This window comes from Idiomarina aminovorans (assembly GCF_023155095.1).
Lineage (GTDB): Bacteria > Pseudomonadota > Gammaproteobacteria > Enterobacterales > Alteromonadaceae > Idiomarina > Idiomarina aminovorans.
Genome location: NZ_JAKNDA010000003.1, coordinates 343,154 through 400,824, shown reverse-complemented (window position 1 = coordinate 400,824; position 57,671 = coordinate 343,154). Strand labels below are relative to the sequence as shown.

Here is a 57,671-nt window from a genome sequence, read left to right as displayed (position 1 = left end):
CGGTAAAGCGCCGACGCCTGTTGCTTTTGTTCAGCTGACAAATAACCATTGCGGGAACTCATTGCCAGCCCACTGGTTTCACGCTGAGTGGGCGTGCCTAATACTTCCACCGGTAAACTCAGGTCTTGCGTCATTAAGCGAATGACTTGCAGCTGCTGATAGTCTTTTTCACCAAATACAGCCAATTGTGGCTGCACCATATTAAATAGCTTGCAGACAATGGTCGCGACACCGGTAAAATGCCCGGGACGACTGGCGCCACAAAGAATATCGCTAATGCCGGGAACTTCTATACGGGTCTGCTTATCGAGACCGCGTGGGTAAACGTCACTGATCTGTGGCGTAAATACAGCAGCAACCCCAAGGGCATCCAATGCCCGGCAGTCGGCTTCTAAGGTACGGGGATAGCTGTCGAGGTCTTCGTTCGCGCCAAATTGCATAGGGTTCACAAAAATACTGACGACCACATTATCGCAGCGCTCCAGCGCAGTTTTCACTAATTGCAGGTGACCATCGTGCAGGTTGCCCATGGTGGGTACCAAAGCAACTTCAGACTGTTGCTGGCGCCAGTTTCTTAATTCAGCAAGTGATTTCAGAATTCTCATTGGTAACTGTGCTCGGACGTTGGAAATTCACCTGAACGAACTTGCTCAGCATACAACCGGAAAGCATCGGCAAGGGAGCCACCCTGGCCTAAAAAGTTTTTAGCAAACTTTGGTAAGTAGTCACTGTTCATTCCGAGCATATCGTGCATGACCAGAATTTGTCCGTCGGTATCCTGCCCTGCACCAATACCTATGGTTGGAATGGATAGCTGTTCGGTAATACGTTTGCCAAGCGGCGCCGGCACGCATTCCAAAACAAGCAATTGAGCTCCTGCTTTTTCCAGTGCCAGCGCCTGGTTCAGAGTGTCGTCGGCTTGCTGTTGTTCTTTACCCTGCACCTTATAACCGCCCAGAACATTGACGGACTGAGGCAGTAAGCCAAGGTGAGCACAAACCGGAATACCCCGAGTTTTTAAACCTTCTATGGTTTCGACTAACCATTGGCCACCCTCCAGTTTAACCATGTTCGCTCCGGCCTGCATTAACCGAGCGGCAACCTCGTAGGCTTGTTCCGGGGCGCTGTAAGTCATAAAGGGCATATCGGCAATGACAAAAGCGTTGCTGGCGCCACGGCGAACACACTGCGTATGATAAACCATATCCTCGGTGGTGACCGGTACGGTTGAGTCCCTGCCCTGTATAACATTACCCAGAGAGTCACCGACTAACATAAAGTCGACGCCCTGTTCAGTCATGAGTTTGGCAAAGCTTGAATCGTAGGCCGTCAGGGAGCTTATTTTTATCCCTTCCTTTTTCATTTTTTGTAATGTTGCAATGCTGGTTTTGGTTGTTGCCATGACGCACCTTCAGCCGTCTTAGATTAGTATATCGGATTGACAGATTATCACGTCTAAACCGTCTTCGGTAAGTGTCTGTGCTTGTTGTCTGACCGTAATTCCGTTTGGTAGAAGCTGGTCAGCCTCTAGTTCAGCTAAAGGGTACAGTACAAAGTTGCGCTCATATAAGCCGGGATGTGGAACCTTCAACTGCTCGGACTGATGTTGTTGATCACCGAAAAGCAGCAGATCAAGGTCAATACTGCGCTCACCCCAGTGTCTCAGGCGTTTGCGACCAAAGCTGTCTTCAATATCGTGCAAGGCTTGTAACAGAGCCGCTGCGGTTAACCCGGTGCTGACCGAGCAAACCGCATTAACATAGTCGGGTTGATCCTGAGGCCCCATGGGCTTACTGCCGTAAAGCGATGAGTAGGCCAACAATTGCCAGCGGGGGTCTTCATTCAGAGCCGTTAACGCCGACAGAATGTTGTCTGTCGGCTTACCCAGATTACTGCCCATTGCAATAAAGGCTTTATGTTGCGTCATTACCTTTATTTCCCTGAGGTTTACGACGCGGGCCACGACGCCTGCGCGGTTTACGGCGGCCCGTTCCGGGACCGGGTTTTGCGGTCTTTAACTGAGCCGGGTTATCTTGTGCTTTACTCCAGTGTTCGGCAAGTTGAGCTAACTGAGTATCACCACTTTCAACATGAGAGCGTAACAACAAAAAGTCATAAGCTGCGCGGAAACGTTTATGTTCCAGAACTTTTATGGCACGAGCACCTTTAGTCACTTTAAGTCTGCGCTGTAACTGCCAGATGTCTCTGGCTGGAAGAGTAAATCGCTTAGGCAGTGAAACCCGTTGAGATTGTCTATGGATAACGTCGGCAGAAGCCACATTTAAAGCATCCATTGGCGGTAAGCCGCCTTCGTTTTCAAGCTGCTCGCGGCGTGCCTGTAATGGCCACCACAGCAGTACCGCAATTAAATAGGCTGGCGTTACACGCTGTTCTTCAGCAATACGCTTGTCGGTATCCTTAAAGGACTTCAGCATCATCTGATACGGTGGAGCCTGTTCATCAGCCAGATAATCTTTCAGCATTGGGAATAACTGCTGAAATAAACCAAATTCGGTCATCATCAGGAAATTAGCTTCGGCTTTGCCCGACATAAACATTTTCAGGAATTCGTCAAATAAACGCGCCGGGGGAATGTTGGTTAATAACGGTGCCAGCTCTTTTAACGGACCGCTGACCGACTTATCCATCTGCATATTCAGTTTGGTGGCAAAGCGTACCGCGCGCAGCATTCTTACCGGATCTTCGCGGTAACGGACTTCAGGGTCGCCGATCATGCGTAAAATGCCGGCGTTAATGTCATCGACACCCTTGGCAAAGTCGTAAATGGCGAAGTCAGCGATATTGTAATAGAGCGCGTTAGTGGTAAAGTCACGACGCTCAGCGTCTTCCTCGATACTGCCATAAACATTGTCGCGAACCAGTTGACCATGTTCGTCCTGATCCGCCGTCCGGTTCTTCTTATTCTCTTCCTGAGGACTGTCACCATGGTGTCCACGGAAGGTGGCAACTTCGATAACTTCGCGTCCAAACACAATGTGAGCCAGACGAAAGCGGCGACCAATTAAGCGACAATTTCGAAACAGCGATTTTATCTGCTCGGGGGTGGCGTTGGTTGTAACGTCAAAGTCTTTTGGCTCAAGCCCCAGTAAAATATCGCGGATACAGCCGCCGACCAGGTAAGCTTCAAAGCCACTGTTATGCAGTCGGTAAAGAACCTTGATGGCGTTTTTACTGATATCGTTACGGGATATCGGGTGCTTGTCCCTGGGGATAACTTGCAATTTGGGTAACCGGCTGGATTCAGGCTCTGCCGTTTTACTGGAAAAGGCTCGCTTTGCCAGTGCTTTAATTCGCTTAATAATGGTGGTTCTCCCTTACCATTGTTGTTGGTTAGAATCAGTTGTTGTTTGTATATTGTACCGTTAACGACCCGTTATATGCCACTTTTTGCGCCAATTTTGCACCGCCAGCTGCAATATTTCGGTGGTTGTGCTTTGCTGCTGCTCTGGTTTAAGGCCAATATCCAGATAATCAAGAGCGATCAGTAAGTTTTGGCTGGCCTGTCGGGAATCTATTGGCGGTGCGTGATTTTGCTTACTCAGCTTACGGCCATCGTCATTCATTATTAGCGGCAAGTGCATCATTTGCGGCTGTTTACCAATGAGCTCCTGCCATAATGAGAGTTGCCAGAAGCTTGGAGTAATTAAGTCGCTGCCACGAACAATACTGGTAATTCCCTGCTCAATATCGTCAACGACAACCGCCAGTTGATAGGCATACAGGCCATCCCGGCGTTTAAGCACAAAATCTTCACTAACTGTGGCTGAATGGTCGGTAATGATGCCATGAGCGCGGTCATTAAATTCATGAACCGGGTTCTGATTAACAAAGCGCAGAGCGTATGGACTTGTGCGTGGCTGGCGGTTTCGGCAATAGCCGTCGTAATGTGCGCTGCGGGCGCGGATAGCCTTGCGACTGCAGTCACACTGATAAAGGCGTTGCGCTTTTTGTAGCTGCGTTAATTGATGTTGGTAAACAAGGTCGCGTTGGCTCTGATATAAAACGGAGCTATCCCATTCTAAACCATGGGTTTCTAGCTGCTTTAAAATGGTATCAGCCGCTCCGGCAATTGCTCGTGGCTTATCAACATCTTCAATACGGACCAGCCATTTGCCATGGTGCGCTTTGGCATCTAAGTAGCTACCGACGGCAGCTACTAGTGACCCCAGATGTAATGGCCCGGAAGGTGTCGGAGCGAAACGACCGCGATACATGAGCCTTTAGGCTCCGGTCATTTGCTTCTCTTTGATTTCGGCCAGCGTCTTGCAGTCGACACAAAGGTCTGCTGTAGGACGAGCTTCCAGGCGGCGAATACCAATTTCAATGCCGCAAGAGTCACAAAAACCAAAGTCGTCTTCTTCTATCTTTTGTAACGTTTTTTCAATTTTCTTAATTAATTTGCGTTCGCGGTCGCGGGTACGTAATTCAATGCTGAACTCTTCTTCCTGAGTAGCTCGGTCGACCGGATCCGGGAAATTTGCGGCTTCATCTTTCATATGATGCACGGTACGGTCAACTTCATGACGTAATTGACGACGCCACTCTTCCAGAATACGACGAAAATGCGTGCGTTGCGCATCGTTCATGTATTCTTCGCCCTGTTTCTCCTGATACGGCTCCAGGCCGGCTATTGCCAGGATGCCATGGGTTTTCTTTTCCTTGCCTTGAGGCATCATGGATCTCCTACGTTCTCTGTAACAGAGTGCTTTAAAAGCGTGCTTTAAAAAAAAGGACGCTACGTATACCAGAAAGGATTGGTATTGGCAATCTTATTAGCACCAAGTTTATGAGTTAAAATTATTACTAGACTGAGTTTTAAAGGTTTACAGGCACGGGTCTCTCCAGTTTTATTTCCTCTGGTGAGGCTAAACACTTCACGGCATAAAACTCGACTCCTGCGTACTTAGCTTGTTTACACAGTTCAGCGTACTTAGGATCAATATACGACGCTGGTGAGACATTTTCGATGCCTTGGTGCATCACCATATACAGTTGTATGGCGCGGTGGCCCTCACTGACCATTTGCATTAATTCATGCAAGTGTTTGTGGGCACGTTGGCTAACCGCATCGGGGAAATAACCTTGCTCTCCATCGGCCAGGGTGACGCTTTTCACTTCGATAAAGCACTGGCGGCTATCGGAATCAACTCCCCACCAGTCAATACGGCTTTTTTCTTTGCCGTAGCGCTGTTCGGGCTTAAGCTCCTGCCACTGACTCAGTTCGGGCAGCAGGTCTGTTTGTAGCAATTCACCTGCCATACGGTTGGCATGCTGGGTATTCACTACAATCATCTCACCTTTACTATTCCGGGCAAGCTCCCAGGTCAGTGAGTATTTACGTTTGTGGTTATCAGAAACATTGCACCAGGCTGTAAATCCGGGCTCGGCGCAGCCTGTCATTGCGCCGGTATTGGGACAATGTACAGTGGTGATAGGCTCCTGACCAAAATCGATGTCGGCTAAAAAGCGTTTGTACCTTTTTTGCAAAACTCCCTGCCGCAGGGGCTTGTTAAATTGCATCACAGACCTCATAACCCTAGTATAAACAAACAGCAAATTATCGGCAGAGGTACAGAATGTCCAGCGCACTCGCAATCTATTTAACTCAGCAAGCTCCCGCACAGTATTGGAATCCCAAATCAAACTTAGTGTTTGGTGAGAACAAAGCACAAATTATTCTGACAGAAGACGAAGCAGAGAACTTACGCCGAATCCAGAAAGCCGGGCGGACTCTGGACAACACCGGAGCCGTGACTATAGAAGCGGCCGGCAGCGACTGGAGCCTGGAGCGTCAATGGGCGTTGTCGCAAGGTTTTACCTCAACCTTATCGACTAACCAGGTTATCTGGAATAAGGCTGACGAACCAGCGGTTAAAGAGCTGGACGCCATGCGTGAAGCAACGCGCTTTAGTCGTGAACTGACTAACTTGTCGGCAGAAGAAATTTACCCGGAAAGTTTGGCTACGCGGGTAACTGAACATTTTAAAGCTTTGGCACCTGATGCTGTCAGTGCCGAGTTTATTAAAGGCGAAGCTCTGAAAGACGCCGGTTGGATGGGCATTTATACCGTCGGCCGTGCAAGTCAGCACGCACCGGGTTTACTGGTATTGGACTATAACCCGACCGGTGATGACAACGCACCGGTAGAGACTGCACTGATTGGTAAAGGTGTGACTTACGACAGCGGTGGTTACAGCATTAAGGCCAGTGAAGGCATGTTGTCGATGAAATGCGACATGGGTGGCGCGGCAACCGTATCTGGTGCGTTATCGCTGGCTATACGCCGTGGTCTGAACAAACGAGTGAAGCTGCTGCTTTGTTGTGCAGAAAACATGATTGACGGTCGCGCATTCAAATTGGGCGATATTATTCGTTATAAGAATGGGCTGACGGTTGAAGTGGTGAACACTGACGCTGAAGGCCGCCTGGTATTGGCTGATGGCCTGCAGGCCGCGGGCGAATTCGGTGCTAAACAAATTATCGATGCGGCAACTCTGACCGGCGCAGCGCAAATGGCAGTTGGTAATGAATACAATGCCTTATTCAGTGTGGACGAGGTTGCTGCCACTAAAGCCTTAGCCAATGCCGATAAAGAAAACGAATTGTTGTGGCGTTTACCGCTGGCGCCATGGCACAGTGAAAGCTGCCCGTCGGCTTTTGCCGACACCGCAAACAGCCGCCCGCAGAAAGGCGGTGGCGCCGGTGGCGCCAGTAACGCCGCAGGCTTTTTACTGCGCTTTGCGCCGAACAAAGGTCAGGGCTGGTTACACTTTGATTTAGCCGGCGCTTACCAAAAGTCGGCGACTTCCATGTGGGCCACCGGTGCAACGGCCGCCGGTGTCAGAACCATAGCCGCCACCGTACAAGGTGATTAATTTGGCATGACCTTGCCAATAGAAAGCGTACTGCCGGAGTTGGCGAAAGCCTTTCCGGCAGCACGTGTCGTTATTGAGGCGCCACCTGGTGCCGGTAAATCAACCCAACTTCCGCTATTTTTATTGCAGCAGCGTGTTGCTGACGATGGCCTTATTGTCATGTTGCAGCCCCGCCGGGTTGCCGCACTTAATATCGCTCATTACCTCGCGAAGCAACTGGGTGAACCTGTCGGTAAGCAAGTTGGTTACACGGTACGCGGTGACAGCAAACGCAGTCAGTCTACCAAGTTACTGATCATTACCGAAGGCGTACTGGTGCGATGGCTACAGGACGATCCTGAGCTTAGTGGCATAAGTACGCTTATTTTTGATGAATTCCACGAGCGCAATTTACACAGTGATTTGAGTCTGGCGCTGGTGATTGATGCGTTGCCATTGCGTGCGGATTTAAACTTGCTGATTATGTCAGCAACCCTGCCCGCCGAGCGGTTAAAGCTCTGGTTAGAAGACTACGGCGAAGATGTTCAGGTGTTACGCAGTGAAGGGCCCAGTTACCCGGTTGATTATCATTACCGACCTCCGGGGCATGTTACTGAATGGCTGTCTGAATTGCCGAAAGTGGTGGTCGAAGCTTTTGCCGCTGCCGAAAAGGGGGTTCTGGTTTTTCTGCCCGGGGTTTATGAAATCCAAAAGGTGGCAACTGAGCTGAGTCAGCGGCTTAACTCCGGCATCCCCATTTTGGCATTGCACGGACGTATCCCTTTGCAACAACAACGGCAGGTAGTAAACGCGACCGATGAAAAGCGCATTATTCTGGCAACTAATATTGCAGAAACCAGTTTAACCCTGGACGGTATTGATGTGGTTGTCGACAGTGGGCGCGAGCGTCGGGCTCAGTATCTGCCGCAATACGGGCTAAGCCAGTTAGTTACCCAACGTATTGCAAAAGCATCGGCGATACAGCGCGCTGGCCGTGCGGGTCGCCAACAGGCAGGACAATGCTTCCGCTTGTGGGCGCGTTCCGATGAGCATGGCTTTGCAGACTACGCGGCGCCGGATGTTGCGACGCAGGATCTCTCTGCGTTGGTGCTGGATGTTTTGCGCTGGGGCAGTCGGATTACTGAACTGGCTTGGTTTTCTCAACCCGATCCGGGGCATTGCGCTGCGGCGACAGACTTTTTAGTCAGTACTGGTTTAATAAAGCAGGGGCAGTTAACCGCAAAAGCCCGACAGCTTGAATCTGGCGGCTCTGATCCCAGAATTTTATTGGTCGCAAACGCCACTAAAGCGCTGGACGAAGAACAGCAAGCTGGTATGGCTCGCGTTCTGGCGACACTGGAAGAACCGCAAAGTAGCATAAAAACGGTTTCTTTATCTGACCGCGCTCAGCAGCATTATAATCAGCGTAATCAGTCACCTTTATGGTCGCAGCGCTGGCGCTATTGGTTAAATCATTTTGGGCTGAAAGAATCGGTAAAGACTCGTGAAAACGGTCTTGCTGTTGCCTTGCTGCAAGGTTACCCCGACAGAGTCGCAAAATACGATGCCAGCCGGGATGACTTTCAACTGGCCTGTGGCGGTCGGGTCAGTGGCGATAGCAATAGGCTGAAGCAGCCGCCGTGGGCCATTATTTTTGATGTTACCTTCCAAGAGCAGAACACCACAGGACGCAGCCGCTGTCTGTTACCTTTGGATGACGCGCTGTCGTTGCTAAAAGAAGCCGGTATTCCTTTGCAAACCCGGGAAACGGCTGAATGGGTGGGTGAGCAGCAACAACTGCGACAAATAACTCGTACTCAACTCGGTTCAATAGTACTCAGCCAGATAACTAACAGTGGATCGGTTTCTAATGAACAAAAAACCCAGGCTTTTTGCCGGTGGCTGCGCGAAAATGGCCTTGAAAAGCTCAACTGGAGCCGACGCGCGCAACAGCTGAGGCGCCGGGTTCATTGCTTGCAACACGTTGGAGAACTGTGCTCGTACGACATGAGCGATGCTGGGTTACTTAATACGCTGCAGCGTTGGGCTGCACCGTACTGGGCGAATATTCGATCACTGAAACAACTACAGCAGTGGGACCCTTACGAAGCATTGTGTTATTTTCTTGATTACTCCGAGTTACAACGACTTAATGCAGCCTGTCCTGAATGGTGGATAACGCCGACAAAACGTAAAGTGTTTATAAATTATCTGGACGACAACCCCAGAGTTGAGGTCAAATTACAGGAAATGTTTGGTGTGTCTGAATCGCCCACAATTATTGATAATCGACAAGTTGTAACCGTTGATCTTCTGTCTCCGGCCGGCCGGCTTCTGCAGCGCACTAATGATCTTGCCAGCTTTTGGCTAAATGCTTATGCCGAGGTGCGAAAAGAAATGCGCGGGCGCTATCCCAAGCATCCGTGGCCCGAAGAGCCTCTCAGTGCAACAGCAACCTTTAAGACCAAAAGGCATTAGTCGTGATGAAAAGTCGGTGGTTTCAATACCTATTCTGGACAAGCTTTAAGATAGGACTGGTACTTATTGCCGTCATTGGGCTTTACGCCATTTATCTGGATGCCAGTTTATCCCGTCATTTTAGTAATGATCGCTATCAGGCGCCTGCTCTGGTTTATGCCGGGGAAGTATCGCTTGAAAAAAATCACCCTATGCGTTTGCAGCGCTTCGTAGATATTCTGGAACGGGTGGGTTACGAGCGCAGCTCGAATACGCAACAATCGGGTTATTATTCAGTGGGCGAGCGCAATGTGATGGTGCACCGGCGGCCTTTTGATTTTTCAGACGGCCCGCAAATGTCTCAACGCGTTCAGATCAATTTCCGGGGTGACCGCATCGAGTCGATCAAAAGTTGGCCCAGCGGCAGTGAGTTGAAGCGTTTCCGGTTAGAGCCGGAGTTGATAGGGCGCATTAGCACCCTGAGTAAAGAAGATCGATTATTAGTTGGTCTGGAGGTCGTTCCTAACTTACTCATTGAAACCTTGTTAAAAGTTGAAGATCAGGAGTTTTATCATCATCAGGGAGTGTCTCCCTGGTCTATTTTACGCGCTCTGGTTGCTAACGTTAAAGCGGAAAGGACGGTACAGGGAGGCTCTACGCTTACTCAGCAGCTTGTTAAAAATATTTATCTGACCAGAGAGCAGACACTGTGGCGTAAATTTCATGAAGCCATGATGTCGCTGGTCATCGATTACCGCTTTGATAAAAACACCATTCTGGAAACCTATTTGAACGAGGTTTACTTTGGTCAGGACGGCAGCAATGCCATTCACGGTATAGGGCTTGCCAGTCAGTTTTATTTTGGTAAGCAGGTGCAGGAGCTCAGCCCGAGCGAAATTGCGTTAATGGTGGGGATGATAAAAGGGCCCTCTTATTACGACCCCAGACGCTTTCCTGAGCGGGCAAGGCAGCGCCGGGATACCGTTCTTAAGGTCATGTTTGAAAATGATTTAGTCGGTAAAAAGAACTATGTTTCGGCGGTTAAGCAGACGCTGGATGTGAAGGAAAGTCGGCGCCTGGTAGAACACCCATACCCCCATTATATGGATTTAGTACGACGTGAAATGAAACGTATTATGTTGCCGGAAGACTGGCAGGATACCGGGTTGAAAATCTTCACACATTTACAAGTGGATGTGCAAAATGCGGTGCAGCGATCGTTAGCACAGCAGCTTCTGACTGATGGGGAAGACCAAACGTTAGAAGGTGCAATGGTGGTTGCAGACTACCGCACAGGCACTGTCAGCGCACTGGCCGGAGGGCGTTTGAGTCAGGCGATAGGTTATAACCGTGCGTTGCTAGCTTTGCGGCCGATAGGCTCATTAATGAAACCCATTATTTATGCTGCTGCTATGCAGGATTCCGGCATTGGTTTAAATACGCCGGTTGCGGATGAACCGATTACGCTATCAGATAAAGGTGGCGAACAGTGGAAGCCACAAAATTATGATAAGAAATTTGACGGCAGCTTGTTGCTCTACCATGCGTTAGTTCAGTCGCGTAACTTACCCGCCGTTCGGGTCGGTATGGAAGTGGGCATAGACCAACTGGTGAGTTATTTACGCGAACTGGGTGTGACAACTCCGTTGCAGGCTTACCCTTCATTGACCTTAGGTTCTGCATCGTTGTCTCCTATGGCAGTGACACGAATATACACGGCGTTAATGAACAATGGCCATTACCAGCCATTAGCGGCGGTTTCTTCGATTACGACTCACCAGGGCGACGTTTTGTATCGACGTGAGCCACCAAAAGCGAAGAAAGTTTTTGATCAAAGTGTGTCTTATTTAACTCGCTATGGTTTGCATGGGGTGGTGGCTGAAGGAACTGCCAGTAGCTTACAAAGTGCGCTTGCGGGGCAAGTCGTGGGTGGTAAAACAGGCACCACCAATGACTACCGAGACAGCTGGTTTGTTGCCGCTGATGGTGAGCAGGTAGTAACAGTGTGGTTAGGGCGTGATGATAATCAACCCGTTGGTTTGACCGGAAGTAGCGGAGCGTTAAAAGTTGCGGCTGACTTTTACGAGTATTTGCCGCCTTTGAGTATGGCTTTAGATGTGCCTGAGCCTCTGCAAATACAGAACTTTCACCCGACCACGGGGCAAAGAATTCCGGGTGACTGCGACAATGGTCGTGAGCTACCGGCAGAAGCAATCCGGCTTCCCGGGGATATGACCTGTGAAGGCAATATCCGCGAGAAAAGCTGGTGGGAACGTTTATTTGGTGGCTAAAAGCGCCATTGGCTAACGCCCGGCGCTATAATGCAGAGCTACACTAACTGAGCGAAAGCTTTTTCCGCTGCATCGAGTGTTGCCTGAATGTCTTCTTCACTGTGTGCTGCTGACATAAAGCCGCCCTCGAAAGCTGACGGCGCCAGATACACACCCTGCTTTAACATGGCGTGATAGAAGGTTTTAAAGTGCTCCATATTGCATTTAGTGGCCTGAGCGAAGGTAGTAACTTGAGGTTCTTCGGTAAAGAAGAAACCAAACATAGAACCCGCGCGGTTGGTTGTCATTGGAACATCAGCGCGGTCGGCACGTTCCTGCAAGCCGTTGAGCAGGGTATCCACACGTTGATAAAGCTGATCATAGAGGCCGGGAGTGGACAATTGCTGCAAGGCCGCTAAACCGGCGGACATGGCAACCGGGTTACCGGATAGCGTACCGGCCTGATACACAGGGCCGACCGGGGCAATGTAATCCATCACTTCTTTTTTACCGCCAAAAGCACCCACCGGCATACCACCGCCAATCACTTTACCCAAAGTGGTCAGGTCAGGTTTTACGTTGTAACGCTCCTGAGCACCGCCCGGAGCAACCCGGAAGCCGGTCATAACTTCGTCAAAAATTAAGACGGAACCATGGTCGTCGCAAATGCTGCGTAAGCCTTCCAGAAAGCCGTCAACCGGCGGAATGCAGTTCATATTGCCTGCTACCGGCTCGACAATAATGCAGGCTATTTCATCGCCCATTTCAGCGAAAATTTGTTTAACCGACTCAATATCGTTATAGGTGGCGGTTAAAGTGTGCTTGGCAAAGTCTTCAGGAATTCCCGGTGAGTTGGGAACGCCCAGTGTCAATGCGCCGGAGCCTGCTTTAACCAGCAAAGAGTCGGCGTGACCATGATAGTTACCTTCAAACTTCAGGATTTTATCGCGACCGGTATAACCCCGGGCGAGGCGAATGGCGGTCATAGTGGCTTCTGTGCCGGAGTTCACCATGCGCACTTTTTCAATGGACGGTACAATTTTGCGAATAATTTCCGCCATGGTGATTTCGACTTCCGTAGGCGTACCAAAGCTTAAACCACGCCTGGCCGCTTGCAGGGTCGCCTCTAAAACTGCCGGGTAGTTGTGACCCAGAATCATAGGGCCCCAGGAGCCTACGTAGTCGATGTAACGCTGACCGTCTGCGTCGTACATATAAGCGCCGTCTGCACGCTCGAAGAAGATGGGGCTGCCACCAACGCCGTTAAAAGCCCGAACCGGCGAGTTAACGCCGCCGGGAATACTAATTTGTGCTTGAGTGTATAACTCTTCTGAGCGACTCATGTCGTAGCTCCTTTTTATGATTGGCTCTTTACAGTTGGCTTTTTTCGCTGTGCCAGTTGACTGCACATTGGTGCTTATCGACCTGATCAACAACTCCGAGTGTTAATGCAAACAAAGCCATACGAATCAGCACTCCATTGTCGGCCTGACGGAAAATAGCCAAATTGGGGTTTTGGTTTAAGTCGTTATCCAGCTCATTAGCCTCGGCACGGGAATCGCGTGGCAAAGGGTGCATGATCACGGTATTGGGTTTGTAGTGCTTAGTGTAAATATCCTGGTTTAAACGAAACTTGCCACGATATTGATCAGCGTCTTCCGGGCTGGCAAAGCGTTCTTGCTGAATTCGGGTCTGATAAACAATGTCAGCATCGACAATACCATTAACTTTTTCGGTCACAATTACGCGGTGACCGGCATTTTCTAACGTGTCTAATACCGAATCGGGCATAGAAAGTTCACGCGGTGAAATGAGTGTGAATTGAATGTTTTTGTACATTGAGAGCAAGTTGGACAGCGAGTGAACGGTACGTCCGTATTTTAAGTCACCAATCATACAAATGTGCATGTTATCAATGCTTTGCTGGTGATAGGCCAGTTCTTTCTCAATGGTGTACAGGTCCAACAATGCTTGAGTGGGGTGCTCGTTTGCACCGTCACCGCCATTAATGACGGGTACCCGGCTGCCTTCAGCAAACTCTCGAACAGAGCCGGATTTCGGGTGGCGCATAGCGATGACATCGCTGTAGCTACTTAATACGCGTGCCGTATCGTAAAGCGATTCGCCTTTTGCAATGGCCGAACTTTCCATACCCGTAGTTTCACGGACTTCGCCACCTAACAGGTTAAAGGCCGTGCCAAAACTTACCCGGGTGCGGGTAGAAGGTTCGAAAAACAAATTACCAAGGATAGCGCCATCAAGAACACGAGTGCGCGTTTTACGACGAGCATAAGGTTGCATCTTATCTGCAACGGAGAATATATAGTCAATGCTGTCGCGATCGAACTGATTAACAGAAAGAATGTTGGAGCCGGTGAAATTCATCTTTAGGTGCGCCTCCGCCGCAGAATGTCACTGGGCGCACACTATATCAAATCATGCGGCACAAGAGAATCTAATAAGGCTTAACCACAGCTAAAATGATAATTGCGAACAGTGCCAGTACCGGCAGTTCGTTGAATACGCGGTAAAAGCGATGACTGCGACGGTTCTTGCCGGTTTTGAAATCCTTTAGCAGTTTAAAGCAGTAACCGTGGTAAATATAAAGCAAAAACACTAATAGCAGTTTTGTGTGCATCCAGCCGCTGGCAGCAAACCACGCTGAACCGTAGGCAAAAATCAGAGCGACACCGAAAATCAGTGTGAGAATTGCAAAAGGTGTGACAAAGTAAAGCAACCGTCTTTCCATGATGCAGAGCTGTTCATCAACCGCTGGTTTTGCATTCATAGCGTGATAAACAAATAAACGAGGTAAATAGAAAATGCCAGCGAACCAGGCTACCATAAAAGCGATGTGAAGGGCTTTAACCCATAGTATCCATGTCATGCGAGTTCTCTCTGTAAGGCTTTACGAACAACTTCCCAGGTAACAATACCGCAAGGTTGATCGCCATCGGATTCATAAATAAAAACGGCACCACGTCGTTGTTGGCCAATTTCATCATGTACTTCAGCTAATGTCGATGTTACCCGAATTCCTTTAATAGGTGTATAGCTCAGACTGGGGCTGTCGCCGGCATTAATATCGTAAGAGACGAGACGATAAAGCGCCTGATTCTCTTCATTGACCGACATAACAATAACCGTTTTGGCCTGTGCTGACTCAAGCGAGTCGACCAGCTCGTTCTGAGTTGGCTCAAGCAGCAGTTTAAAGTCGGTTTCCATAACATTCTCAACACCGGTTTTCTGTAACGCGACATGCACCGGTGCCAGTTGATAAGGCAGTCCCTGAAGTTCTAATTGAGCGATAAAAACAGATTTAGACTTTAACAGCTGGCTGGATATCAGATAAGCCGGAACAATAACCAGCATTGCGGGAATGATAATCTCAACGCTACGGGACAGTTCCACAATGGCCAGCAGTGCTGCCATTGGTGCATGAATACAGGCTGCCAGAATACCTGCCATTCCCAGTAGGATGAAGCTGTCAAAGGATAAGTCTTGTTGAATTCCCAAGCCGTTTACAGCGCCTACAAATACGGCGGCGATGATAGCGCCAATACCAAATACTGCACCAATTAAACCACCGGGAATACCCATGCCTAATGCAATAGCAGAGGCAAAAAGTTTGGCAAGTAGCAAGGTGGTTAGTAAAGACATTTGACCCTGATGGTTGAGTACTTGTTCAATGGCGGTAAGCCCGGTTCCCAGACTGGTGGGTATAATAACTGCCAGCATTGCGGTAATGAGCCCGGCAAATAGCAGGCGGGTAAACAGCGACATGTCTTTGACCGTTTCCATCACATCCAGCATCAGCTTTTTAAACAACACGCCCACCAGCCCCAGCACAACGCCTAGTAAAACCACCCAGGGCAACTGTGTGGTTGGGATATCCTGTGCCGATAATGCGGCTAACTCTGACGCCACCCCAAAAATTTCCTCGGTGATTAGGGAGCCGACAACGGCTGAAAGCATAACCGGAATGAACACGTGAACTTTGTATTCGCGCAGCACGACTTCCATAACCAGAATCATAGCCGCTAACGGTGTATTAAAAGATGCGGCAATAGCCGCGGCTATACCACAGGCTGCAAGGGTGCGAATGGCATTTTTCGGAGCGTCGAAGTGAAACCCGAGCCAGGTCGCTGCGGCCGCTCCTAAATGAACGGAAGGACCTTCGCGACCAACACTGAAACCTGCAACCAACGCAATAATTCCGCCAAAAAACTGGTTAACACTACTGCGCCAGGGAAGTATGCCGTAATGTTGTTTCATTCGGTGAATGACATAGGGAATTCCCATTCGCAATTGCTTAGAGCCCGATAATTTGAACAGTCCGTAGATGAACACCGCAGCGACAATGGGTAATAAGAATCGGTAAGTGGTTGGTAAAGGCTGTTGCCAATCACTGTCATTACCAACAAGATAAGCGCCTTGTTCAATGGCAAAACGAAAGCCAGCAATCATTAAAGCTGCCAGAATACCGCCGGCCAGACCCATTATACAAATGGCGATGGTGGTCGAAGGCGTTGCCAGCTGTTTTCGCAGTTGTTGACGCAGTGCTGAGCTAGAGGCCATGTAAAAAATGATCCTTACCTAAAACCGTGAGATGACGCTTGCATATTTATCAATAACATATCAGCATAAACGCCTGATGGAAATGAGCTGGAAGTTATGAAGCCCTATTTTAACCTGAAATATTGGCAACAGCGCTGGGGAGCCTTCCCGGTGTTTATCGTAATGATCATAGCTGTCGTTCTGGTTGTGTACTTAGCGTATTTAGCTGGTGTATGGCATGCAAAAGCGTTAAAACAAGAAGTTTCTGAGCAGGAACAGCAGCTTGACCAGCTTTATCAACGGCTGGAGCAAATGGAGTATCAACGGCATGTGCTGCAAGTTGAACTGGATATTGAGCGTTCAGCCAATCAAAGTCTGCAAGATGAACTGAGTGTATTACAAAATGATAATTATGGGTTACGACGTGACTTAGCTTTCTATCAGAAAATCATGGCGCCGGAGTTGCAAGAGGCCGGCGTTATTATTGATTCGCTGACAATTACGCCGAATCGCTCAGAAAATCACTTTCATTTTTCTCTGGCATTATTGCAAATTGAGCAACGGCGTAACTTTGTCCAGGGTAATGTCACGGTGGAGCTCGTGGGACGCACCGCTGGTGATAAAAAACGTTACAATTTACTGGATTTAGCAAACCTTGGTAAGGACGATCGTAGTTTTTCAATGCGTTACTTTTCGTTGTATGAAGGTGATTTCTTGATGCCTGAAGGGTTGGTGCCTGAGCGGGTGGAAGTTAAGGTTCGCGTAACTAAAGGTGGTAACGGAACACTGGAGCGAACCTTTTTCTGGAAAGACATTAACCGGAGCGATGCGACGCCGAGTGTACGCAGTGATGGTAATACTTGACCAAAATACTCAGGTAAGAGAAAATATCAACAGAGTTTAACAGGGGTAGAGAAATCATGAGCAGTTCAGCAGAGCAGGCAATGCCGATTGAGTTCACTGAACAAGCGGCAAGCAAAGTGGGTAAGCTGATTTCTGAAGAAGAAAATCCAAACCTAAAGTTGCGTGTCTACGTAACCGGGGGCGGATGTTCTGGCTTCCAGTATGGTTTTACCTTTGATGAAAAGAAAAACCCGGGTGACATGGAAATTGAGAAAGACGGCGTCACTCTGTTAGTCGATCCTATGAGCCTGCAATATTTGATGGGTGGAGTCGTTAGCTACGAAGAAGGGCTGCAGGGCTCCCGCTTTTTTGTTGACAACCCCAATGCCACCACAACCTGTGGTTGTGGTTCCAGTTTTTCTATTTAAGAGTTAGCTTGGATTCGTCCGAATGGCTGAAAGTTTTCGGCTTTTCCGCTAGAATAACCTCACAATTTTTTGTGAGGTTTTTTTATGAGCGCGTATGCCGAACACATTAAGACAGTTTGTAGCCGCTTTGATAAAGCGTTAGAAGATAATCAGTTTGAATCAGTGCTGGTTTACTCGGGTCAGCCACGAGTCGATTTTCTTGATGATAACGCGCCACCCTACCGGGTTAACCCATTATTTAAGTATTGGGTGCCGGTCACCGAAAGCCCCAAAAGTGCTGTTTTTTATCGTAAGGGCAGCCAACGGCCTACGGTTTATCTGTTTCAGGCTCGTGATTTTTGGCATGCCGCAGTCAGCGTCCCTGAAGAAGAATGGCAGCAGCACGTAGATTTGAAAATTATTGATGATCTCAGCATGTTGACCGAAGACTTAGGCGCCGAGCTAGAGCAGTCGGCCTTTATTGGTGAGGACTTTGCACAGCCGGTGAGTGACTGGAAGGTTAAAGCACGTAACCCGCAAGCGCTCATTGATCATCTGCATTTTCACCGTTCAGTGAAAACCCAGTGGGAAGTCGATAACCTGCGCGAAGCGAATCGATTGGCAGCGAAAGCGCATGTTGCTGCAAAAGAAGCCTTTTACGCGGGTAAAAGTGAACTGGAAATCCACCACACTTATCTGAGCGCTATCGACTTTCGCGAGCCACAGGTGCCTTATAACAGCATTGTTGCACTGAACAGCCACTCGGCTATTCTGCACTACGATGTTTACGATACGGTTCCGCCCAAGCAAATCCGTTCGTTCTTGATTGATGCGGGTGCCCGCTACCGTGGTTACTGCTCTGATATAACGCGTTCTTACGCTTATGAAGAAGGTTTTTACGCTGACTTGGTTGAGGCAATGGATAAAGCTCAGCAAGAGTTATTAAGCGAAATTAAGCCGGGTACCAACTACTACGACTTACATGTATCGATGCATTTGAAAGTGGCACAAATTCTAAGTGACTTCGACTTCATTAAAGGCGACGCACAGAACATCTATGATAAAGGTTACACCAGTGCCTTTATGCCTCATGGGCTGGGTCACTTTATTGGCTTGCAGGTACACGATGTGGGCGGTTTCCTGAAAGACGACAAGGGTAACAGCTACGAGCGCAGTGAACGCCATCCATTCCTGCGTCTGCTGCGGGACATCGAAGTGGGTCAGGTGTTTACTATTGAGCCAGGCCTGTATGTGGTTGATCAGTTGCTCGAAGCGCATAAAGACAGTGCTGATATCAACTGGGATAAAGTCGATGAACTGCGTCCGTATGGCGGAGTGCGTATTGAGGACAGCATTGTGGTCGGAGCCGATGGCAATGAAAACCTTACGCGCGATGCGTTTAAAGAGCTTGGTGCTGAGTAAAGCGTCTATTGATGTAAGACTTTAGCACCTAATATGACCGGGCGACTGGCTCCTGTCACGGCAGGCTGGTTGCCCGGTTTTTTATGTTCATAACACCATCCCAGCCAGGCAAACGCCATAGCTTCAACCCATTGTGGGTCAACCCCTAAACGTTCTGTCGTATCGCACTTAGCCGGTGATAAGAGCTGAGCTAAGCGTTCCATCAGTAACGGGTTCTTTGTGCCGCCACCGCAAAAGTAAACCGCTTCTGGTTGTTGTGGTAGTGTTATCAGTGCATCTCTAATGCTGATAGCGGTCAGCTCTGTTACTGTGCGCTGGACATCTTCAGCAGAGAAACTTCGTTCTGATAAATGATGTTTAAGCCAATCGAGGTTGAACTCTTCCCGGCCTGTACTTTTGGGGGCTTTTTTGGAAAAGAAAGGGTGGCCTAGCAGTTGTTTTAGCAGCTCTGGCTGAACCTGCCCTGAACGGGCAAACTGTGCATCCTGGTCGAAACTTTTATTTGGATAATGATGCTGAATCCACTGGTCAAGCAAGGTATTGGCCGGCCCCGTATCAAAGCCAGAGACCTGCCCTTCTGGCCCAAGCCAGGTAACATTGGCTATTCCGCCTAAATTGATGACCGCGATACTTTGTTGTTCACGGGCAAATAGCTGCTGATGAAAGGCCGGAACTAAAGGAGCACCTTGTCCACCTGCTGCTATGTCCTTGCGGCGAAAATCATAGATGACATCAATACCGGTATTGATGGCCATGCGGGCGGGGTCGCCAATTTGAAACGTGTAGGGCGGTATTAAATTAGGTTGATGACGTACGGTTTGACCATGACTGGCAATTGCGACAACTTCTTCGGGTCCGACTTTGGCGTTTTTAAGAAGAGTTCGAACTGCCTCAACACAGTGTTCCGAGAATGCACTATCTAAACTCCCCAGTTCATCCGCCGACCAGGTACTTGTATGGCTAATAGTGAGTAAACGGCGACGAAGTTCAGGTGGAATTAATAAAGAGAACCGGGCTTCCAGTTTAAGTGAGCCCTGCGTATTTATCTGGACTAATGCCGCGTCAACGGCATCCATACTGGTGCCTGACATCAGCCCGATAAAGCGCTGTACCATTATCGCATCGCCAGATAAACGCGCTTGTTGTCGTTGAGTATCGCCATGACCTGATCAGCATGCTGACGGAAAGAAGGAAGCTCCGATTCAGCCAGAGACTTGGCTTTCGGTAACTCAACGGTACGCGGGTTGCGGTGTACGCCATCGACCAGGAACTCATAATGTAAATGAGCGCCGGTGACACGGCCTGTTGAACCGACACGACCAATGACCTGACCCTGTTTAACACGATCGCCTGTGCGCACATGCTTGCGGCTCAGGTGTAAATACTTGGTCACGTAGCGTTCACCGTGTTGGACAAAAATGTAGTTGCCGTTCAACGATGTGTACCCGGCCGCAATGACTTTACCATCGCCTGATGACATCACTGGCGTTCCGGTAGAAGCCGCGTAATCAATACCATTATGTGGGCGTACTCTACCGGTCACGGGGTGCAGACGACGGGGATTAAAACTCGAGCTTATGTAGGTAAAGTTAACTGGCGAGCGCAGAAAGGTTTTACGCATAGCACGACCATTTGGTGTGTAATACTGACCGTTGTCGTGCAATATCGCTTGAAAATTTTCATCCCGGTTAACAAACTCAGCAGCCAATATTTTTCCGTAACCGACAAACTCTCCAGCAACATAATGGGTCTCATAAAGCACGCTAAACTCGTCGTTTTTACGCAAGTCCAGGGCAAAGTCGATGTCCCAGCCAAAAATATCCGCAATACGCATAATCTGGTTGTCGGTAAGACCCGAATCAATACCCGCGTTCCAGAAGCTGGAGTCAATGACCGCATGAGTAAACTCAGTGCGAACCTCAACCTCTTTGGTTTCTACTTCAGCAACAAAGTTGTCATTTTGGCGAGTGATGATAAGCGTTTCGGTATCGTTTATTTGATGAGCTAACTGGACAAGCTGGCCTTCGTTGTCGGTTGCAAAGCGAAGCAAGTCACCAGGGTGAACCTTACGCAGCAGTTTAGCTTCGTCTCCCGACTCGGTAACGCGATAAAGCTGTTGCGCACTAAAACCGACTTTACTAAATATTTTGGCTAAACTATCGCCTGATTTGACTTGATAGGTTTGCCAGCTGAGTTCTGCTTGTTCAGAGCTTTCGCCAGAATTAGATTGCTCGAAAGCCAGTTCTAATTGGTAACGTTTGCCGGGTATCAGTTGTTCTGCCGGTGTACTGTTTTTAGACGCAGTGGCAGGCTCAGATGGAATGATAAGCAATAACAACAGGGCAACACTGATCGCACTGATCAGAATTTTGTGAAAATGCGGAAGTTGCAGGAACATCCGCTGAATTTGGGTGGCAAATTTTAATGTCATATATTAGCGCACTTCACTTTCTTTATTGTGATTATCCAGTAAACACGCGGTTTACCGCGACTGTTTACGACCACAGAATAACCTTATAACTTCGAGGATAATACGAAAAAATGAAGAATACCAGCTTATTGAGCTTAAAACAGTGTCAAGAATGGCGTAAAATAGCTTGTTTATAAGTTTTTACAGTTGGAGAAAAGAATGAAAACTGAGGTGGCGGAAGCTATTGCCGAGATTACTCGCGGTGCCGAAGAAGTTTTGCTCGAGCAGGAATTGGCTGAGAAATTAGCGAGTGGTAAGCCTCTGATAGTGAAAGCTGGCTTTGACCCAACTGCGCCTGACTTACACTTAGGGCATACGGTTTTGATTAATAAGCTGAGAGTGTTTCAGGATTTCGGCCACAAAGTGGTTTTTCTGATAGGTGACTTCACCGGCATGATTGGCGACCCCACTGGAAAGAACGCTACCAGAAAGCCGCTGACGACAGAGCAGGTTATTGCTAACGCAGAAACTTATAAAGAACAGGTATTCAAAATTCTCGACCCTGCTAAAACGGAAATTCGTTTTAACTCGGAGTGGATGTCGAACATGGGTGCCGCGGACATGATCAAGCTGGCTGCCCGTCAAACGGTTGCGCGTATGCTAGAGCGCGACGACTTTAAAAAGCGCTACCAGAGCAATCAGTCTATTGCTATCCATGAGTTTTTATACCCTTTAGTGCAAGGTTGGGACTCTGTTGAGTTAAAAGCGGATGTTGAGCTTGGTGGAACCGATCAGCGATTCAACCTGTTAATGGGTCGTGAACTGCAAAAAGAAGAAGGGCAGCGCCCACAAACCGTTATTATGACACCGTTACTGGAGGGTCTGGACGGTGTCCAGAAAATGTCAAAGTCGCTAAATAATTATATTGGCATTACTGAATCGGCAAACGACATGTTTGGAAAGATCATGTCGGTATCTGATGAGCTGATGTGGCGTTACTTCCAACTGCTCAGTTTCCGCTCCATTACTGAAATTGATGAGTTAAACGCCGCAGTAACGGATGGAAAGAATCCGCGTGATGTAAAAGTGCTGCTGGCGAAAGAAATTATCGCTCGTTTTCACTCAGAAGAAGAGGCTGAAAAGGCTGAGCAGGATTTTATCCAGCGTTTTCAGAAAAATGCATTGCCGGATGATATCCCGGAACACACGGTACATGTTGGAGCAGAGGGAATGGCCATCGGCAATGTTTTGAAAGAAGTTGGTTTAGTGCAGTCAACATCAGAAGCTTTGCGGATGATAAAACAAAGTGCCGTAAAAGTAGATGGTCAAAAGTTCAGCGACTCTGGTTACATCTGTACGGAAAAAGATTCGGGCGTTTATCAGGTGGGCAAACGTCGTTTTGCTAAAATTAACTTAACCGCGTAACAGGCTGACCAATTAGATAACAGAAAAGGCGCTAACCAGCGCCTTTTCTGTTTTTGCTGCTTTAGACTCTGAAGCTTTTAATTGAGTCCTGCAGTTCATCTGCCAGTTTTGCCACTTCGTTAGATGCTTGAGCCGTCTGTTTCGAACCAGAAGCGGTTTGTTCTGCAATTGAGACGATAGATTCAAGGCGTTCACTAATATCATTTGCAGTACTGCTTTGCTCTTTCGCTGCGTTAGCAATGTGATTACTGCTGTCAGATGCCTGATGCACAGATTCGGTAATGGATTGCAGTGCCTGTGCCGCTTCATCTGACTGCTGAACACTAAGTTCGGCTTGTTCGCGACCGTTGTTCATTACCGTAACCGCACGTTGAGAATCATTTTGCAGACTTTCAATCATGTCCTGAATTTCTTCCGTCGACTCCTGAGTGCGGCTGGCCAGGGTACGGACTTCATCAGCAACAACCGCGAAGCCTCGGCCTTGTTCACCGGCACGTGCGGCTTCAATAGCTGCGTTCAGGGCCAGTAAGTTGGTCTGATCCGCTATTCCACGGATAACATCCAGAATACCGCCAATGTTTTTACTGTTTTCGGAGAGCTGATCGATAACCCCGGATGCACTCTTAATTTCGCGGGCTAAACCTTCGATAGTCGAGCGGTTTTTGTCGGAGATTTCACGAACGCGCTTAGCTTCATCGTCAGAATGTTGAATTTCACGCAATGCCTGCTCGGCGCCATCAACCATTTCACTGGCGGTGCTGTTCATCTCTTGAGTGGCAGTAGCTACTTGCTCAATTTGATTACGCTGCTCGTCAATGGAACTTGTGGTTTCGTCAGAAACATTGGACGATTGTTCAGCGGCTGTTGCCAGCTGAGTCGCGCGATTTGCAATACCTTCGATTAATTTACGCAAGTTGCCTGTCAGCTTATTGGTGTTTGACGCCAACTCACCAAATTCGTCCTGAGCATTATAATCAACTCGTTCGGTCAAGTTACCATCAGCCATAATGTTAAGCATGTGATTAACTCGGGATAATGGTTGACTGATACTGCGAACGGTGTACCAGGAAATAAGAACCGCCAGAGCAATAGAAACAATCGTAATAATACCGTTGAGCCAGCTACTGGTTGAAATGGCATCGGTTACCGAAACGCGAGTGTCTTCAGCAATTCCCCGAACTGCAGCCTGCAAGTTGTCTGATCCGGTCATGAGCTTATTGAGCTGAGTTTGTGACTTATTAAGAGAATCCTCAGCGTCTAAGCGCAGTTGTTGACGGCGAATGACATTGTCAGGGTAAGAGCCTCTGCCCTGAAGGCTGTCAAGAGCGTTGCGAACAGTGGTAATGGCATCATCAACCATTGTTCCGGCGCTACCGGCTGGTTCACTGTCTAAAACCTCCAGACGAGGACGAATGCTGTCAATGTTGATATCGATTTCACTGCGTATAACTTCGGCACCATCCAGCTGGTTCGCTTTGTTTAAGTCATACATTAGCGTAATAAGGCTTGATAAAGACGACTCTATATTATTCGCTTCTCGCGAAATGACGTCATTGTCTGACATATCCATGGTGTCTAACAACATAATAGCTGCGTCATCAATATCGAATGCAATTTCGTCTAACTGAGAGGCTGTGGTCGTTTGCAGCTCCAGGTACTTACGCTGCTGATTAAACAAGCGGTCAATTAAATCGATATACTGCTGAGAGTCTTTTTCAAGAGCATTAATTTTGTCACTTTGACCCGTGCCCTGAATCAGTCTTTTCAGCTCTTTAAGAGAGGAGAAAAGCGAGCTGCGGGATGCTTCAAACTCTTTTTTGTGAGCATCAACCTGGCTGACTTGTTCATCGTGGAAAGTTTCTAATTGCACGCTACCCAGTTCAAGGATATCAACTTTGGCGGCGGCAACTTCATTGAGTGCAGGCACAGCTTTATCGTTTAGGTTATCAACCGATGAGCCAATGCTGTTGATATTAAACAACGAGCTTAAGCTAATGATCAGTAACAGCAGTGTAATGATGGCAAAACCACCAATGACTCGCATGGCAACAGTAATTTTCATGAAACTTTCCTCAGTACTGCGTGATTGTTTTCACTTCCCGGAAAAAGCCGGTTGATAAAAGAATTTTTTACTCTCAACGTTATATAACGTCATATGCTGGCCCCAGACACAGCCAGTATCGAGCGCTACTACATCTTCACGTCGGGTTTCACCCATTAACGCAGCCCAATGCCCGAATATTAAACAATTATCAGATTCAGGCCAAAACTTAAACCATGGCTTAAATGAATCCTGCGATGAACTGTCATACGGATTGTCTTTTTGCGCAAACTCAAGTTCACCATCCGGGTTGCAGTAACGCATTCGGGTAAATGCGTTCACTATAAAACGATATCGGTCGAATTCTTGCAGACTTGAGTCCCATTTTTTGGGAAAATTACCAAATAATTCTTGCATAAAGCTCTGAAACTGACCGCCAGCAAGTACTTTTTTCACGTCATTAGCGTATTGAGTCGCTTCGTCGAGTTGCCACCAAGGGTAAATTCCGGCGTGAGTGACTATTGTATTTGAGTTTTTTAGTTGCTGCAGCAACGGTTGATGGCGCAGCCAGTCAAGCCAGGCAAAACGTTGTTCATCGGCCAGCAGTTCATCGAGCTTATCTTTCGGGTTAGGTCTCCGAAAGCCCAGCAGCACGGCCATTAGGTTTATATCATGATTACCTAATACGGTGTGTACTGAGTCGCTATTTTGATAAAAAAACTGCAGAGCGTCGCGGGAATCGGGGCCGCGTGCAACAATATCGCCGACGCACCAGAGAGAATCACTGGCAGGGTTAAATGCAACCTGAGTTAACAGAGCCTCCAGCTCGCGAAAACAGCCCTGAATATCACCGACAATATAATGACTCATAATTAATGAATAATATTAGGAATAGCCAGACGAAACGAAGGGATCGGAGTTTTAAACGGCGAGCCTTGTTCATCTATCATCAGGTAATGACCTTCCATGGTGCCAATGGGCGTAGCCAAAACAGTGCCGCTGGTGTAACTGAAAGACTCTCCTGTTTTTAGTTTAGGCTGTTGTCCGACAACACCATCACCAGCTACACGGGTGATTTTATTGTTGGCATCGGTAATACGCCATTCACGAGCTTGTAATTGCACCAACTGACTGGATTGGTTGGTTATCGTTATGGTGTAAGAAAATACATATTGACCGACATCAGGGTTTGACTGTGCAGCCAAATATTGTGTTTTAACGTCTATTTGAATATTACTGACTGTCATTCTTGTCCGCTTGTTCAGTAAGCCAGTCGGAAATTCTGCAGTAATCGTCAACCGATAGAGTTTCCGGTCTCGCGCCCGGGTCAATACCCAGTGCTTCTAATTGCTCTGCAGGAACCAGCTGTTTCAGGTTATTTCTTATCGTTTTACGGCGTTGATTAAACGCTGTCAAACATAAACTATGTAATTGCGCTTTATCTTTAACCGGGTGGGGGCTGTCAGAATACGGCTCTAAACGAACAACGGACGACTCCACCTTAGGCGGCGGTGTAAAAGCTGAAGCTGGCACCGCAACCACAGGAGTTACTTTACAGGCCTGCTGGACCCCAATACTGATTCGACCATAGCTTTTTGAGCCGGGCTCTGCAGCTAAGCGCTCTACGACCTCTTTTTGCAGCATAAAGTGCATGTCTTGTACGTGGTCGGAAAATTTTAACAGATGAAAAATTAACGGCGTAGAAATATTATAGGGTAAGTTACCGAATACTCTTGCCGGACTTTCCTCTGCGAACTGACTAAAATCGATACTCAATGCGTCAGCCTGAATGACTTCCAGCTTTGGGCTCAGAAATGGGTGGTGCTGAAGTCGTTCAACCAAGTCGCGATCAATTTCTATGACTTTTAAATGGCCGCTGCGATCAACTGCTGGCTCGGTCAGAGCGGCTAAGCCCGGACCAATCTCTATAAGATTCTCACCCGGCTGAGGGTTAATGGCGTCGATAATCTGCTCAATAATATAATCGTCATTGAGGAAGTTTTGGCCGAACCGTTTACGTACCCGGTGGCCCAAATGGGTTTTGCTTCCGCCTTGGTGTTTATTTACACCTTGGTTTTTACTCATAGTGCGCTGCTCTTGCCATATCGATAGCGGTTTGCATTGCCAGTCGGCAACTTCCGTCATTAATGTTGCCTGTTCCTGCCAGCTCAAGTGCTGTGCCGTGATCGACAGAAGTGCGGATATAAGGCAACCCCAGCGTAATGTTTACCGCTTGTCCGAAGCCTTTATATTTTAGCACCGGAAGCCCCTGGTCATGATACATAGCAACTACGGCACTGGCGTTTTCCAGATACTTAGGCTGAAAAATAGTATCTGCCGGGTAAGGGCCATGGAGATTCATCCCTTGTTCTTTAAGTTGCTCAAGCACAGGCGATATAGTCTCTATTTCTTCTTGTCCTAAATGACCGGATTCACCAGCATGAGGGTTAAGCCCACAAACCAAAATTTTAGGTGATACTTCGCCAAACTTTTTGCTCAGGTCATTGTGCAGGATGGTTAAAATATTGGTCAGGCGCTCTTTCGTTACGGCTTTTGCAACGTAAGCCAGCGGAATATGAGTGGTAACCAAGGCTACCCGCAAGCCTTCGGTAGCTAGCATCATAACCACATCGTTACAGTTAGCCTCGTGCGCTAAAAATTCCGTATGCCCGGAAAAAGCGACACCCGCCTGATTAATCACACCTTTATGCACAGGGCCTGTAACAATGGCATCAAACTCACCTGAGAGGTTGCCGTCGGAGGCTCGTTTCAAGCAATCGACGACATAGTGGCCGTTGGCGGTGCATAGCTCACCCGGCGTTACTTCCTCACAAACAGGGATATGCTCAACCCATAAATGCCCGGGTTGGTGCTGTGGCAGCGTTTCGCCCTTTCGGTAGCGGTGTAACGTAATAGGGAGCTTTAATTGTTCCGCTCTTTGTGTCAATAAATTCTTGTCAGCACAGACAACCACAGCAGCCGACCAGGGCTGCTGTGCGATTTTTATAATCAAGTCAGGGCCAATACCCGCCGGTTCCCCGGCAGTAAATACAAGCGTTGGTATACTCACTCAGCGACTCTTCTTATGTAAGCCTGATCGCGCATTTCCTGTTGCCAGTTGTCGAGCTCCTCGCGGAATTTACGACTGAACAGCATTTGGTAAGCACGCTCTTGTTTATTCTCTTCAGTAGCATCCTGAGTTCTTCGGTCAGTAACTTCAACAATATGCCAACCAAATTCTGTGCGGAACGGTTTGCTTATTGTTTCAACACCGATGGACTCAACTTTTTGCTTAAATTTAGGTGCATACTTATCAGGGCGAGCCCAGCCTAAATCACCACCGCGCGAGGCAGAGCCGGGGTCAGCCGAGTGTTCACGGGCCAGTTCAGCAAAGGTCTTTTCACCACTTTCAATTTGTTCGCGATATTGAATCAGCATTTCCTGAGCTTTGTTATCCGACAAAATAACCGAAGGCTTAATTAAAATGTGACGGGCTTTAACTTCCTGCACTTCGACGGTTTGCTCCCCGCGTTTGTCCTGTACTTTCAGAATATGGAAGCCAATGCCGCTGCGGATAGGGCCAACAACGTCGCCAACTGCTTTACCGTCGACAACTTTGGCGAATAGCGTTGGCATACTGTTAACGGTCATCCACCCCATGTCACCGCCGTCAAGTGCGGCAGAGCCTGAGGAAGAGCGCATCGCTAAATCAGAAAAGTCATTGCCTTTATCCAGTAAGCTTAAAACAGTGTCAGCACGCTCTTTAGCTTTTTCCAGTTCGCTTTGTGACGCATTTGAGTCGGCGGCAATCAAAATTTGGGACAAACGATATTCGGTTTGAACCTCCTGGTTATTATCAATCAGTTTAACCAGGTTATTGATTTCTTGCGGTGTTATCGACACTCTTTGTTGTACAGCTGCACGCTGAACTTGTTGAATAACCAGTTCATTGCGAATGTTTTCGCGATAGGTTGCCCAGCTCATGCCGTTACTGACCATTGCTTCGCGCAGCTGAGCGGTGGTCATATCTTGATTACCCGCAATTTCATTAATGGCTTGTTCCAACTGGCTATCATCAATCTCAATACCCATGCGATCGGCCATCTGTAGCTGAATTTCTTGCAATATTAAACGTTCAATAGCCTGAGTTTCCAAAACTTCGTCCGATGGCGCGTTATTTGCATTGAAGTTTTGACCGCTTTTAACCTGCTGAACCAGATGGTCAATTTGGCTTTGTAAGACTACGCCGTCGTCGACAACGACAACAACACGATCCAAAAGCTGCTGAGCCTGAACTGTGTTATTCAGCAAAAAGGATGATGCGATCAGCACGGCTGCTGAACAAAACATTGCTATTTTTTTCATTATACCTACCACTATTTACTGAGATAAAAAGGACGGCGGTAGCCGTACGTACTTTTCTCAAGCATGTTAATGAGACCACTGCTATCAGAAGCTAACCCACTGATAATAAATTGTATACTAATGCCGTTGTCAAACTGCGTATCACTGTTTATTTGTGTCGCGCTGAATGCAGGCTCAAGATCACGGTTTATACGCCTGTAAGCACTGACCCGTAAGGCCCAGCAACAACTGCTGTATTGAACGCCCACCATAGCATCATTTAGACGGTCATGTGTGAGATCGTAAAAGACATTTGCTGCCACCTGCCAGCGAGAAGTGGCCGACCAAACGGCCTGGGTTCCAACTTGTTCAATGTCGTTATTTAAAATATTGGTTGCTGTTCGATGGCTCACCTGCACCAGGTTTGAGTCATCTCTGCGGAACTCTACTGCGGTCTGACTCTTGCGAGTGCTGTTAAGTTCCGTATCGTACTGAATCGAACTGCGCAGTGACCAATTGTCGTCAACGGCCCAATTGATGTCGGCAACCCATTCACTATTACTTGATGTTGTGGTTTTTTCATTTGCAGCTAACAACTGAGTGCGGCTATCATCAATGTTGTATATCTGACCGATACTTGCTCGTAGTATTTCACGTTCGTTTTGCGTCAGTAAACTGCTACTGACACCGTAAGTTACCTGATTCGCTTCCGCAATTCGGTCCAGTCCTGAGAAGCGACGACTGCGAAACAGACCGTGATAATCATCCTGCAGCAGCGAGGTATCGTAAATACCGATATTCTGCTGGTTTTCATAAGGCACATACAGATATTGAATTTGTGGTGACAAGGTTTGTCGGTATTGATCATTACCTATGTTGACGGCTCGTTCCAGATGCATACGCGCCCGGATTCTGGCGCGGGGCAAAGTCCGGGTGACTTCTTCACTGATAGTATTGTCAGGACTTTCTTGCCGGTAATGCGTGTAGAGGTAAGACAGTTCTGCCTCCGTATCAAATGCCGGCTTTTCGTAACGATATTTCACGCTCGGCTCAATGTGCGCACGAGTCGCATACTCACGAGATTGATCCTGATTTTGAAAGTAGGTGAGTTCGCTATAAAAATCAGCACTAAAGCCTTTCAAACCGTTTATATTATATTCAACGCTCAATTGCGGAAGCGTACGATAAGAGCTTCGGAAATCACCAATAAGCTCGTAGTCCTCAGTCCGCAGCTGTGCGGTCCAGTTCTCATTATCGTAATCCAGTTGGGCAACACGATATAAATGAGTATCTGCGCGGCCGGCAAACTCACTGTCAAAGTCATTTAAATAGTTGTCATCACTAATTTCGGTAGCATCAAGATATAAGCTCAGGTCTTGATTGAGCTTTGCAGAATGTTGAATATGCCAAAGATACCGTTTTTTATTGGCAATTCGGGTGTCGTCATTGCCCAGGTATTCTAAGTTGACTTGACCCGCGTGTTGCTCAAACAAGTAGCGGTACTCAGTTTTTAACATAGTACCGCGTTCAGACATATAAACGGGAGCTATGGTCGCGTCCATATTGGGCGCAATATTAAGGTAATAGGGTACTTCAACTTCAAAGCCGCTGCTTGATGAAGAATCAAACGTTGGGTAAAGCAAGCCGGTTTTGCGCGCATCACTTAACGGAAAGTTAAAGTAAGGCAGGTAAAGAACCGGCACATCGAACAGTTCAAAACGGGCATGCCAGGCTTCACCAAAATCACTGGTTTCGTTTATTTCGATGCGATCGGCGCGCAGTTGCCAGGCCGGTGACTTAGCGGGGCAAGTGGTAAAGCTTGAGTCTTGCAACAAGACCGCTTGTCGGGATAATGACAGTAGCTCTGCATGACCACGGGCGTTATGCTCCCGAATGCGATAGTCACTGTTGTAAAGTTCGGCTTTATCTTTATTAAGGTCAAGAAATAACGAGTCGCCGGTTACATTGAGGTAACCATCACTAAAAATAATGCCTTCTGAGGCGAAAATTTCCTCTTTTTGTTGATCAATGGTAGCTCTTGATGTCGATAGCCATTGTCCGTTGCGCTGAATAATAACGTTACCCGTAAAGTAGGCTTTTTCGTTGGCAAAGATTTCGGCTTTGCGTGACTCAACACCAATGGTTCCTGCTTCAGTTTGCTGTAGCTGTACCGAATCAATCTTATTGCCCTGTGGCTGGACAGCCGCGCAGGTCATGTTTTGTGGCACTTCTTGATTTTGTAAAGCCGCTAACGCACTGCCGGTAAAGGTCAGTAGTATCAGCGGAGTGATAAATCTTAGCAGCAATTGAATCTTCCGTTGGTTTTAATAAATGCATTTATTCGGTTTTGCAGCGCGTGGGTATAATAAAGCAATTTTGTTTGTTTCGCTATTTGGTACACTGCTAGTTTTAAGGCTTTACGACAAAATTTGGTGGGGGTATTTTGGAAGACAAACGAGAAGTGGCTCTGCAGGCTTGGTGTGAAGCCCAAACCGGGGTTTCTCAACCAGCTTTAGAGGTTGTCTCCGGTGATGCCAGTTTCCGTCGTTATTTTCGGGCGACAAACGGTAAGAACAGCCTGATAGCGGTTGACTGTCCGCCGGAAAAAGAACCGATGAAGCCATTTTTAGCCGTTGCGGAAGCCTATGCGAATGCAGGGGTTACGGTTCCCGACGTTATTGCCGCTGATGCCGGGCAAGGTTTTATGCTGCAATCGGATTTTGGTCAAATTCTTCTGCTGAGCAAGCTCCATCCCCGTAACGTCAGACAGTATTACCAACAGGCATTAACCGCGTTACCGAATATTATGTCGGTGCGACGTACTGAGTCAGGAGAACTTCCAACTTTTGATAACGAGCTGCTGCAGCGAGAGTTGTCGCTGTTTAAAGATTGGCTGCTGCAAACGCATTTGGCGTTAGACTGGAACGGTGAAGATGAACAGATATGGCAGGAATTTAGTCAGCAACTGATAAACAATGCGCTGGAACAGCCACAAGTGGGTGTACACCGCGATTTTCACTGTCGTAATTTAATGCTGCTGGATGATGGGCGCATTGGTGTTATCGATTTTCAGGATGCTGTTTTAGGGCCGGTGACATACGATGCGGTGTCGTTATTGCGTGACTGTTACATTGAATGGCCTGATGACTTGGTGAAAGAATTGAGTCAGGGCTTGAGACAACAATTAATAGAATCTGATCAGCTGGCCGCCCACATTGAGCCGCAGCAGTGGCAACAATGGTTTGATTGGATGGGGTTGCAGCGACATACTAAAGCCGCTGGCATTTTTGCTCGGCTGGCACACCGTGACCATAAGCCGGGGTATTTGCAGGATGTTCCAAGAACTTTAGGTTATTTGCAGCGAGTATGCGCTAACTATCCGGAACTTTCAGGCTATAACCAATGGTTAGAAAAGCGTGTCATTACGGCCTGGAAGGAGACATCATGAAAGCAATGATATTAGCCGCCGGGCGAGGCAGTCGCATGCGTCCGCTGACAGATAACCAGCCAAAACCGTTATTGCCGGTTGCGGGTAAACCGCTGTTGGCGTATCACCTGGATAAGCTCGCGCAAGCCGGAGTTAATGAAGTGATTATTAATCATGCCTGGTATGGTCAGCAAATTGAGAATTTTGTTGGCGATGGCAGTCAATGGGGGCTGCAGGTTTCCTTCTCGGTTGAACCTGAAGGTGGGCTTGAAACTGCCGGTGGTATTATTAAAGCGTTACCGTTATTAGGAGACGAACCGTTTTGGGTGATTAATGGTGATACCTGGACCGACTGGGACTACCGGGATTTACCAACTCATTTAGAGGATGAGCAACTTGCGCATTTGATCATGGTGGATAATCCGGTTCATCATCCGCGGGGGGATTTTGCTCTGGACAATGGCCTGTTAATTCATAATGGTTTAGAGAACAAGACGTTCTCCGGTATGGGCTTATACAGAAAAGAGTTGCTGCAGCCTTACCCGGAAGGGAAACAGGCTTTAAAACGATTTTTTGATCGGGCAATAAAACAAAAGCAACTGACAGCAAGCTGCTGGGGTGGCCATTGGACCGATGTTGGCACTCCGGAGCGTTTACATCAACTTAACCAGCAGTTGGAGAAATAGAATGGTTTGGGGAAAGGTTGTCGGTGCGCTGGCAGGTTTTGCATTTATGAAATGGCCGGGAGCTATTTTAGGTGTTTTGATTGGTCATTGGTTTGATCGGGGAATGGCTCAGGACTTCTCTCAAAAAGGGGCGTGGGGGCGCTTTTTATACGGCGTAGAAAAAGCCGCCGGAGATGCCAACTTTATCTACACTTTGTTTGCGGTAATGGGTCATGTTGCCAAGGCAAAAGGAAAAGTGACAAACAGTGATATTGCACAGGCGCAGGAACTTATGCGCCGTTTGAACCTCAATTCAGACGCAACCCGCGAAGCGCAGGAAGCTTTCAGGGAGGGTAAAGAGCCAACATTCCCTTTGCAGCAAGTCATGAAAGATTTTAGCGCGTCCTTTTACGGTAACCGCGATGTATTGCAGTTGTTCATGGAGCAGTTAATTGGTCTGGCGTTAAACGACGGAGTTTTAGAAAAGTCAGAACATGAAGTGCTGGTAAATGTTGCCAAGTCTCTTGGTTTTACCCGCTTTCAGTTGGACCAGTGGCTCATGATGGAGAAAGCGGCTTTTCGTTTTCATCAGCACAGTCGGCAGCAACATCAACAACAGCGTAAAACCACCAGTCAGGATGAAATTAACAATGCGTATGAAGTGCTTGGTGTAACTGCCCAAAACAGTAATGCAGAAATTAAAAAAGCGTACCGTAAACTGATGGCAAGGCATCATCCTGATAAGTTGGCATCTAAGGGGTTACCTGAAGAAGTTATGAAGCGCGCTCAGCATCGGGCTCAGGATATTCAGGCAGCTTATGAGAAAATCAAAGAAAAGCGTGATATCCGCTAATAACAATAGCCACTAGAAGCCGTGGAACTCTAGCCACCCTTTTATGGTGGCGGTTAATTCACGCTGCCCGGCATTACCGGAACTGACCAATTGTCGCTGACGGTAAGCCGGGTGTTGGTATTTATTGGCCAGCTTTTTACGCAGTTGCCAGTGTTCGTTAATCCAGCGGTTAGCTTCAGCGCTGCGAATATCCAGTACCGGCAGTTGTGACTGAGCGACACGATCGGCAAGCTCCCGGTTGTACTGAAATTGCGGTATGTACGCATTAATTAACACAATAGCGTCAGGCATTAGGGTTGGTTCGTTTTCAAGCAACCGCAAGGTGATATCGGCGGTAATACCTTCAACCACCCACACCGAGAATCCCGGCCGGCTTATTGTTTCTTCAAGCAGTAAAGTTATGCGTTGTTGCAAGGCGCCCATCAGCGGCGTAAAGACTTCTTCATCCGCAGCCTCGGGGAAGTGCGTTCTACTAGCGGGAGTTTGCAGATTGTCTGTACGGATGTCATTGTCAGGCGGAGTTAAAGCCCAGGTGGTCCAGCCAAAATCAGGCGCGTTTTCATAAACCGGACGAATATAAAAAGACTGCAACGGATGATAGTGCCAGTCGGGTAAAAGTAAGATTTGACCGCGTTCAAAGGCTTGCAGGTATTCCTTTTTCAGGGCCAAATAGCGCTCGTCGTTATCACCGGACAACCAGTGTAACTGGTCTTGAGGTAAATAACGTTCGAGGTCGTCCTGGCTTACTGCAGGGCCGCTGCAAAGAGCCGCCAGCAGTATTAATGAATAGCGTTTCATGCAGCTTATATCGGCCACTGCGCTGACAGCTTGAGTGCAAAATATTAAAACGGAACGGGGCTATGGAACTCTATCGGCTGTTCAGTTTGTGGATGCGTTACGGCAAGATATTCAGCGTGCAGTAGCAACCGTTCAGCCGCTGAAAAGGCTTCGCTGTGTGCATAGAACTTATCGCCTAATATAGGGCAGCCAATGGCCTGCAGATGCACTCTAAGCTGATGTGAGCGGCCGGTATGAGGGGTTAGTTCAACATCGCTGCAGCGGCCATCGAATGTAATAGCCCGATAAAAGGTTGTACTGGGCTTGCCGATGGAAAAATCCATGTGCTGGCGAGGTCGGTTAGGCCAGTCGCAAGACAGTGGCAGCTCTATTTCTCCCTGCCAAGCGGGCAATTGACCCCACACTCTTGCCCTATATTTTTTCTGCGTCGTGCGGTTCTGAAATTGTCGGTTCAGGTGGCTTTGCGCCGCTTTGGTTTTGGCCAGCAACAAAATGCCAGAAGTTGCCATATCCAGTCGGTGAACCACTCTAATTTCCGGATGTACCCGCTGAACCCGGGCGTAAACAGAATCTTTGTGCTCAGGCCGTTTGCCTGGAACGCTGAGTATTCCGGGCGCTTTATTAACCACCAGCAACTGGGCGTCCTCATAAAGTGTTTTGAGAAACGGGGTTGTTGGTGGCTGATAATGAAGCAGCGTCATTAATGATTATTGATTAGAATACGGACAGACTGTAGCGATAATTGCGGGCGCTCAAGAGCAGAAGTGATTTGCTCTTCACGCCAGTTTATGGCTTCTATTTCGCTGCTACGCACCGATGGGTTCTTCTGCTGCAAATCAAGCAGTCGGGTGCGTTCGTGTTGTAAGGCGTTCAGCGCAGTTTGTTTTACCTGCTCAAGCTCGTTTTGTTGCCAGTCACGTGCTTGTTGTTGGCCTGAATGGATCAGTTTTTGCGCGGATTTGCGCAGTTGCCGCAGTATCTGACGGGCTGTTTTCTTATCAATAAAGCTGGCTTGTTGATCCAAAAGCTCGCGCGGGACTTTGGCAGAAAGCTCCTGGCCTTGCCCATTAAATAACAAACGTAAGCTTTGCTGTGGACAAAACTCCTGCAGCGCTGCGGCTTTAGGTGCCGGCACCAGGCTGGCAAAGTCCAGCTCCAGGAACCAGTTACCGGCCGGAATAGCTGGGTTTTTCAGTTCGGCAACGCAAGTACTGCCAAAGTCGTCTGTCGTTAATAGTTCCAGTGCGGCCTGCACCATCGGGTGATCCCAGCTGAGAAAATCGGTGTCTTCAAAGTTAAGCGCAGTAATTCGGTCAAAGGTTACGGTGACACCATCGTCCGGCAGCCCGGGCAGACTACCAACACGCATATGCTCGCCCGGACGGATAAACCAGCGCTCCTCATCCAGCACTTCATTGTTAATACCAAAGCGGTCGCAGAAGGCAATCATAAAGTCGGCCAGCGTGTCTGTATCGCTGTCGCTATTAATTTGTGCAATGATTCTTTCTGCGGTTTCAGGACGACACGCATTCAAAGCCTGCAGTTTATCCTGACCGTCGCGGTTGCGTTCTAGCCAGGTGCTATGCAGCTCTGTCGTTTGCTGTAACAAGTCATCGCTCAGTGGTTTATGTTCGGCAATAGCCTGCTCAATATCTGCGCCAAAAGCATCGTATAACTTACGACCTATAGCATTACATTGACGGAAGGCATTCATTCCCTGTTCGTACCAGGGCAGCAGTATCGCTTCGGTTGAAGCTTGGCAATAAGGCAGATAGATATCAATGTCTTGTTGTTGACCAATTCTATCTAAACGGCCGATACGCTGTTCCAGCAGGTCTGGGTTGGTCGGCAAATCGAACAGGATCAATTGGTGCACGAATTGAAAGTTCCGGCCTTCGCTGCCAATTTCCGAGCACAGTAAAATAGGGCTGCCGTCTTCCTCACTGGCAAAAAAGGCGGCTGAGCGATCGCGTTCGGTTAGTGTCATTCCTTCATGGAAAGTGGCGGCTTGCACGCCAGCCAGTACACGTAAGGCTTCGGATAAGTCCAGCACCTGCTCTGCTGTTTTGCATATCAGCAGCGCTTTTCCCGAGCGGTTTTGTTTTATGTGTTCCAGTAACCAGTCAATACGCGGATCTTCCATCCACCAGGGCATATCTTCATCGGGTTCGCACTCATCCAGCTCTACCGGATGAAAATGACGTTGCGGGAAACCGCCAATGTCGGCGCGGCGGTTGCGGAACATAACGCGACCCGTGCCATGTTTATCCAGTAAGTCATCAAGCTCAGTCGAATCTGTAACCGACTCGGCCTGTTTTGCCAGTTCTTTGTAGTGTGCTTGTTCTTCCTGAAAACTGGCAAAGTCGGAGAATCTATCCGGGTCCAATAACTGCAGACGCTGAAAATGTCCTTCGGCACCTTCTTGTTCAGGCGTTGCGGTTAATAGCAACAAACCGGGTACCGCTTCGCAGAGGTTTTTAACTGTACTGAACTCAGGCGCATCAGGTTGCAGATGATGAGCTTCATCAATAACCAGCAGATCAAACTCGGCTTCAGGCAGCGCCTGGCTCCAGCGGGATTCATGCATAAAGCGGCTGCTGATAATAATGTGTTGCTCGGTCAGAAACGGGTTTTCATTGTCCACTTCTGCCTGTTCACAGCGCTCGTCATCGAACAGGGTAAAGTTGAGCGCAAAGCGGCGGCGGAGTTCGACCAGCCATTGGTGCATTAAAGATTCCGGCACCACAATAAGTACACGCTGTGAACGTCCGGTGGTCAGCCGGCGTTTAATGATCATACCGGCTTCAATGGTTTTGCCGAGGCCCACTTCGTCAGCCAGCAACACCCGTGGGTGATAACGGTCAGCAACCGTTTTAGCAATGTACAACTGGTGTGGCAGTAAATGGGTACGAACACCTAATAACCCCGCCACTTCACTGGCCTGATGATGTGCCAGATGTTCACTGGCCTCGCAGCGTAGCTGATACATGTCGAGCCGATCAGCCTGACCGGCCAGTAAGCGGGTTAATGCCGGGTTGCTGTCAACTTGGTGAGAGAGTTGAGTTTCAGGTACAACGACTGACTCTTGCGTGTCATTGTGCACTCCGTGATAGGTCACAATGCCTTGTGACTCAGTCAACTCCTGGATGGTAAAACTCCATCCTTCAGCATGTTTACCTTGCTGCTGAACCTGGAGTTGATAGCGAGCCAAAGGGGCCTCCTGAGCCGAATACAGTCGCACTTCACCGGTTGCGGGGAACATCAAGGTTAAGTGACGACCTTCGGCCTGGGTAATCATGCCCAGCCCTAACTCGGTCTCTGTTTCACTTAAGTAACGCTGTCCAACTCTAAACTCACTCACTACACACTCCCGCACGCTGTTTTCTATGGTCGCAATGGTACGCAATTCATACACTAATTCCGAGGAAAAATTTATTTCTGTCACCGTTCTGTCATGAATTTTAGGCTAAGCTGTAAGAAAAGAATAATCACAAGTATAGGTATGCGCTAATGACTAAAAACACCGGCAAGTTCTTTATTCTGGATACCAATATTCTTCTGCACGACCCACTTGCTTTCCTTAACTTTGATGAACATAACGTGATTGTCCCCATGGTCGTTCTGGAAGAACTGGACAAGATAAAAGACCGCAACAAGGATGTCAGCCGTGAAGCTCGTGTGGCTATTCGCTCGTTAGAGGAAGTGCTGAAAGAGGCGACCCCTGAGGAAATTGTTGCCGGAGTGCCTTTAAACCGCATGCATGGCGAACATAAGGCTAATGGAACTCTGGCTATTTTTCCTGACTATCAGCTGGAGCAAACTGAATCGATGTTGTCTTTGCGTGAAAATGATCATCGAATTATTCAGGCGGCCCTGAAAATTCAACGCGAGCGCACACCGGCTGGTGTGGTGCTGGTGACCAAAGATATTAATATGCGCCTGAAAGCGAAAGGCGCGGGTATGAAATACGTTGAAGATTATCGTACCGACCAGCTTATTGACGACATTCGTTTGCTGACCAAAGGATTTTACCAGTTTGAGGGCGATTTCTGGTCGCAGGTTGGTGAAGTACAGACTCAGCAGGAAGGCCGGGACGCTTACCACACCGTAAGCCGTGAATTACTGCCGCAAATTTTTGCCAATGAATACCTTATTGATTCCACCAATAATTTTGCTGCGCGAGTAGAAGAGTACAATAACCAAACCGTCACCTTAATGGATTTGAGTGTTGAACGCATGATGTCTTATGGCGCCTGGGGCGTTCACCCCAAAAACATTTATCAGGCTATGGCGTTGCATGCGTTACTTGATACCAGCATGGATATGGTTATTCTGACCGGCCCGGCAGGCAGTGGCAAAACGTTTCTGGCTCTGTCTGCGGCCTTACAAATGGTGGTGGAGCAGGGAATTTACGAAAAAATTATCGTGACTCGCAATACGCCCGAAATTGCTGAATCGATTGGTTATTTGCCGGGCACCGAAGAAGAGAAAATGGCGCCCTGGTTGTCGGCAATAACAGATTCGCTGGAGGCTCTGCATAAACAGGATGAGAGCATGGAATCGAGTCTGAACTACATTATGAAAAAGGCCAATATTCAGTTTAAATCATTAAACTTTATGCGTGGGCGAAGCATCCAGAACGCTATAGTCATTTTAGATGAAGCGCAAAATTTAACCGCATCTCAGTTAAAAACCTTAATCACTCGCTGTGGCGAAAACACTAAGTTAGTGGTGTCGGGTAACCTGGCGCAAATTGATAGTTATTATTTAACGGCTGTTACCTCCGGCCTGACTTATATTGTCGAGCGATTTAAAGACTATCCGGGCAGTGCGACAATCAACTTAAATGGCGTGGTGCGAAGTCAATTGGCGCAGTTTGCCGAAGAACATTTGTAGTCAGTTAAGCGGCACGACGGTGTATTGTCCGGTGCTGACCTGGAATTCTGTCTGGTCACCGACCTGGCCCAAAGGCATAGCGGCAGGGCCTGTGACATCAACCAGGACATAATTAATGCCGTCATGCTTAACCGTAGTGTCTTCAGATCGCCGGCTTATGGAAATACCAAAGACGGCGTGTTTAGGCAGATAAATGATAGCCATTTGGGGTGTTTCAATAATTTGTTGTATAACTGCCGTCATTAAGGTGACTTTGCTGTCGCAATCGCCTTGGTTGTAGTAGAGCAACTGGTTTGGCGGAACGAATCCGTCGCCGCGACTATCCAGCTTGTTGTTTAAATCGTTATAAGGAATTTGCTGAATAAAACTGGCGATAAAATTAATGTAGTTGCGCTGTGTATTGTTACCCAGTTGTTCTCCAATCGCCTGTATCAGCGGTCGTATTGTGGGAGTGACTTCGCGCGCTATGGCCGGATGATCAGGGATAATACCCTGCTCCCCCGGAGGCAGAGTGAGTTTACGGTAATAATTAGCTTCCAGGTAGTCGCTCCAACGCTCATTGTAGTATGTGCGTAAACGCTTTTTATAATCGTTAAGCTGCTGTCGTTTCTGCTGTGTTCTGGCATTGGCTGTAATCATTTCAACCGACTGTTGGCGAGGGGTTAAGCGCGCCTGAATACCCTGCCATTGCTGTTGACGAATATAACGATTGAGTTGGTGAGCAAGCTCGCGTTGGCTTCGCTCAAGGTTAAATCCCCGGTAGCGTTTCAACGGCAGTAAGAAATCTTTTTTATCAACCTGGAAGGTAAAAGCTTGTTGGCGGTTATCAAAATCACGCCACTGGTAAGAAAAATTAAGTTGGCCGTCATCGCTTTCATTGAGCTGAAAGAAGTTTTGGCTGCTAGCCGTTAAGGGAAAGAATAAGAGTAACCAGACAGTAGCACAAAGTTTACGTGTCATTCTGGTTACTCCTGTCAGCCTCTAAAACTTCATTTCAGTAATAGGACTGTCTTCAAATTTAAGGTCAACCTGATACTCAACACCGCCGGAACGGATGAAAAAATACGTCTTGTCTTTTTTAAAGATGTCCTGTAGTGGGACTAATTTAATGCCCGGACGGCGTTCGGCCGGCATATCGGTAAGCTCTACTAAAGCTCGCGAAACCAATATATTTTGGTAACGGGGACCAGTAATTAAAAGCAGTTTTTTATTTTCGTCTTTCAGTAAAAGAGTATTACCTGTCACTGAATAGGGTTCTTCATTACCAAACAAGGCCAGCTCCTGTCGCATCAGTTTATCACTAACAACACTATAACGAATTATTGCTTTTTGGCAAATAAGCGTTCATAAAATCTTCAACAATAATGAGGGCGGCTTGGCTATCGACAAGCCCTTTGTCCAATTTTCGGAAACCGCCTTGGTTAAATAAGCTCTCGCGAGCAGCGGTTGAAGTTAACCGTTCATCCTGAAAAGCCACCGGTAAACCAAAGCGACCATGCAATCGATTGCCGAACTTCTTTGCTCGTTGAGTCAACGGCTGTTCGGTACCATCCATGTTTAAAGGCAGACCGACAACCAGTTGCTCCGGCTGCCATTTAGCAAACAACTTTTCAATAAGCTGCCAGTCGGGTATGCCCTCTTTTGCTTTGATAGCCGCTAATGGTGAAGCTGTTGCAGTTATTGTCTGACCAATTGCAACGCCGATACTTTTGGTACCAAAATCAAAGCCAATAACGGTGCTCATGCGTGCCCAACATCCGGTCCCAGTTGCCACACATCAAACCCCAGCTGGTCTGTAGCTTTTTGCCAGCGCTGGCTGGATGGTGTCGTGAATAAAAGTTCAGGATCAGCCGGAATAGCCAGCCAGGAGTTTTGACCCAGTTCCTCTTCCAGCTGTCCGGCTTCCCAGCCTGCGTAACCCAAGGTCAATAAAAATTGCGGTGGCGCAGCCGATGACCCTAATGCTTCCAGAATGTCGCGCGAGGTGGTGACCATGATGTCATTACTCATTTTCTGGCTGGCGCGCCAGTTGTCCTGAGGAGGGTGAATAACGAATCCGCGTTCTTTACCAACAGGCCCACCCTGATAAACATTGCCTTGCAGGTGCTGGTTATTTTCTGGATAAACAATTTCAAGTTTATCCAGCAGCGAAGTAACTCTCATATCTGCAGGCTGGTTTATCACTAAGCCCATGGCCCCTTCTTCGTTGTGTTCGCAGATATACGTCACGGTCCGTTTAAACATCGGGTCGTTCAGCATTGGGGTTGCTATCAAAAAATGATTCTGCAAATTGTTCATCGATTCAACGACTCCTTAACGATAATCTCTGTTAACTCTGTTGGGACGCATAGTTGAATTTCAATTCAACTTTGCTTCTACGGCCCGGAACACTAATTCAGCGATATTAATGTCATAAGCGTTTTCAATTTCACGCATACAGGTGGGGCTGGTGACATTAATTTCGGTAATACGGTCACCAATAACGTCCAGCCCTACAATAATCAGCCCACGTTTTTTCAGTTCAGGGCCGACTTTACGGGCAAGCGTCCAGTCGCTGTCTGACAATGACTGGGCACGGCCGCTGCCACCTGCGGCCAGGTTACCACGGGTTTCGCCGGCGCTGGGAATACGAGCGAGCGAATAAGGTACCGGCTCACCATCAATAATCAGAATGCGTTTGTCGCCGTCTTTAATTTCAGGCAAATACTTTTGCACCATAGCGTAGCGCTGACCTTTGTCGGTCAAAGTTTCAATAATAACGCTTAAGTTACTGCCATCGGCACCGACTTTAAAAATTGAAGCGCCACCCATACCATCCAGAGGTTTTAAAATGACATCACCGTGTTTTTTATGAAAGGTTTTAATGACATCGGATCTGGAACTGACCAGAGTGTCGGCAATAGAATCCGCGAACCATGAGGTAAAGAGTTTTTCGTTACAGTCGCGCAGGCTCTGAGGCTTATTCACTACCAGACTACCGCGTTGCTCGGCTAATTCCAGAATTTGTGTCGCGTATAGAAACTCGCTGTCAAAAGGTGGTTCTTTGCGCATCATAATGACATCAAAATCTTCCAGCGGACGATACGTGCTGTCACTTAAGCTGTAAAAATCAGTTTTTTGATCGCGAACTTCAATTTCCCGGGCAAATGCCATGGGCTGGCCGTTATCAATGACTAAGTCACCCAGCTCCAGATAAAAACATTGGTAACCCCGCGTCTGAGCTTCCAACAGCAAACGAAAACTGGTGTCTTTTTCGGTTTTTACGGCGGCGATTGGATCCATCACCATAGCTAACTTTTTCATGTAAACTCCTTTAGCTTAAGTCGCCAAACTGATATTGCACGGCGGTTAGCGCTGAGAGCGCGGCGGTTTCTGTTCTTAACACTCGCGGGCCTAAACGCATCGGTTTGAATCCTTGTTGTTCAGCATTACTGACCTCGTCATCCGTAAAACCGCCTTCAGGACCAATGAGTAATTGTATTCCTTTATCGGCTTGCTGAAATGAAGACAGCGGTTTTTTCGCGGTTGGATCTAAAGTCAGGCGAAGCCCCGCGAAGGCGTCTTCAATAAAGTCACTTAACTGCAGTGCTGGTTTCACTTTAGGAACCACACTGCGACCGCATTGTTCGCAAGCTGAACGGACAATTTTTTGCCATTGTAGCTGCTTCTTTGCAAGCCTGTCTCCATTGAGTTTTACTCCGCAACGCTCACTGAACAGCGGGGTTATTTCTGTTACGCCTAATTCGACTGACTTTTGCAGTACAAAATCCATGCGGTCACCGCGCGAAATGACTTGTGCTAAATGAATATTGACCGGTGATTCTGACTTATTAGCCTGACTGCGGGTTGCTATAAAATGTGCTGATTTTTTCTCAACTGAGGCAATAGTTGCTTCGTAATTCTGCTCATCACCATTGAATAGAACAATGGTATCCCCTACGTTTAAACGCAGGACTTTGATCAGGTGCTGAAACGCATCCCGACTCAATTCAATTTCAGATTGTAACGTTATAGGGCCCGGATGATAGATCCGTGGTACTCGCATTTCACCAGCCTTAACCAGACTTTCAGACGTCCAGAAGTAGAAAAAAAAAGAATGATCGATTATATTATGCAGCCAGTATTAACCGATTTCATCAAAATTAAGGAATAGTGGGTTTATGTCGCGTCACCTATTTACATCAGAATCCGTGTCCGAAGGGCACCCGGACAAAATTGCCGACCAAATATCCGATGCGGTTTTAGACGCTATTTTAGCAGAAGATCCAAAATCCCGGGTGGCTTGTGAAACCTTTGTCAAAACCGGAATGGTTCTGGTTGGTGGCGAAATAACCACCGAAGCCTGGGTTGATATCGACGACTTGACCCGTAAGACAATCCAAGACATTGGTTATAATCATTCAGATATGGGTTTTGACGGTGCGTCTTGTGCCGTTCTGAATGCTATTGGCAAACAGAGCCACGATATTAATCAAGGCGTTGATCGTGCGGAACCAGAAGAGCAAGGCGCCGGCGATCAAGGCTTGATGTTTGGTTACGCCTCAAACGAAACTTCAGTATTAATGCCTGCGCCTGTGACTTACGCGCATCGGGTTGTGCAGCGTCAGGCACAAGTGCGGAAAAGCGGACTTTTAGATTGGTTACGCCCGGATGCTAAAAGTCAGCTGACCTTTGTTTATGAAAACGGTAAGCCGGTGGCTATCGATACCGTTGTGTTATCCACTCAGCATAGAGAAGATATTGCTCAGGAAACGTTGCGTGAAGCGGTGATGGAAGAAATCATTAAACCGGTATTGCCGGAGCAGTGGATTGCCAAAGACACACAGTTCCACATTAACCCAACCGGGCGTTTCGTTGTCGGCGGCCCTATGGGGGATTGCGGTCTTACCGGGCGTAAAATTATTGTCGACACTTACGGTGGTATGGCGCGCCATGGTGGCGGTGCATTTTCCGGTAAAGACCCGTCCAAAGTTGACCGCAGTGCAGCTTATGCGGCGCGTTATGTTGCCAAGAACCTGGTGGCGGCTGGCTTAGCTGAACGTTGCGAGCTACAAATTTCTTACGCCATTGGGGTGGCAGAACCAACGTCTATTAGCATTGATACCTTTGGTACATCAAAGTACTCAGAGGAACAATTAATTGCATTAATCCGTCGCCATTTTGACTTACGCCCTTACGGATTAATTAAAATGCTTGACCTGGAGCGTCCAATTTACCATCAAACGGCTGCATACGGGCACTTTGGCCGGGACGAATTCCCTTGGGAAAAAACCGACAAAGCCGCCGATTTACAGGCTGATATTTAAACAATAATTCGCCTATAAATTTGCTTGTACCCCCTGAAATGTGGAGAATACGCGCATCGCAAGTTGCTCTTCATCTTCCAGGGGGTTTTTCATGTCAGATCGTCAATATATCGCCAACGCTATCCGTGCACTCAGTATGGATGCGGTTCAAAAAGCTAAATCAGGCCACCCCGGAGCGCCCATGGGTATGGCAGATATCGCAGAAGTCCTTTGGCGTGACTACCTAAAGCATAACCCCAATAACCCCGGCTGGGCTGACCGTGACCGTTTTGTCTTATCAAATGGTCACGGTTCAATGTTGATTTACTCATTACTTCACCTGACAGGTTATGATCTCAGCATTGAGGACTTGAAACAGTTCCGCCAATTAGATTCAAAAACTCCCGGACACCCTGAATATGGTTACACTGCGGGTGTGGAAACGACTACCGGACCGCTGGGACAGGGACTTGCAAACGCCGTGGGGATGGCTCTGGCTGAGAAAGTATTAGCCGCGCAGTTTAACCGTGAAAATCATGAGATTGTTGATCATTACACCTACACCTTCCTGGGTGACGGTTGTTTGATGGAAGGCATTTCGCACGAAGCGTGTTCACTGGCGGGTACCCTGGGTCTGGGGAAGCTCATTGCGTTTTACGATGACAACGGCATTTCCATTGATGGAGAGGTTGATGGCTGGTTCACCGACGATACCGCGAAGCGTTTCGAGTCTTATGGCTGGCACGTGATTAACCAAATTGACGGACACAACTCAGCGGCAATCACACAAGCAATTGAGAGCGCCCGCGCTCACCAGGACAAACCAACGCTGATTATTTGTAAAACCGTTATTGGCTTCGGAGCACCGAATAAACAGGGCTCTGAGAGCTGTCATGGTGCGCCCTTAGGCGATGACGAAATTGTCGCTGCGCGCAAGCAATTGAACTGGCCGCACGACGCTTTTGAAGTACCGGCAGATGTTTACCAGCAATGGTCGGCGACGGATAAAGGGGCGGCGGTTGAGTCTTCCTGGAATAAGCGCTGGGTTGCTTATGAGCACGAGTATCCGCAGCTGGCAAAAGAACTGAAGCGTCGTCTGAATGGCGAATTGCCGGAAGGCTTTGAGAATTCAGTACACAATTATGCGAAACAACTGCAAAGCAGCCCAGAAGCTATCGCCACACGAAAAGCGTCGCTAAATGTTTTGAATGAGTTTGGTCCGAAGTTACCTGAACTGTTAGGCGGTTCTGCTGACTTGGCTGGATCAAACCTGACATTATGGAACAATGCGAAGGGCATTACTGCGGATGATAGCAGTGGTAACTATGTCTTTTATGGGGTACGCGAGTTTGGTATGTCAGCCATTATGAACGGCGTAACCTTGCACGGCGGTTTTAAGGCTTATGGTGCGACTTTCCTGATGTTTATGGAATATGCCCGTAATGCGGTGCGCATGTCGGCGCTGATGAAGCAGCCGAGTATTTTTGTTTACACCCACGACTCTATCGGACTGGGTGAAGATGGACCTACCCATCAGCCGGTTGAGCAACTGGCTAACTTACGGCAAACGCCTAATTTGCAATGCTGGCGCCCATGCGACCAGGTTGAAACAGTGGTTGCCTGGGGGGCGGCAGTGCAAAGCAGTAAAACCCCATCTGCCTTAATTTTTAGCCGTCAGGGAATGCAGCAACAAGGGCGCGACGACGAGCAACTAACCAATATTGCCCGTGGCGGTTACATTCTGAAAGATTGCGATGGCCAGCCCGAAGTGATTCTGATTGCCACTGGCTCGGAAGTTGATTTAGCCATGAACGCCTATGAACAGCTCACCGATCAGAACCATAAAGTGCGCGTTGTGTCTATGCCATCAACTAACGTGTTTGATATTCAGGATACCGATTACAAAGAATCGGTATTGCCATCAGAGGTTACTCGGCGCGTTGCGATTGAAGCCGGTATCACCGATTTCTGGTACAAATATGTTGGTCTTAACGGCGAAGTGGTGGGCATGAAAACCTTTGGTGAGTCTGCGCCGGCGGTCGATTTATATCAGCATTTTGGTATTACTATCGACAATGTTGTGGCAGCGGCTAAACGTTTGTTAGGAGCATAAATGAGCGAACCGACTCGTATTGCGATTAATGGCTTTGGTCGTATTGGCCGCAGCTTTTTGCGCGCTTTATATGAGAATAATTACCGTGACAGTGTGCAGGTGGTGCTGATTAACGAACCTGCCGCGTCGGAGGCGATAGCGCATTTACTGAAATACGACTCCAGCCACGGACGGTTTGGCGAAAAAGTGTCGCAATCGGGTGATACGTTAACGGTCGCCGGCGATGTTATAGCTTTGACCCATCAGACTGAAATTGAAGCCATTGACTGGTGCGCTCATCACGTTGATATTGTCATCGACTGCACCGGCGTATTCGGCAGTCAGGCCGATGGCCAGCTCTACCTTCAGCAAGGCGTAAAGCGCGTGCTGTTTTCTCACCCGGGCAAGCCCGACGTTGACTTCACTGCAATTTACGGAGTGAATGAGAAAGAGCTTACTATTGAGCATAAAGTCGTTTCTAACGGCTCCTGCACAACAAACTGCATAGTGCCGGTGATCAAAGTGCTGGACGACGCTTTTGGTATTGATTCCGGCGCCATTACAACCATTCACTCCGCTATGCACGACCAGCAGGTTATTGATGCCTACCATTCGGATTTGCGCCGAACCCGCGCCGCCGGGCGTTCTATTATTCCGGTGGATACGCGTTTAGCACGAGGCATTGAACGTATATTACCGCACTTAGAAGGGCGTTTTGAGGCCATTGCTGTGCGGGTGCCAACCACTAATGTGACCGCAATGGACTTGAGCGTTACGTTAAACAGTGACGCGACTATTGAGCAAATCAACCAGGTTTTGCGCGAACACAGCGAACAGCAGCTGGCCGGAATACTGGACTATACTGAAGAGCCTTTAGTCTCAATAGATTTTAACCATGACCCGCATTCATCCATTGTTGATGGCACGCAAACTCGTGTCAGTCATAAACGGCTGGTTAAGTTGCTGTGTTGGTGTGACAACGAATGGGGATTCGCCAGTCGTTTGCTGGATACCGCAAAAACAATGGCTAAACAAACAGAACATTCAGTTTAGAGAGGGTATTACATGTCTGTCATTGCTATGACCGATTTGGATTTAAATAACAAACGCGTCCTGATTCGGGAAGATTTAAACGTTCCGGTTAAAAATGGAAAAGTAACCTCCGATGCGCGACTAAAAGCAGCACTGCCAAGTATTCAAAAGGCTTTGAAAGCGGGGGCTAAAGTCATGGTGATGTCTCATCTGGGGCGTCCAACGGAAGGCGAATACGATGAGCAGTTTTCGCTGCAACCCGTGGTTGACTACCTAAAAAGCGCGCTGGATTGTTCTGTTCGGTTGAGTAAAGACTACCTCGATGGTGTTGAGTTGAACGCCGGAGAACTCGTAGTTTTTGAGAACGTTCGCTTTAATGCTGGCGAGAAAAAGAACGATGACGAGCTGGCTAAAAAGTTAGCGAAGCTGTGTGATGTTTACGTGATGGATGCCTTTGGTACCGCACACCGTGCACAGGCATCGACTCACGGTGTTGCTAAATACGCACCTGTTGCTTGCGCCGGGCCATTGCTGGCCGGTGAATTAAAAGCTCTGGGTAAAGCGCTGGAAGAACCGAAGCGGCCGTTAGTAGCCATTGTCGGTGGTTCAAAGGTTTCAACCAAACTCACCGTATTAGAGTCGCTGTCGGGTGTTGTTGATCAGCTGATTGTGGGTGGCGGAATTGCTAACACCTTTGTTGCAGCCGCTGGCCATAACGTGGGTAAATCATTGTATGAGGCTGACTTAACCGATGAGGCCAACCGCTTAATGGCGCAGGCTAAAGCCAAAGGCGGCGATATTCCTTTACCGCTGGATGTGGTAACCGGCAAAGAATTCAGCGCAGAGACAAAAGCCGAAATTAAAGCCGTTAATAGCGTTGCTGATGATGACATGATTTTTGATATTGGTCCTGAAACAGCAGAACAATTAGCGTCTATGTTGAAAAACGCCGGCACAATTGTCTGGAACGGCCCGGTCGGTGTTTTTGAATTTGAGCAATTTGGGCAGGGGACAAAAAACATTGCCAATGCCATTGCACAAAGTGATGCGTTTTCAATTGCCGGTGGTGGCGACACTCTGGCTGCAATTGACCAATACGATATCGCTGATAAGATAAGTTATATTTCAACAGGTGGCGGAGCGTTCCTGGAATTTCTGGAAGGTAAAACATTACCGGCCGTAGAAATTTTACAAGAACGGGCTAAAGACGCCTGAAAACAAGTTTTTAATTAAGGAGTATTTTTATGGCCCTGGTGTCATTACGACAGTTACTAGATCATGCCGCAGAGCATAACTACGGTGTACCCGCATTTAACGTCAACAATCTTGAGCAGATGCGTGCAATTATGCAAGCGGCTGACGCAACTGATAGCCCGGTTATTGTGCAGGCTTCAGCAGGCGCTCGTAAGTACGCCGGTGCTCCTTTCCTGCGCCATTTAATTCAGGCGGCAGTTGAAGAATGGCCACATATTCCAGTGGTTGTGCATCAGGATCACGGTACATCTCCGGGGGTCTGCCAGCGTTCTATTCAACTGGGCTTTAGCTCCGTTATGATGGACGGCTCATTGCTGGAAGACGGTAAAACTCCTGCTGAATATGACTACAACGTAAAAGTTACCAAGCAAACCGTAGAAATGGCGCATGCTTGCGGTGTTTCTGTTGAAGGTGAGCTGGGTTGCTTAGGCTCTCTTGAAACCGGTGAAGCGGGTGAAGAAGACGGTGTCGGTGCCGAAGGTAAACTGTCGCACGAGCAGTTACTGACTAACCCGGAGGAAGCTGCTGAGTTTGTGAAAGCGACTCATGTTGATGCGCTAGCTATTGCTTGTGGTACTTCACATGGTGCCTACAAATTTACCCGCCCACCAACTGGTGATATTTTAGCCATTGATCGCATTAAAGAGATTCACCGCCGCATTCCGGGTACACACTTGGTCATGCATGGTTCATCATCGGTCCCACAAGAGTGGCTTAAAATTATTAATGAATTTGGTGGCGAGATCCCGGAAACTTACGGGGTACCGGTTGAGCAAATTCAGGAAGGAATTAAACATGGCGTGCGTAAAGTCAACGTCGATACCGATTTACGTTTGGCTTCAACAGGTGCTATTCGTCGTCATTTGGCTGAAAATCCGTCAAACTTTGACCCGCGTAAATTCTTCATGGCGGCAACAACGGCTATGGAAGATATTTGCCGGGCGCGCTATGAAGCCTTTGGTTGTGCCGGTATGGCCAGTAAAATTAAGCCAATTAACTTAGAGTCAATGTTTCAGCGCTACGACAACGGCGAATTAGACGCGATTGTTAAGTAACGCAGGCGCTTTGTAAAAGACACAAATAACGAGGTTAGTGTGCGATTTTCTTTATTATTCGCAAGTTTGTTTTTACCTGCAGCGGTCAGTGCGCAAACATTTATGTTTGACGACGCAAAGGACGTTGATACAGAAGCTGTTGAGCAGTGGGAAGCCAGCGCTGAATTTGGTTTACTTTACACTTCTGGGAATACTAAGACCGAAAGCCTGAAAGGCAAGTTCAATGCGTCGCGCGACATTCAAAACTGGCGCCATAAAGGTGTTTTTGATTACTACACAGCAGAACAGGAAGACCAGGAGACCGGAGATAGTGTAGAAACTGCGGACCGCATGTTTATATCGGCTCAGACGAACTATAAGTTTGCTCCTGACAGTCGTGACTCAATGTTTGTGTTCGGTTCCTATGAAGACGACGAATTTAGTGGTTTCGAATATCAGGCGACGGTAGCAACCGGTTATGGTGCCCGTTATCGTTACAATGACGATATTTACGCTGACTACGAAATTGGTCCGGGTTATTCGAGAACTAAGCCCGTGCAAACTGACAATGAGCCCTCAGTCCAGTCAGAAGGCTCGATGATCTTGCGTTTAGCGGGTGGATTGAACTGGAAAATTAGTGAAAATTCTCGTTTTAATGCGTTGTTGTCATCAGAAGTTGGTGAGGACAATACCAAGAGCAAAGCAGAGTTTTCCGTTTCAGCGAATATTAACAGTTCACTGGCAATGAAGTTGTCACTGGGAGCAAACCATAACTCTCACGTTTCAGATGAAAGCATTGAAAAGCTGGATACAGAAACAGCAGTTACTCTGGTTTACTCTTTTTAGAATTTGCGAGTTGATAACCGACAAGCCGTGGCTATTGCCACGGCTTTTTTCATTAACATGTCATAAAACCGTCTTAAACTGGTTCTCTATTCTCTACAGGGCTGGTTTATGCGCGTTTCAACTTTTAGTCGTAGTTCTTCATTTTCTCTGCTGGGTTTGTCTTTATTGTTTTTGTCTGTGCTTATATGGGCAAATAACCAGCTGCGGCAATTTGAGCAACAGCAAGAGGTTTATTCGTCTATAAAAGAGAAGCTAATGGTTGAGGTTGTAACTGAACTCAGTGGTTATTTACAATCTGGTAACGCACTTTTGTTGAACAAGGCTGAAGTTTCAGTCAGTGAGGTTAGTGCAGAACTAGATGCCTTGAATTTACCAGGTACCCGGTCTATACAAAAACAGCTGAATATTATTGGCACTCGAATTTCAAGTGATTATCGTGCGATAGGAAAGCTTTCTGGACAAGAATCTGCGTTGCTGGTCAATGCAGAACGCTCGATGTTTAACGAATTATCAAGCTTGTTCGACTATGCACAAAAAGGCAGTAGCAATAACCCATCGGCGGCAGAAAGTTACCTCAGTATTGGGAGCGATTTAGTGCTGTTAATTGCTAATTTGGTGCACACAAGAGAGCGGCTGTTCAGCGACGAGGTAGATAAGCAAGCATTAAGGCAAGTGCTTAAAGCAATCGAAAAAGAAATAGAACGGTTACAGCAGTTACCGGAACTGGGCGTAAAAGAAGAGCTGCCTGACCAGTCTATGATGTTGGTGGCAAAAGAAGCGAAAGAACTGGGTCCAAAAATAATTTCAGAGATGAGTAATTTAGTTCGGCGTTACCCTAATGAACTATCTTCAACCTTAAAGCTTATTCAGTCTCGCCAGCAGGCTTTCAATTCAATTTCCGATGATATCGCGACTGTTCAATCTTTAGCCGTAGAAGTAGAGCAGAAACTTTTGCAAAAACAGCAAGCTAGTTTGATGCAGATAAAGCTGGCTCTGATTGCTTTAGTCGCTGTTTTGCTGCTGTTTTCGATACTGAACTTTGTATTGCTAAAACGTATGGTACTGACGCCTTTGAGGAGTCTGCGTGATGCCATGGAGACTTTGCTGAGAAAAAAAGAATTAAACTACTTACCGAACGCCGATCGCGATACAGAAATGGCCGAAATCGCTTCATTTTTTAACGGTATTCTGGAACAAACTCAGCGCCGCGACGAGGAAAAGTCTCAGCAAATGACGGTGGTCAATGAAGCGTTAAAACGAGTCATACAAGAATTACAGCAAATTGTTCAGTCATCTGCAGACACGCAGGCATCAGCTTCCACAACTATCCAGGGCATTGAGGATTTAAGCGAGCTAACTCAAGAACTCAACCAGTGCACCAATACTCTTGAAAAGAATGCACTGGACACGCAAGACTCAATGAAACATAGCCGTCAGCATATTCTTAAATTAAAAAGCGCCTCAGAGCTGAATGAAAAAGCAATTAAAACGGCCAAGCGTTCCGCCGAAGAGCTGGACCACTCGGTAAAAGAGGTAAAAGACGCACTGTCTATTATTTCAGGTATTGCGGATCAGACCAACTTGCTGGCACTGAATGCGGCAATTGAAGCAGCCAGAGCAGGTGAGCAAGGACGCGGTTTTGCAGTGGTGGCTGATGAAGTCCGACAGTTGGCGCAAAAAACGCAGTCTTCTCTTGGTGGCATTAATGATTCTTTGAACCAGTTAACCGAGGCATCGCTTTCCATTGAAAATGGTTACCAGGAAATAGCCGAAGCCAGCGATTCCCAGCAGCAATTCGTTGAACGCTTGGTAGAAACTGCAAATGAGGTTTCGACTCAGGCGCAGGCTTCAACCGAAGAAGCTAAAACCTCATTCCGGTTAGCGGAGCAGCAAGCAGACAAAGTTAACGGTTTTTCAGTTCAGTTGCAGCAATTAGTGAACGAAATGAATAACGCGCATGAGTTGTTAAGACAAGTGGAAGCGCAGGTGGGCACTCAAAGAGTGGAAATAGAACGGGCATTTAATGTTTGAGTAATTAATCAAATCTTACGGTTTTCTTTATCCCTAGATTTCGCTAATATTCGCGCCAGCTAACATCGGCTGAAGAAATCGGATAATGTTATGTCAGTAAACTCATTTCTTGGGGTATTTGCTAAATCTCCAATTAAACCGATGATTGAGCACATGGATGAAGTGCACCGCTGCGCTTATGCGCTTAGAGATTTCTTTAAAGCGGTTTATTCGAAGGACTGGCAGAGTGCAGAAGTGGCTCGTGCAACCATCGTAAAACACGAATCAAACGCGGATGATATGAAACGTAAAATCCGTCTGAACCTCCCTGGTGGCTTATTTATGCCGGTAGAGCGTGCGGATTTGCTCGAGCTTGTCTCTCAGCAGGACAAAATTGCCAATAAAGCCAAAGATATCTCCGGTCTGGTCACCGGACGCGAACTGATCATTCCAGAGCCATTAGTAAAAGATTTTGACGCTTATTTAAGTCGTTGTCTGGATGCAACCGATAAAGCTCGCGAAACCATTGGCGAGTTTGATGACTTGTTGGAAGCCGGATTCAAAGGTCGTGAACGCGAGCTTGTCGACAACTTTATTATAGAACTTGATGCAATTGAAGCTGATACCGACCAACTTCAAATAAAATTGCGTCAGGATCTGCGTAAAATTGAACTGGATATGAACCCACTTGATGCGATGTTCTTATACCGCATTTTGGACTGGGTTGGCGATTTAGCCGACTTAGCCGAGCGAGTAGGTGCACGTTTTGAACTGATGCTAGCACGCGTCTAAGCGGAGTCTGATTGATGGATATTATTTCTAGCTACAGCCTCCTGCTTATCGGGATGGCCGCAGTTTTCGGTTTCTTTATGGCCTGGGGTGTCGGTGCAAACGATGTTGCTAACGCCATGGGTACCTCGGTTGGTTCAAAAGCACTGACAATTAAGCAAGCCATTGTCATTGCCATGATATTCGAGTTTGCCGGCGCTTATCTGGCCGGCGGCGAAGTCACCAATACCGTTCGCAAAGGTATTATCGATTCCGCGTATTTCGTGGATCAGCCTGAACTGCTGGTGTTTGGTATGATTTCCGCTCTGTTAGCCGCTGGCTTTTGGCTAATGTTCGCTTCCTATCTTGGCTGGCCGGTATCAACCACTCATTCGATTATTGGTGCTATTGTTGGATTTTCTGCTGTTGGTGTCAGTATGGAATCCGTGCAGTGGGCTAAAGTTGGGGGGGTGGTTGGAAGCTGGGTCGTCACCCCTGCCATCTCCGGCTTTATTGCCTATCTCATATTTATGAGTGCGCAAAAGCTGATCTTTGACCGATCAAACCCGCTGGAAATGGCGAAACGCTATGTACCATTTTATATGGGGTTAGCAGGCTTTGTTATCTCTCTGGTGACGATAAAGAAAGGCCTGAAGCATGTAGGTTTAGATCTCGGAAGCTTAGAAGGGTACCTTTGGGCAATAGCGGTTGCTTTTGTCGTGTTTATTATTGGCAAAATTGCGATTAAGCGGCTCAAATTTAACCCATCTGATGACATTGACATGCATTACACCAACGTGGAGAAAGTTTTTGCAGTGCTGATGGTTGTAACTGCCTGTGCAATGGCTTTTGCGCACGGTTCAAACGATGTTGCCAATGCTATTGGTCCGCTTGCCGCTGTCGTCAGTGTGGTAACCAGTGGCGGTGACATAGCCAGTAAAGCACAATTGGCCTGGTGGGTATTACCTTTAGGCGGCATTGGTATTGTTGCGGGTCTGGCCATGCTGGGAAAACGTGTTATTGCAACCATTGGTAATGGTATTACGCACTTAACCCCAAGCCGTGGTTTCGCCGCAGAGCTTGCCGCTGCGACAACGGTGGTTCTTGCCTCCGGTACCGGGTTACCTATTTCAACCACGCAAACGCTGGTAGGTGCTGTACTGGGTGTTGGCATGGCTCGCGGTATTGCCGCTTTGAACTTAGGTGTTGTCCGCAACATTGTTATTTCATGGGTGGTGACCTTGCCGGCAGGCGCCATTATGTCGATTATTTTCTTCTACATTCTAAAAGCAATTTTCGGCGTCGATTAAGCTTGCGACAAACAGGCAGCCTGTAACAGTGACAGGCTGCCTGCTTTGCAGTAAAATTCGCGCATTATTACCTATCGCAATTGCAGCGCGGATATGTCACATACGAATCATTCTTCTCTAAAAGTCAGTGACTTTTCATTTGAGCTACCCGACGAACTGATTGCGCGCTATCCGCAGGAACAGCGCAGTGCAAGTCGTTTACTTTCGGTTAACTCGAGTGAAAACAGCATAGAACATAAACACTTCAAAAATATTGTTGATGAACTAAATGCCGGAGACTTGTTGGTGTTTAACGATACCCGGGTTATTCCGGCTCGCCTGCTGGGCGAGAAAGTCTCTGGCGGTAAAGTTGAAGTTTTGGTTGAACGTTTACTGGATGATCACCGTGTATTGGCTCACGTTCGCGCCAACCGAGCGCCTAAAGCGGGCGCTGAATTAGTGTTAGAAGGCCATGTAAAAGTCACCATGCTGGACCGCCATGACGCTCTTTTTGAACTGAAGTTTGAGCATGACGAAACGGTCTTAGAATTGCTCGAGCAACATGGGCACATGCCGCTGCCGCCTTATATTGACCGCCCGGACGAAAGCTCCGATAAAGAGCGTTATCAGACTGTTTATAACCGTGAACCGGGTGCCGTTGCGGCACCAACCGCAGGTCTGCATTTTGACGATGATATTTTGCAACAGCTGCGGGACAAGGGCGTAAACTTTGCCTATGTAACCCTGCACGTAGGCGCAGGTACGTTTCAGCCTGTGCGTGTTGAAGACATTAATGACCACGTTATGCACAGCGAGTACGCTAAAGTCAGTGCCGAAACCTGTGATGCTATAAAGCAAACAAAGGCTGCGGGTGGACGAGTTGTCGCTGTGGGCACCACGTCGGTTCGCTCACTCGAATCAGCCGCTCAGGCTGCAACGTGCGAAATCATTGACTCCTTTTTTGATGACACCGATATTTTTATTTTTCCCGGTTACGAATTTAAAGTGGTCGATAGCCTGATCACTAACTTTCATTTGCCGGAGTCCACGCTCATTATGCTGGTTTCGGCATTTTCAGGTCGTGATTTGATTATGAAAGCCTATAATGAGGCCATTAAAGAACGCTACCGTTTCTTTAGTTATGGCGATGCTATGCTGTTGCAGCGCTAAACTTAATACACTGAAGTGAACACTTATGACAATGAAATTTGAATTAGATAAAACCAGTGGGCGTGCGCGTCGCGGGCGCATGGTGTTTGAGCGCGGAACCGTAGAAACACCGGCATTTATGCCGGTAGGTACCCTGGGTACGATAAAAGGTATGACACCGGAAGAAGTGAAGGAAACCGGCGCACAAATTTGTCTGGGTAACACCTTTCACTTAATGCTGCGCCCGGGTACCCAAATTATCCAGCAACATGGTGACTTGCATGACTTCATGAACTGGGATAAGCCTATTTTGACCGACTCGGGTGGCTTTCAGGTGTTCAGTCTGGGAGAGCTGCGCAAAATTACCGAGGAGGGCGTGACTTTCCGCTCACCTATTAACGGTGAAAAAATCATGCTGACCCCGGAAAAATCTATGCAGGTTCAGCGCGAACTCGGCTCAGATATTGTCATGATATTTGATGAGTGTACGCCTTTTCCGGCCACTCAGGGGGAAGCACGCAGTTCAATGGAGTTGTCGTTGCGCTGGGCCGAACGTTCAAAGCAAGAACATGGCGATAGTAAAGCGGCTTTGTTTGGCATTATCCAGGGTGGAATGTACGAAGAGCTTCGCGATATCTCCTTAAAAGGCCTGACTGATATTGAGTTTGATGGCTACGCAATTGGCGGCCTGTCGGTCGGCGAGCCGAAAGAAGATATGATGCGAATTCTGGAGCACACCGCGCCGCAAATGCCGGAACAAAAACCGCGTTATTTAATGGGCGTGGGCAAACCGGAAGACTTAGTGGAAGCTGTGCGGCGCGGTATTGATATGTTCGACTGCGTTATGCCGACCCGAAATGCCCGTAATGGTCATTTGTTTATCAGTTCGGGCGTCGTTAAAATTCGTAATGCCGTTCATCGCACAGATACCTCGCCGTTAGATGGCAACTGTGATTGCTATACCTGCAAAAACTACTCACGCGCGTACTTGCATCACTTAGATCGCACCAATGAAATGCTGGGCTCGCGCCTGAATACCATTCATAATCTGCGGTTTTATCAAAAAGTGATGAGTGATATGCGCGATGCCCTGGATACGGGGACTTTTGATGAATTCGTACAGGAATTTTACCAGCTAAGAGATCAATCCGTACCGCCGCTGGATTGATATTGACGTATTTCACTATGTAATTCCCGGTAGCGGTCAACATCAGGCCGATGT

At 47.8% G+C, this 57,671-nt stretch carries 52 protein-coding genes (2 of these 52 running past the window's edge); 22 read left to right on the top strand and 30 right to left on the bottom strand.

What is annotated here, in order from left to right; translation table 11 throughout:
• The 7 genes from panC to sfsA all read right to left on the bottom strand — a co-directional run.
• On the bottom strand, nucleotides 1-605 hold the 5' portion of the coding sequence (panC, locus tag L8G48_RS08470) for a pantoate--beta-alanine ligase (RefSeq protein WP_248264165.1). Its footprint begins 241 nt before the window's first position; the window shows 605 of its 846 coding nt (coding positions 1-605); its start codon is at nucleotides 603-605; the stop codon falls past the left edge of the window.
• Entirely contained in the window at nucleotides 602-1,402 is an 801-nt protein-coding gene (gene panB, locus L8G48_RS08465) for a 3-methyl-2-oxobutanoate hydroxymethyltransferase (protein WP_248264164.1), read from the bottom strand. The genes panC and panB overlap by 4 nt, the downstream gene beginning before the upstream one ends.
• Before the next feature lie 18 nt (nucleotides 1,403-1,420).
• Nucleotides 1,421-1,927, bottom strand: coding sequence for a 2-amino-4-hydroxy-6-hydroxymethyldihydropteridine diphosphokinase (gene folK, locus L8G48_RS08460; RefSeq protein WP_248264163.1), 507 nt, complete (start codon nucleotides 1,925-1,927; stop codon nucleotides 1,421-1,423).
• Nucleotides 1,914-3,233 (bottom strand): polynucleotide adenylyltransferase PcnB, encoded by a 1,320-nt coding sequence (pcnB, locus tag L8G48_RS08455; RefSeq protein WP_248264192.1) that lies wholly within the window; start codon nucleotides 3,231-3,233, stop codon nucleotides 1,914-1,916. Before pcnB ends, folK begins: the two co-directional genes overlap by 14 nt.
• Before the next feature lie 150 nt (nucleotides 3,234-3,383).
• Complete coding sequence (gene gluQRS / locus L8G48_RS08450; RefSeq protein ID WP_248264162.1) at nucleotides 3,384-4,235, bottom strand: tRNA glutamyl-Q(34) synthetase GluQRS; 852 nt, start codon at nucleotides 4,233-4,235, stop codon at nucleotides 3,384-3,386.
• 6 nt (nucleotides 4,236-4,241) lie between these two features.
• Nucleotides 4,242-4,694 (bottom strand): RNA polymerase-binding protein DksA, encoded by a 453-nt coding sequence (gene dksA, locus L8G48_RS08445; RefSeq protein ID WP_248264191.1) that lies wholly within the window; start codon nucleotides 4,692-4,694, stop codon nucleotides 4,242-4,244.
• Nucleotides 4,695-4,836: 142 nt separating this feature from the next.
• Nucleotides 4,837-5,541 carry a DNA/RNA nuclease SfsA gene (sfsA, locus tag L8G48_RS08440; RefSeq protein ID WP_248264161.1) on the bottom strand — a complete coding sequence of 235 codons (705 nt, stop codon included), beginning with the start codon at nucleotides 5,539-5,541 and terminating at the stop codon, nucleotides 4,837-4,839.
• Between the two features lie 56 nt (nucleotides 5,542-5,597).
• Between sfsA and pepB the strand changes: the two genes are divergently transcribed.
• Genes pepB through mrcB form a run of 3 tightly spaced genes read left to right on the top strand, consistent with a single transcriptional unit; the run spans nucleotide 5,598 to nucleotide 11,623 of the window.
• Nucleotides 5,598-6,896: an aminopeptidase PepB gene (gene pepB, locus L8G48_RS08435; RefSeq protein ID WP_248264160.1), complete on the top strand. Its 1,299-nt coding sequence runs from the start codon at nucleotides 5,598-5,600 to the stop codon at nucleotides 6,894-6,896.
• 6 nt (nucleotides 6,897-6,902) lie between these two features.
• On the top strand, nucleotides 6,903-9,353 hold the full coding sequence (gene hrpB, locus L8G48_RS08430; protein WP_248264159.1) for an ATP-dependent helicase HrpB: 2,451 nt from the start codon (nucleotides 6,903-6,905) through the stop codon (nucleotides 9,351-9,353).
• Between the two features lie 5 nt (nucleotides 9,354-9,358).
• Nucleotides 9,359-11,623 carry a penicillin-binding protein 1B gene (gene mrcB / locus L8G48_RS08425; RefSeq protein WP_248264190.1) on the top strand — a complete coding sequence of 755 codons (2,265 nt, stop codon included), beginning with the start codon at nucleotides 9,359-9,361 and terminating at the stop codon, nucleotides 11,621-11,623.
• Nucleotides 11,624-11,661: 38 nt separating this feature from the next.
• Here the strand turns inward: mrcB and hemL are convergent, their stop codons facing one another.
• The 4 genes from hemL to L8G48_RS08405 form a co-directional block, all read right to left on the bottom strand.
• Complete coding sequence (gene hemL, locus L8G48_RS08420; RefSeq protein ID WP_248264158.1) at nucleotides 11,662-12,945, bottom strand: glutamate-1-semialdehyde 2,1-aminomutase; 1,284 nt, start codon at nucleotides 12,943-12,945, stop codon at nucleotides 11,662-11,664.
• 28 nt (nucleotides 12,946-12,973) lie between these two features.
• Nucleotides 12,974-13,987: an aspartate carbamoyltransferase gene (locus L8G48_RS08415; RefSeq protein WP_248264157.1), complete on the bottom strand. Its 1,014-nt coding sequence runs from the start codon at nucleotides 13,985-13,987 to the stop codon at nucleotides 12,974-12,976.
• A 70-nt stretch (nucleotides 13,988-14,057) separates the two neighbouring features.
• Entirely contained in the window at nucleotides 14,058-14,489 is a 432-nt protein-coding gene (hemJ, locus tag L8G48_RS08410) for a protoporphyrinogen oxidase HemJ (protein ID WP_248264156.1), read from the bottom strand.
• The gene (locus tag L8G48_RS08405) at nucleotides 14,486-16,180 is read right to left on the bottom strand and encodes a chloride channel protein (RefSeq protein ID WP_248264155.1); all 1,695 of its coding nucleotides are present in this window, start codon (nucleotides 16,178-16,180) and stop codon (nucleotides 14,486-14,488) included. The genes hemJ and L8G48_RS08405 overlap by 4 nt, the downstream gene beginning before the upstream one ends.
• A gap of 96 nt (nucleotides 16,181-16,276) precedes the next feature.
• Between L8G48_RS08405 and L8G48_RS08400 the strand changes: the two genes are divergently transcribed.
• The 3 genes from L8G48_RS08400 (at nucleotide 16,277) to pepQ (ending at nucleotide 18,831) form a co-directional block, all read left to right on the top strand.
• On the top strand, nucleotides 16,277-17,023 hold the full coding sequence (locus tag L8G48_RS08400; RefSeq protein WP_248264154.1) for a DUF6776 family protein: 747 nt from the start codon (nucleotides 16,277-16,279) through the stop codon (nucleotides 17,021-17,023).
• 56 nt (nucleotides 17,024-17,079) lie between these two features.
• Nucleotides 17,080-17,430 (top strand): iron-sulfur cluster insertion protein ErpA, encoded by a 351-nt coding sequence (gene erpA, locus L8G48_RS08395; RefSeq protein WP_248264153.1) that lies wholly within the window; start codon nucleotides 17,080-17,082, stop codon nucleotides 17,428-17,430.
• An 84-nt stretch (nucleotides 17,431-17,514) separates the two neighbouring features.
• The gene (gene pepQ / locus L8G48_RS08390; RefSeq protein WP_248264152.1) at nucleotides 17,515-18,831 is read left to right on the top strand and encodes a Xaa-Pro dipeptidase; all 1,317 of its coding nucleotides are present in this window, start codon (nucleotides 17,515-17,517) and stop codon (nucleotides 18,829-18,831) included.
• 5 nt (nucleotides 18,832-18,836) lie between these two features.
• Here the strand turns inward: pepQ and L8G48_RS08385 are convergent, their stop codons facing one another.
• Together L8G48_RS08385 and L8G48_RS08380 are read right to left on the bottom strand one after the other, a co-directional pair.
• Entirely contained in the window at nucleotides 18,837-19,946 is a 1,110-nt protein-coding gene (locus tag L8G48_RS08385) for an anhydro-N-acetylmuramic acid kinase (RefSeq protein WP_248264151.1), read from the bottom strand.
• Complete coding sequence (locus tag L8G48_RS08380; protein ID WP_248264150.1) at nucleotides 19,946-21,262, bottom strand: OapA family protein; 1,317 nt, start codon at nucleotides 21,260-21,262, stop codon at nucleotides 19,946-19,948. The genes L8G48_RS08385 and L8G48_RS08380 overlap by 1 nt, the downstream gene beginning before the upstream one ends.
• A 198-nt stretch (nucleotides 21,263-21,460) precedes the next feature.
• Here L8G48_RS08380 and tyrS point away from each other — a divergent pair, with 198 nt between their 5' ends.
• Entirely contained in the window at nucleotides 21,461-22,666 is a 1,206-nt protein-coding gene (gene tyrS / locus L8G48_RS08375; RefSeq protein ID WP_248264149.1) for a tyrosine--tRNA ligase, read from the top strand.
• Between the two features lie 61 nt (nucleotides 22,667-22,727).
• Here the strand turns inward: tyrS and L8G48_RS08370 are convergent, their stop codons facing one another.
• The 7 genes from L8G48_RS08370 to lptD are packed head-to-tail and all read right to left on the bottom strand — an operon-like array spanning nucleotide 22,728 to nucleotide 31,357.
• Entirely contained in the window at nucleotides 22,728-24,728 is a 2,001-nt protein-coding gene (locus tag L8G48_RS08370; RefSeq protein ID WP_248264148.1) for a methyl-accepting chemotaxis protein, read from the bottom strand.
• Nucleotides 24,729-24,758: 30 nt separating this feature from the next.
• The gene (locus L8G48_RS08365; protein WP_248264147.1) at nucleotides 24,759-25,577 is read right to left on the bottom strand and encodes a symmetrical bis(5'-nucleosyl)-tetraphosphatase; all 819 of its coding nucleotides are present in this window, start codon (nucleotides 25,575-25,577) and stop codon (nucleotides 24,759-24,761) included.
• A gap of 2 nt (nucleotides 25,578-25,579) precedes the next feature.
• Nucleotides 25,580-25,954, bottom strand: a complete 375-nt coding sequence (gene apaG / locus L8G48_RS08360; RefSeq protein WP_248264146.1) for a Co2+/Mg2+ efflux facilitator ApaG/CorD — start codon at nucleotides 25,952-25,954, stop codon at nucleotides 25,580-25,582.
• Nucleotides 25,941-26,792, bottom strand: a complete 852-nt coding sequence (gene rsmA / locus L8G48_RS08355; protein WP_248264145.1) for a 16S rRNA (adenine(1518)-N(6)/adenine(1519)-N(6))-dimethyltransferase RsmA — start codon at nucleotides 26,790-26,792, stop codon at nucleotides 25,941-25,943. Before rsmA ends, apaG begins: the two co-directional genes overlap by 14 nt.
• Nucleotides 26,785-27,777: a 4-hydroxythreonine-4-phosphate dehydrogenase PdxA gene (pdxA, locus tag L8G48_RS08350; protein ID WP_248264144.1), complete on the bottom strand. Its 993-nt coding sequence runs from the start codon at nucleotides 27,775-27,777 to the stop codon at nucleotides 26,785-26,787. Before pdxA ends, rsmA begins: the two co-directional genes overlap by 8 nt.
• Nucleotides 27,774-29,072: a peptidylprolyl isomerase SurA gene (gene surA, locus L8G48_RS08345; RefSeq protein WP_248264143.1), complete on the bottom strand. Its 1,299-nt coding sequence runs from the start codon at nucleotides 29,070-29,072 to the stop codon at nucleotides 27,774-27,776. The genes pdxA and surA overlap by 4 nt, the downstream gene beginning before the upstream one ends.
• Before the next feature lie 11 nt (nucleotides 29,073-29,083).
• A complete protein-coding gene (gene lptD, locus L8G48_RS08340) occupies nucleotides 29,084-31,357 on the bottom strand; it encodes an LPS assembly protein LptD (protein WP_248264142.1) in 2,274 nt (757 codons plus the stop codon).
• A gap of 137 nt (nucleotides 31,358-31,494) precedes the next feature.
• On the opposite strand from lptD, the gene L8G48_RS08335 reads away from it, so the two are divergent.
• From L8G48_RS08335 to djlA, 3 genes are read left to right on the top strand one after another with little or no spacing between them, the layout of a single operon-like run.
• A complete protein-coding gene (locus L8G48_RS08335; protein ID WP_248264141.1) occupies nucleotides 31,495-32,499 on the top strand; it encodes an aminoglycoside phosphotransferase family protein in 1,005 nt (334 codons plus the stop codon).
• Nucleotides 32,496-33,164 (top strand): N-acetylmuramate alpha-1-phosphate uridylyltransferase MurU, encoded by a 669-nt coding sequence (gene murU, locus L8G48_RS08330; protein ID WP_248264140.1) that lies wholly within the window; start codon nucleotides 32,496-32,498, stop codon nucleotides 33,162-33,164. Before L8G48_RS08335 ends, murU begins: the two co-directional genes overlap by 4 nt.
• 1 nt (nucleotide 33,165) lies before the next feature.
• Nucleotides 33,166-33,996, top strand: coding sequence for a co-chaperone DjlA (gene djlA, locus L8G48_RS08325; protein ID WP_248264139.1), 831 nt, complete (start codon nucleotides 33,166-33,168; stop codon nucleotides 33,994-33,996).
• Nucleotides 33,997-34,008: 12 nt separating this feature from the next.
• On the opposite strand, the gene L8G48_RS08320 is transcribed toward djlA, so the two are convergent.
• Genes L8G48_RS08320 through rapA form a run of 3 tightly spaced genes read right to left on the bottom strand, consistent with a single transcriptional unit; the run spans nucleotide 34,009 to nucleotide 38,155 of the window.
• The gene (locus L8G48_RS08320; RefSeq protein ID WP_248264138.1) at nucleotides 34,009-34,794 is read right to left on the bottom strand and encodes a DUF3530 family protein; all 786 of its coding nucleotides are present in this window, start codon (nucleotides 34,792-34,794) and stop codon (nucleotides 34,009-34,011) included.
• A gap of 44 nt (nucleotides 34,795-34,838) precedes the next feature.
• Nucleotides 34,839-35,495 (bottom strand): pseudouridine synthase, encoded by a 657-nt coding sequence (locus L8G48_RS08315; protein WP_248264137.1) that lies wholly within the window; start codon nucleotides 35,493-35,495, stop codon nucleotides 34,839-34,841.
• Nucleotides 35,495-38,155 carry an RNA polymerase-associated protein RapA gene (gene rapA / locus L8G48_RS08310; protein ID WP_248264136.1) on the bottom strand — a complete coding sequence of 887 codons (2,661 nt, stop codon included), beginning with the start codon at nucleotides 38,153-38,155 and terminating at the stop codon, nucleotides 35,495-35,497. Before rapA ends, L8G48_RS08315 begins: the two co-directional genes overlap by 1 nt.
• Nucleotides 38,156-38,304: 149 nt before the next feature.
• Between rapA and L8G48_RS08305 the strand changes: the two genes are divergently transcribed.
• Nucleotides 38,305-39,690, top strand: a complete 1,386-nt coding sequence (locus L8G48_RS08305; protein WP_248264135.1) for a PhoH family protein — start codon at nucleotides 38,305-38,307, stop codon at nucleotides 39,688-39,690.
• Here L8G48_RS08305 and L8G48_RS08300 read toward each other — a convergent pair whose 3' ends face one another.
• The 6 genes from L8G48_RS08300 to L8G48_RS08275 are packed head-to-tail and all read right to left on the bottom strand — an operon-like array spanning nucleotide 39,691 to nucleotide 43,735.
• A complete protein-coding gene (locus tag L8G48_RS08300) occupies nucleotides 39,691-40,650 on the bottom strand; it encodes a hypothetical protein (protein WP_248264134.1) in 960 nt (319 codons plus the stop codon).
• 21 nt (nucleotides 40,651-40,671) lie between these two features.
• Complete coding sequence (locus L8G48_RS08295) at nucleotides 40,672-40,980, bottom strand: hypothetical protein (RefSeq protein WP_248264133.1); 309 nt, start codon at nucleotides 40,978-40,980, stop codon at nucleotides 40,672-40,674.
• Nucleotides 40,981-40,999: 19 nt separating this feature from the next.
• On the bottom strand, nucleotides 41,000-41,434 hold the full coding sequence (gene ruvX, locus L8G48_RS08290) for a Holliday junction resolvase RuvX (protein WP_248264132.1): 435 nt from the start codon (nucleotides 41,432-41,434) through the stop codon (nucleotides 41,000-41,002).
• Nucleotides 41,431-41,988: a YqgE/AlgH family protein gene (locus L8G48_RS08285; protein WP_248264131.1), complete on the bottom strand. Its 558-nt coding sequence runs from the start codon at nucleotides 41,986-41,988 to the stop codon at nucleotides 41,431-41,433. Before L8G48_RS08285 ends, ruvX begins: the two co-directional genes overlap by 4 nt.
• Nucleotides 41,989-42,048: 60 nt before the next feature.
• The gene (gene gshB, locus L8G48_RS08280) at nucleotides 42,049-42,993 is read right to left on the bottom strand and encodes a glutathione synthase (RefSeq protein WP_248264130.1); all 945 of its coding nucleotides are present in this window, start codon (nucleotides 42,991-42,993) and stop codon (nucleotides 42,049-42,051) included.
• A gap of 10 nt (nucleotides 42,994-43,003) precedes the next feature.
• A complete protein-coding gene (locus tag L8G48_RS08275) occupies nucleotides 43,004-43,735 on the bottom strand; it encodes a 16S rRNA (uracil(1498)-N(3))-methyltransferase (RefSeq protein WP_248264129.1) in 732 nt (243 codons plus the stop codon).
• Between the two features lie 115 nt (nucleotides 43,736-43,850).
• Here L8G48_RS08275 and metK point away from each other — a divergent pair, with 115 nt between their 5' ends.
• From metK to tgt, 11 genes are all read left to right on the top strand, one after another.
• On the top strand, nucleotides 43,851-44,996 hold the full coding sequence (metK, locus tag L8G48_RS08270; protein WP_248264128.1) for a methionine adenosyltransferase: 1,146 nt from the start codon (nucleotides 43,851-43,853) through the stop codon (nucleotides 44,994-44,996).
• 91 nt (nucleotides 44,997-45,087) lie between these two features.
• On the top strand, nucleotides 45,088-47,088 hold the full coding sequence (gene tkt / locus L8G48_RS08265) for a transketolase (RefSeq protein WP_248264127.1): 2,001 nt from the start codon (nucleotides 45,088-45,090) through the stop codon (nucleotides 47,086-47,088).
• A complete protein-coding gene (epd, locus tag L8G48_RS08260; protein WP_248264126.1) occupies nucleotides 47,089-48,120 on the top strand; it encodes an erythrose-4-phosphate dehydrogenase in 1,032 nt (343 codons plus the stop codon).
• Nucleotides 48,121-48,132: 12 nt separating this feature from the next.
• On the top strand, nucleotides 48,133-49,314 hold the full coding sequence (locus L8G48_RS08255) for a phosphoglycerate kinase (RefSeq protein ID WP_248264125.1): 1,182 nt from the start codon (nucleotides 48,133-48,135) through the stop codon (nucleotides 49,312-49,314).
• A gap of 29 nt (nucleotides 49,315-49,343) precedes the next feature.
• Nucleotides 49,344-50,408, top strand: coding sequence for a class II fructose-bisphosphate aldolase (gene fba, locus L8G48_RS08250; protein ID WP_248264124.1), 1,065 nt, complete (start codon nucleotides 49,344-49,346; stop codon nucleotides 50,406-50,408).
• 39 nt (nucleotides 50,409-50,447) lie between these two features.
• Nucleotides 50,448-51,233 carry a DUF481 domain-containing protein gene (locus tag L8G48_RS08245; protein ID WP_248264123.1) on the top strand — a complete coding sequence of 262 codons (786 nt, stop codon included), beginning with the start codon at nucleotides 50,448-50,450 and terminating at the stop codon, nucleotides 51,231-51,233.
• Between the two features lie 108 nt (nucleotides 51,234-51,341).
• The gene (locus L8G48_RS08240) at nucleotides 51,342-53,264 is read left to right on the top strand and encodes a methyl-accepting chemotaxis protein (RefSeq protein ID WP_248264122.1); all 1,923 of its coding nucleotides are present in this window, start codon (nucleotides 51,342-51,344) and stop codon (nucleotides 53,262-53,264) included.
• 90 nt (nucleotides 53,265-53,354) lie between these two features.
• Nucleotides 53,355-54,035 carry a TIGR00153 family protein gene (locus tag L8G48_RS08235; protein WP_248264121.1) on the top strand — a complete coding sequence of 227 codons (681 nt, stop codon included), beginning with the start codon at nucleotides 53,355-53,357 and terminating at the stop codon, nucleotides 54,033-54,035.
• Nucleotides 54,036-54,049: 14 nt separating this feature from the next.
• Entirely contained in the window at nucleotides 54,050-55,321 is a 1,272-nt protein-coding gene (locus tag L8G48_RS08230; RefSeq protein WP_248264120.1) for an inorganic phosphate transporter, read from the top strand.
• A 93-nt stretch (nucleotides 55,322-55,414) separates the two neighbouring features.
• The gene (gene queA / locus L8G48_RS08225) at nucleotides 55,415-56,470 is read left to right on the top strand and encodes a tRNA preQ1(34) S-adenosylmethionine ribosyltransferase-isomerase QueA (RefSeq protein ID WP_248264119.1); all 1,056 of its coding nucleotides are present in this window, start codon (nucleotides 55,415-55,417) and stop codon (nucleotides 56,468-56,470) included.
• A gap of 31 nt (nucleotides 56,471-56,501) precedes the next feature.
• Nucleotides 56,502-57,617 (top strand): tRNA guanosine(34) transglycosylase Tgt, encoded by a 1,116-nt coding sequence (tgt, locus tag L8G48_RS08220; RefSeq protein WP_248264189.1) that lies wholly within the window; start codon nucleotides 56,502-56,504, stop codon nucleotides 57,615-57,617.
• Here tgt and L8G48_RS08215 read toward each other — a convergent pair.
• Nucleotides 57,593-57,671 carry the 3' portion of a protein kinase domain-containing protein gene (locus L8G48_RS08215; RefSeq protein WP_248264118.1) on the bottom strand. The gene runs 1,259 nt beyond the window's last position, so the window shows 79 of its 1,338 coding nt (coding positions 1,260-1,338); its start codon lies off the right edge, out of view; it ends in the stop codon at nucleotides 57,593-57,595. The two genes, tgt and L8G48_RS08215, sit on opposite strands and share 25 nt — an antisense overlap.

Excerpts from the sequence above, each read along its gene's own strand:
- panB (WP_248264164.1), bottom strand. The coding sequence starts at position 1,402 with ATGGCAACAACCAAAACCAGCATTGCAACATTACAAAAAATGAAAAAG.
- folK (WP_248264163.1), bottom strand. The coding sequence starts at position 1,927 with ATGACGCAACATAAAGCCTTTATTGCAATGGGCAGTAATCTGGGTAAG.
- gluQRS (WP_248264162.1), bottom strand. The coding sequence starts at position 4,235 with ATGTATCGCGGTCGTTTCGCTCCGACACCTTCCGGGCCATTACATCTG.
- dksA (WP_248264191.1), bottom strand. The coding sequence starts at position 4,694 with ATGCCTCAAGGCAAGGAAAAGAAAACCCATGGCATCCTGGCAATAGCC.
- sfsA (WP_248264161.1), bottom strand. The coding sequence starts at position 5,541 with ATGCAATTTAACAAGCCCCTGCGGCAGGGAGTTTTGCAAAAAAGGTAC.
- pepB (WP_248264160.1), top strand. The coding sequence starts at position 5,598 with ATGTCCAGCGCACTCGCAATCTATTTAACTCAGCAAGCTCCCGCACAG.
- hrpB (WP_248264159.1), top strand. The coding sequence starts at position 6,903 with ATGACCTTGCCAATAGAAAGCGTACTGCCGGAGTTGGCGAAAGCCTTT.
- mrcB (WP_248264190.1), top strand. The coding sequence starts at position 9,359 with ATGAAAAGTCGGTGGTTTCAATACCTATTCTGGACAAGCTTTAAGATA.
- hemL (WP_248264158.1), bottom strand. The coding sequence starts at position 12,945 with ATGAGTCGCTCAGAAGAGTTATACACTCAAGCACAAATTAGTATTCCC.
- L8G48_RS08415 (WP_248264157.1), bottom strand. The coding sequence starts at position 13,987 with ATGAATTTCACCGGCTCCAACATTCTTTCTGTTAATCAGTTCGATCGC.
- hemJ (WP_248264156.1), bottom strand. The coding sequence starts at position 14,489 with ATGACATGGATACTATGGGTTAAAGCCCTTCACATCGCTTTTATGGTA.
- L8G48_RS08405 (WP_248264155.1), bottom strand. The coding sequence starts at position 16,180 with ATGGCCTCTAGCTCAGCACTGCGTCAACAACTGCGAAAACAGCTGGCA.
- L8G48_RS08400 (WP_248264154.1), top strand. The coding sequence starts at position 16,277 with ATGAAGCCCTATTTTAACCTGAAATATTGGCAACAGCGCTGGGGAGCC.
- erpA (WP_248264153.1), top strand. The coding sequence starts at position 17,080 with ATGAGCAGTTCAGCAGAGCAGGCAATGCCGATTGAGTTCACTGAACAA.
- pepQ (WP_248264152.1), top strand. The coding sequence starts at position 17,515 with ATGAGCGCGTATGCCGAACACATTAAGACAGTTTGTAGCCGCTTTGAT.
- L8G48_RS08385 (WP_248264151.1), bottom strand. The coding sequence starts at position 19,946 with ATGGTACAGCGCTTTATCGGGCTGATGTCAGGCACCAGTATGGATGCC.
- L8G48_RS08380 (WP_248264150.1), bottom strand. The coding sequence starts at position 21,262 with ATGACATTAAAATTTGCCACCCAAATTCAGCGGATGTTCCTGCAACTT.
- tyrS (WP_248264149.1), top strand. The coding sequence starts at position 21,461 with ATGAAAACTGAGGTGGCGGAAGCTATTGCCGAGATTACTCGCGGTGCC.
- L8G48_RS08370 (WP_248264148.1), bottom strand. The coding sequence starts at position 24,728 with ATGAAAATTACTGTTGCCATGCGAGTCATTGGTGGTTTTGCCATCATT.
- L8G48_RS08365 (WP_248264147.1), bottom strand. The coding sequence starts at position 25,577 with ATGAGTCATTATATTGTCGGTGATATTCAGGGCTGTTTTCGCGAGCTG.
- apaG (WP_248264146.1), bottom strand. The coding sequence starts at position 25,954 with ATGACAGTCAGTAATATTCAAATAGACGTTAAAACACAATATTTGGCT.
- rsmA (WP_248264145.1), bottom strand. The coding sequence starts at position 26,792 with ATGAGTAAAAACCAAGGTGTAAATAAACACCAAGGCGGAAGCAAAACC.
- surA (WP_248264143.1), bottom strand. The coding sequence starts at position 29,072 with ATGAAAAAAATAGCAATGTTTTGTTCAGCAGCCGTGCTGATCGCATCA.
- murU (WP_248264140.1), top strand. The coding sequence starts at position 32,496 with ATGAAAGCAATGATATTAGCCGCCGGGCGAGGCAGTCGCATGCGTCCG.
- djlA (WP_248264139.1), top strand. The coding sequence starts at position 33,166 with ATGGTTTGGGGAAAGGTTGTCGGTGCGCTGGCAGGTTTTGCATTTATG.
- L8G48_RS08320 (WP_248264138.1), bottom strand. The coding sequence starts at position 34,794 with ATGAAACGCTATTCATTAATACTGCTGGCGGCTCTTTGCAGCGGCCCT.
- L8G48_RS08315 (WP_248264137.1), bottom strand. The coding sequence starts at position 35,495 with ATGACGCTGCTTCATTATCAGCCACCAACAACCCCGTTTCTCAAAACA.
- L8G48_RS08305 (WP_248264135.1), top strand. The coding sequence starts at position 38,305 with ATGACTAAAAACACCGGCAAGTTCTTTATTCTGGATACCAATATTCTT.
- L8G48_RS08300 (WP_248264134.1), bottom strand. The coding sequence starts at position 40,650 with ATGACACGTAAACTTTGTGCTACTGTCTGGTTACTCTTATTCTTTCCC.
- L8G48_RS08295 (WP_248264133.1), bottom strand. The coding sequence starts at position 40,980 with ATGCGACAGGAGCTGGCCTTGTTTGGTAATGAAGAACCCTATTCAGTG.
- ruvX (WP_248264132.1), bottom strand. The coding sequence starts at position 41,434 with ATGAGCACCGTTATTGGCTTTGATTTTGGTACCAAAAGTATCGGCGTT.
- L8G48_RS08285 (WP_248264131.1), bottom strand. The coding sequence starts at position 41,988 with ATGAACAATTTGCAGAATCATTTTTTGATAGCAACCCCAATGCTGAAC.
- gshB (WP_248264130.1), bottom strand. The coding sequence starts at position 42,993 with ATGAAAAAGTTAGCTATGGTGATGGATCCAATCGCCGCCGTAAAAACC.
- L8G48_RS08275 (WP_248264129.1), bottom strand. The coding sequence starts at position 43,735 with ATGCGAGTACCACGGATCTATCATCCGGGCCCTATAACGTTACAATCT.
- metK (WP_248264128.1), top strand. The coding sequence starts at position 43,851 with ATGTCGCGTCACCTATTTACATCAGAATCCGTGTCCGAAGGGCACCCG.
- tkt (WP_248264127.1), top strand. The coding sequence starts at position 45,088 with ATGTCAGATCGTCAATATATCGCCAACGCTATCCGTGCACTCAGTATG.
- epd (WP_248264126.1), top strand. The coding sequence starts at position 47,089 with ATGAGCGAACCGACTCGTATTGCGATTAATGGCTTTGGTCGTATTGGC.
- L8G48_RS08255 (WP_248264125.1), top strand. The coding sequence starts at position 48,133 with ATGTCTGTCATTGCTATGACCGATTTGGATTTAAATAACAAACGCGTC.
- fba (WP_248264124.1), top strand. The coding sequence starts at position 49,344 with ATGGCCCTGGTGTCATTACGACAGTTACTAGATCATGCCGCAGAGCAT.
- L8G48_RS08240 (WP_248264122.1), top strand. The coding sequence starts at position 51,342 with ATGCGCGTTTCAACTTTTAGTCGTAGTTCTTCATTTTCTCTGCTGGGT.
- L8G48_RS08235 (WP_248264121.1), top strand. The coding sequence starts at position 53,355 with ATGTCAGTAAACTCATTTCTTGGGGTATTTGCTAAATCTCCAATTAAA.
- L8G48_RS08230 (WP_248264120.1), top strand. The coding sequence starts at position 54,050 with ATGGATATTATTTCTAGCTACAGCCTCCTGCTTATCGGGATGGCCGCA.
- queA (WP_248264119.1), top strand. The coding sequence starts at position 55,415 with ATGTCACATACGAATCATTCTTCTCTAAAAGTCAGTGACTTTTCATTT.
- tgt (WP_248264189.1), top strand. The coding sequence starts at position 56,502 with ATGAAATTTGAATTAGATAAAACCAGTGGGCGTGCGCGTCGCGGGCGC.